At 47.1% G+C, this 45,719-nt stretch carries 39 protein-coding genes; 26 read left to right on the top strand and 13 right to left on the bottom strand.

Annotated elements, in window-relative coordinates:
* Positions 1-284 precede the first annotated feature (284 nt).
* The 4 genes from FD07_RS06615 to FD07_RS06600 all read left to right on the top strand — a co-directional run bounded on the left by FD07_RS06615 (position 285) and on the right by FD07_RS06600 (position 4,550).
* Positions 285-932 (top strand): TetR/AcrR family transcriptional regulator, encoded by a 648-nt coding sequence (locus tag FD07_RS06615; protein WP_020089522.1) that lies wholly within the window; start codon positions 285-287, stop codon positions 930-932.
* A 1-nt stretch (position 933) separates the two neighbouring features.
* Entirely contained in the window at positions 934-1,593 is a 660-nt protein-coding gene (locus tag FD07_RS06610) for an HD domain-containing protein (protein ID WP_020089521.1), read from the top strand.
* Positions 1,594-1,990: 397 nt separating this feature from the next.
* Positions 1,991-3,619: a mannitol dehydrogenase family protein gene (locus FD07_RS06605; RefSeq protein WP_020089520.1), complete on the top strand. Its 1,629-nt coding sequence runs from the start codon at positions 1,991-1,993 to the stop codon at positions 3,617-3,619.
* Positions 3,620-3,668: 49 nt separating this feature from the next.
* The gene (locus FD07_RS06600) at positions 3,669-4,550 is read left to right on the top strand and encodes an aldose 1-epimerase family protein (RefSeq protein WP_020089519.1); all 882 of its coding nucleotides are present in this window, start codon (positions 3,669-3,671) and stop codon (positions 4,548-4,550) included.
* Here FD07_RS06600 and FD07_RS06595 read toward each other — a convergent pair.
* A complete protein-coding gene (locus FD07_RS06595; protein ID WP_020089518.1) occupies positions 4,547-5,218 on the bottom strand; it encodes a histidine phosphatase family protein in 672 nt (223 codons plus the stop codon). The genes FD07_RS06600 and FD07_RS06595 overlap by 4 nt on opposite strands.
* Positions 5,219-5,319: 101 nt before the next feature.
* Here FD07_RS06595 and FD07_RS06590 point away from each other — a divergent pair, with 101 nt between their 5' ends.
* The 16 genes from FD07_RS06590 to FD07_RS06515 all read left to right on the top strand — a co-directional run bounded on the left by FD07_RS06590 (position 5,320) and on the right by FD07_RS06515 (position 27,940).
* Positions 5,320-6,312: a D-isomer specific 2-hydroxyacid dehydrogenase family protein gene (locus FD07_RS06590; RefSeq protein ID WP_020089517.1), complete on the top strand. Its 993-nt coding sequence runs from the start codon at positions 5,320-5,322 to the stop codon at positions 6,310-6,312.
* A 175-nt stretch (positions 6,313-6,487) separates the two neighbouring features.
* Positions 6,488-8,026 (top strand): gluconokinase, encoded by a 1,539-nt coding sequence (gntK, locus tag FD07_RS06585; protein ID WP_020089516.1) that lies wholly within the window; start codon positions 6,488-6,490, stop codon positions 8,024-8,026.
* Between the two features lie 116 nt (positions 8,027-8,142).
* Entirely contained in the window at positions 8,143-9,045 is a 903-nt protein-coding gene (gnd, locus tag FD07_RS06580) for a phosphogluconate dehydrogenase (NAD(+)-dependent, decarboxylating) (RefSeq protein WP_020089515.1), read from the top strand.
* 534 nt (positions 9,046-9,579) lie between these two features.
* Positions 9,580-12,075, top strand: a complete 2,496-nt coding sequence (locus FD07_RS06575) for a glycoside hydrolase family 31 protein (protein WP_020089514.1) — start codon at positions 9,580-9,582, stop codon at positions 12,073-12,075.
* A 66-nt stretch (positions 12,076-12,141) separates the two neighbouring features.
* Positions 12,142-13,539 carry an MFS transporter gene (locus FD07_RS06570; RefSeq protein WP_020089513.1) on the top strand — a complete coding sequence of 466 codons (1,398 nt, stop codon included), beginning with the start codon at positions 12,142-12,144 and terminating at the stop codon, positions 13,537-13,539.
* Positions 13,540-13,621: 82 nt separating this feature from the next.
* Entirely contained in the window at positions 13,622-15,052 is a 1,431-nt protein-coding gene (gene uxaC / locus FD07_RS06565; protein WP_020089512.1) for a glucuronate isomerase, read from the top strand.
* Between the two features lie 347 nt (positions 15,053-15,399).
* The gene (locus FD07_RS06560; protein WP_020089511.1) at positions 15,400-16,119 is read left to right on the top strand and encodes an MIP/aquaporin family protein; all 720 of its coding nucleotides are present in this window, start codon (positions 15,400-15,402) and stop codon (positions 16,117-16,119) included.
* A gap of 337 nt (positions 16,120-16,456) precedes the next feature.
* The gene (locus FD07_RS06555; RefSeq protein WP_020089510.1) at positions 16,457-17,161 is read left to right on the top strand and encodes a GntR family transcriptional regulator; all 705 of its coding nucleotides are present in this window, start codon (positions 16,457-16,459) and stop codon (positions 17,159-17,161) included.
* Positions 17,162-17,560: 399 nt separating this feature from the next.
* Positions 17,561-18,406 (top strand): 5-dehydro-4-deoxy-D-glucuronate isomerase, encoded by an 846-nt coding sequence (kduI, locus tag FD07_RS06550; protein ID WP_020089509.1) that lies wholly within the window; start codon positions 17,561-17,563, stop codon positions 18,404-18,406.
* A gap of 28 nt (positions 18,407-18,434) precedes the next feature.
* The gene (gene uxuA / locus FD07_RS06545; RefSeq protein ID WP_020089508.1) at positions 18,435-19,502 is read left to right on the top strand and encodes a mannonate dehydratase; all 1,068 of its coding nucleotides are present in this window, start codon (positions 18,435-18,437) and stop codon (positions 19,500-19,502) included.
* Between the two features lie 15 nt (positions 19,503-19,517).
* Entirely contained in the window at positions 19,518-20,477 is a 960-nt protein-coding gene (locus FD07_RS06540; RefSeq protein ID WP_020089507.1) for a sugar kinase, read from the top strand.
* A 184-nt stretch (positions 20,478-20,661) separates the two neighbouring features.
* Positions 20,662-21,669 (top strand): LacI family DNA-binding transcriptional regulator, encoded by a 1,008-nt coding sequence (locus tag FD07_RS06535; protein WP_020089506.1) that lies wholly within the window; start codon positions 20,662-20,664, stop codon positions 21,667-21,669.
* A gap of 226 nt (positions 21,670-21,895) precedes the next feature.
* Complete coding sequence (locus FD07_RS06530; RefSeq protein WP_020089505.1) at positions 21,896-23,380, top strand: glycoside-pentoside-hexuronide (GPH):cation symporter; 1,485 nt, start codon at positions 21,896-21,898, stop codon at positions 23,378-23,380.
* 73 nt (positions 23,381-23,453) lie between these two features.
* Positions 23,454-25,037 carry a tagaturonate epimerase family protein gene (locus tag FD07_RS06525; RefSeq protein ID WP_020089504.1) on the top strand — a complete coding sequence of 528 codons (1,584 nt, stop codon included), beginning with the start codon at positions 23,454-23,456 and terminating at the stop codon, positions 25,035-25,037.
* A 52-nt stretch (positions 25,038-25,089) separates the two neighbouring features.
* Positions 25,090-26,553 carry a glucuronate isomerase gene (gene uxaC, locus FD07_RS06520; RefSeq protein WP_020089503.1) on the top strand — a complete coding sequence of 488 codons (1,464 nt, stop codon included), beginning with the start codon at positions 25,090-25,092 and terminating at the stop codon, positions 26,551-26,553.
* Between the two features lie 136 nt (positions 26,554-26,689).
* The gene (locus FD07_RS06515) at positions 26,690-27,940 is read left to right on the top strand and encodes a hypothetical protein (protein WP_020089502.1); all 1,251 of its coding nucleotides are present in this window, start codon (positions 26,690-26,692) and stop codon (positions 27,938-27,940) included.
* A gap of 68 nt (positions 27,941-28,008) precedes the next feature.
* Here the strand turns inward: FD07_RS06515 and FD07_RS06510 are convergent, their stop codons facing one another.
* On the bottom strand, positions 28,009-28,188 hold the full coding sequence (locus tag FD07_RS06510; protein ID WP_020089501.1) for a hypothetical protein: 180 nt from the start codon (positions 28,186-28,188) through the stop codon (positions 28,009-28,011).
* Positions 28,189-28,431: 243 nt separating this feature from the next.
* On the opposite strand from FD07_RS06510, the gene FD07_RS06505 reads away from it, so the two are divergent.
* A complete protein-coding gene (locus tag FD07_RS06505) occupies positions 28,432-29,838 on the top strand; it encodes an MFS transporter (RefSeq protein ID WP_020089500.1) in 1,407 nt (468 codons plus the stop codon).
* Positions 29,839-29,867: 29 nt separating this feature from the next.
* On the opposite strand, the gene FD07_RS06500 is transcribed toward FD07_RS06505, so the two are convergent.
* From FD07_RS06500 to ybaK, 3 genes are all read right to left on the bottom strand, one after another.
* The gene (locus FD07_RS06500) at positions 29,868-30,083 is read right to left on the bottom strand and encodes a type II toxin-antitoxin system Phd/YefM family antitoxin (RefSeq protein WP_020089499.1); all 216 of its coding nucleotides are present in this window, start codon (positions 30,081-30,083) and stop codon (positions 29,868-29,870) included.
* 207 nt (positions 30,084-30,290) lie between these two features.
* Positions 30,291-31,094, bottom strand: a complete 804-nt coding sequence (locus FD07_RS06495) for a hypothetical protein (protein ID WP_020089498.1) — start codon at positions 31,092-31,094, stop codon at positions 30,291-30,293.
* A 3-nt stretch (positions 31,095-31,097) separates the two neighbouring features.
* A complete protein-coding gene (gene ybaK, locus FD07_RS06490) occupies positions 31,098-31,601 on the bottom strand; it encodes a Cys-tRNA(Pro) deacylase (RefSeq protein ID WP_020089497.1) in 504 nt (167 codons plus the stop codon).
* Between the two features lie 152 nt (positions 31,602-31,753).
* Between ybaK and FD07_RS06485 the strand changes: the two genes are divergently transcribed.
* Both FD07_RS06485 and FD07_RS06480 read left to right on the top strand, forming a co-directional pair.
* Complete coding sequence (locus FD07_RS06485) at positions 31,754-32,479, top strand: GntR family transcriptional regulator (protein WP_020089496.1); 726 nt, start codon at positions 31,754-31,756, stop codon at positions 32,477-32,479.
* A gap of 363 nt (positions 32,480-32,842) precedes the next feature.
* A complete protein-coding gene (locus tag FD07_RS06480; RefSeq protein WP_020089494.1) occupies positions 32,843-35,227 on the top strand; it encodes a phosphoketolase family protein in 2,385 nt (794 codons plus the stop codon).
* A gap of 275 nt (positions 35,228-35,502) precedes the next feature.
* Here FD07_RS06480 and FD07_RS06475 read toward each other — a convergent pair whose 3' ends face one another.
* The 7 genes from FD07_RS06475 to FD07_RS06445 all read right to left on the bottom strand — a co-directional run bounded on the left by FD07_RS06475 (position 35,503) and on the right by FD07_RS06445 (position 42,495).
* Positions 35,503-36,126, bottom strand: coding sequence for a CBS domain-containing protein (locus tag FD07_RS06475; protein ID WP_020089492.1), 624 nt, complete (start codon positions 36,124-36,126; stop codon positions 35,503-35,505).
* 2 nt (positions 36,127-36,128) lie between these two features.
* Positions 36,129-36,833 carry an ABC transporter ATP-binding protein gene (locus tag FD07_RS06470; protein ID WP_020089491.1) on the bottom strand — a complete coding sequence of 235 codons (705 nt, stop codon included), beginning with the start codon at positions 36,831-36,833 and terminating at the stop codon, positions 36,129-36,131.
* Positions 36,833-37,615, bottom strand: coding sequence for an ABC transporter ATP-binding protein (locus FD07_RS06465; RefSeq protein WP_020089490.1), 783 nt, complete (start codon positions 37,613-37,615; stop codon positions 36,833-36,835). Before FD07_RS06465 ends, FD07_RS06470 begins: the two co-directional genes overlap by 1 nt.
* Entirely contained in the window at positions 37,608-38,567 is a 960-nt protein-coding gene (locus FD07_RS06460; protein WP_020089489.1) for a branched-chain amino acid ABC transporter permease, read from the bottom strand. Before FD07_RS06460 ends, FD07_RS06465 begins: the two co-directional genes overlap by 8 nt.
* A gap of 10 nt (positions 38,568-38,577) precedes the next feature.
* Positions 38,578-39,456 (bottom strand): branched-chain amino acid ABC transporter permease, encoded by an 879-nt coding sequence (locus FD07_RS06455; protein WP_020089488.1) that lies wholly within the window; start codon positions 39,454-39,456, stop codon positions 38,578-38,580.
* Between the two features lie 24 nt (positions 39,457-39,480).
* The gene (locus FD07_RS06450) at positions 39,481-40,677 is read right to left on the bottom strand and encodes an ABC transporter substrate-binding protein (RefSeq protein WP_020089487.1); all 1,197 of its coding nucleotides are present in this window, start codon (positions 40,675-40,677) and stop codon (positions 39,481-39,483) included.
* Between the two features lie 441 nt (positions 40,678-41,118).
* A complete protein-coding gene (locus FD07_RS06445) occupies positions 41,119-42,495 on the bottom strand; it encodes an MDR family MFS transporter (RefSeq protein ID WP_020089485.1) in 1,377 nt (458 codons plus the stop codon).
* Between the two features lie 93 nt (positions 42,496-42,588).
* Here FD07_RS06445 and FD07_RS06440 point away from each other — a divergent pair, with 93 nt between their 5' ends.
* Complete coding sequence (locus tag FD07_RS06440; protein ID WP_020089484.1) at positions 42,589-43,185, top strand: TetR/AcrR family transcriptional regulator; 597 nt, start codon at positions 42,589-42,591, stop codon at positions 43,183-43,185.
* An 85-nt stretch (positions 43,186-43,270) separates the two neighbouring features.
* Here FD07_RS06440 and greA read toward each other — a convergent pair whose 3' ends face one another.
* Positions 43,271-43,750, bottom strand: a complete 480-nt coding sequence (gene greA, locus FD07_RS06435; RefSeq protein WP_020089483.1) for a transcription elongation factor GreA — start codon at positions 43,748-43,750, stop codon at positions 43,271-43,273.
* A gap of 74 nt (positions 43,751-43,824) precedes the next feature.
* On the opposite strand from greA, the gene FD07_RS06430 reads away from it, so the two are divergent.
* Together FD07_RS06430 and FD07_RS06425 are read left to right on the top strand one after the other, a co-directional pair.
* On the top strand, positions 43,825-44,244 hold the full coding sequence (locus tag FD07_RS06430) for a hypothetical protein (RefSeq protein ID WP_020089482.1): 420 nt from the start codon (positions 43,825-43,827) through the stop codon (positions 44,242-44,244).
* Positions 44,245-44,787: 543 nt separating this feature from the next.
* Complete coding sequence (locus FD07_RS06425; RefSeq protein ID WP_235804788.1) at positions 44,788-45,558, top strand: response regulator transcription factor; 771 nt, start codon at positions 44,788-44,790, stop codon at positions 45,556-45,558.
* Positions 45,559-45,719: the final 161 nt, after the last annotated feature.

The following is a 45,719-nucleotide window of genomic DNA, read 5'->3' as shown; positions in this document are numbered from 1 at the left end:
TTTACACAAAAAATTTGACACTCCCCGTTGAAGGTAATATTTTTCAAGGCCTCAAAGTGGCCAAACTTTTTTTGAAGATGATTAATTTGTAAGACTGGTTCGTTCGTCATATAGATCCCTCCTCACGGTTTCTAAATCGCTATCATCGTAAGCCCCCACCCCCTGGAAGTCAATAGAAAAGTGAACTATTTTTCCAAAATAGTTCACTAAAATTAAAAACTCTTCCGAAATGAGGTATGCTAAAATTAACAGCGGTAAATGTTTTTAAAAGGGTGGTGAAGAATGTGGCGACGAATCAACAACGACGAGAACAGCAGCGGCAGAATATTTTGAGGGCGGCTGAAAAGTTATTTATGCGGGACGGCTTTAAAGTGACCCACATTAAAGATGTGGCGACCGAGGCGCAGGTTTCTCAGGTAACGTTGTATAAGTATTTTGACAGTAAATTGACTTTGGGTCATCAGGTCGTCTTGGCACTTATTGAGACGGGGTATGCCGATTATCAACGGATGGTTGATGATCATTCACGATCTTTTCGGGAATTGATTCAGCTCATGATTACCACGAAGACCACCTACGCTGGTGAGATGAGCGATGACTTTTATCAATTTGTCGCAGACGACATGGGTGGTCGGTTAGGTAACGATGAAGCCTATCAGGCCTATCAAGATGGTAAAGAGCGGTTTTGGGACAGCGTCATTGCCCGTGGTCGTGCGGCGGGGATGATTGCGCCGTCACTTACCGATAAGGCTCTGATTATGTATTTGGATATGTACGTGCAATACTTTAGTTCTCCAGCCAGCCATCCACTGGTCGGTAGTGCCACGGAATACAAGAAATATGCGGATCAACTCATGCACTTGTTCTTCTATGGCTTTATTGGCGATCCACCTGCCAATGACGATGAACCTACAAAGGAGCAGACAAACTGATATGACAGAAGAAAAAATTTTAAACGAAGTAAAGAAGTTTTCGCAAGCCAAAATGGGGGACGATGAGACCGGCCACGGTTTCGATCATATCCAACGCGTTGTGGGACTAGCAGATCGACTGGTAAAACATTACCCCGAAGCCAATCGGGTGGTAACAGTGACAGCGGCTTATCTTCACGATGTTATCGATGAAAAGCTGGTGGCCGATACGGCTCAAGCCAGTCAAGAAGTGCGGTATTTCTTGGCTCAACAGGGATTTACGGCTGCTCAAAGCGATATGATTTTCTTGATTATGGATAACATGTCCTACCACAAAACATTAGATGGTACAGCCAAGCCGCTGCCAATCGAAGGCCAAATCGTGCAGGACGCCGACCGATTAGATGCCATCGGGGCAATCGGAATTTCCCGTGCTATCTACTTTGGTGGCCATTTTGGCGAAAAGATTTATGACCCAGCCGTTAAGCCACGGACTGAGATGACGCACGCCGAATATCGTAATCTAAATAACGAGACAATTATTAATCATTTTTACGAAAAGCTACTTACGCTAAAGGACCTGATGAACACGTCAGCTGCTAAAGATGTCGCTGAACACCGTCAGCAGGTGATGTTAGACTTTTTGGCAGAGTATAAAGCGGAATGGAACGCGGAGGCATAGGCTTTCGCGTTTTTATTTGCCGGGAAGTCAAAGTTAGGGATTTAAAGATTCTATATCAAGTGATATACTATGACTGTACGTAATGTTCACGTTAACATTTCGATGGTTATTGAATTGGTAGCGCTAACTTAAACGTCGTACATAACTAATGTACTAGATATTTTCGTGCCAAAGAAATATTTTCAAGACGTAAACTTTACAATTTTTCCTAAAGACGCGGTGCAACAAGGTTAACCCCGGTTTAGTTAAATTGAAATAGTTGACAATTCCTGAGAATATTGTATTATGAAATCGGTTACACTGTCATACTAGTATATTAGTTGGACAGCGCTGATGGGTTCGACCATTAGTTGAATTTGACAGTTCGAGACTTTGACAAATGAAAGGGCGGTTTCAGATGGTTAAATTAACGGATGATTACTTAAACAACAAGGCGGCTTTTACGGCAGCCGGGATTACGGTTCCTACTTATGATCAAGACAAATTACGGACGGCAACAAACGAACACCCACGTTGGGTTCACTTTGGTGGGGGTAACTTGTTCCGGGCATTCCACGCATCCATTGCCAACACTTTAATTGAAAAAGGCGAATTGGATTCTGGTGTTATTGTAGCCGATACCTACGATAACTCAGTTGTCGATAATGTTTACAAGCCATTTAACGATCGGATCTTACGGGTCGTTACCAAGGCTGATGGTAACTTTGACAAGGAATTGTTTGCTTCAGTTACTGAATCACTGTTCGCTACGCCAGCACGTGAATCTGACTGGAAACGGATGCAAGAAATCTTCAAGGCACCTTCACTGCAAGTGGTTTCCTTCTCTATTACTGAAAAGGGTTACAACTTAAAGACGGTTGCTGGTGACTTGAACGACATCACCAAGGCTGACTTAGCCGCTGGTCCAGCAGCACCTAAGGGGAACATGGCTGGCTTAGTTGCCTTACTGTTAGGTCGTTTCCAAAACGGCGCAACGCCATTAACTCTGATGAGTACCGATAACTTCTCCAACAACGGGGACAAGTTAAAGGACAGTGTCTTGACGATTGCCAAGGGCTGGAAAGAAAATGGCTTCGTGGGCCAAGACTTCTTAGACTACTTACAAGACAGCAAGAAGATTAGCTTCCCACTTTCCATGATCGACCGGATCACGCCAAACCCATCTGAAACAGTTAGTGCTAAGTTGAAGGAATCTGGCTTCGATGACTACAAGATCATCCACACGCCAAAGCACACCAACATTGCACCATTCACCAACACTGAAGAAGTTCACTATTTAGTTGTTGAAGACAACTTCCCTAATGGTCGGCCAAAGTTTGAAGACGCCGGTGTGATCTTAACTGATCGTAAGACGGTTGGCGAAGCTGACGAAATGAAAGTTACGACCTGCCTGAACCCACTGCACACGTCCTTAGCTATCTTTGGTAGTGTTCTGCAATTCAAGTCAATCTCTGACGAATTACAAAACAAGGACCTGGTCGGTGTTATCAAGCAAATCGGTTACGTTGAAGGCTTGCCAGTTGTTACGGATCCTAAGGTTATCAATCCTAAGGAGTTCATCGACCAATTGGTTACGAAGCGTTTGCCTAACCCTTACATTCCTGATACGCCACAACGGATTGCTACCGATACGTCGCAGAAGATCCCAGTTCGTTACGGGGTAACTATCAAGCAATACGTTGACCGCGACGGCTTTGATCCTTCGACCTTGGAATTCATTCCATTGACGATTGCCGGCTGGTTCCGTTACCTGATGGCTGTCAACGATGAAGGTGAAGCCTTCGAACCAAGTCCAGATCCTATGATGGATGACTTGAAGAAGTACGTTGGTGACATCAAGTTAGGCGAACCTACTGATGTTCACGCCCACTTGAAGGATGTTCTGACCAACACTTCCATCTTCGGTCAAGATCTTTACGCCGTTGGTTTGGGTGAAAAGGTTGAAAACTACTTCAGCCAAATGATCGCTGGTAAGGGTGCTATCGTTAAGACCATCGAAGATGCCTTAGCAAAGCACGCTAAATAATAGTTAATTAATGATCGCCACACATAGAACACATGAGGAGTGAATTTTTATGATCACCATTCAAAACAGTCGCTTTCGGGTTGCGATTAATGAAGTTGGAGCCGAGTTAACCCATTTTGTAGATCAGACTACAGGTCGTGATTTAATGTGGAACAACGATCTCTGGCCAAAACATGCGCCGGTACTATTCCCGGCAATTGGTCGTTCAAACGAAGATAGCTACTTGATTGATGGCAAGAAGTTCGAAATGCCTCAGCATGGGTTCGTTAGTGGCTTGACTTTCGCCGTTCTGAACCAAACTGACTCGGCTGTGACCTTGTCAGCCCGGGCAACCGACGAAACGAAAAAAATGTATCCCTTTGATTTTGAACTACAAGTGACCTTTAGCTTAACGGCCGATGGCTTGCACTTGAAGTTCGACGTCAAGAACCATGATTCGAAGGACCTGTCCTTCTCACTCGGTTCTCACCCAGCATTCAACGTTCCATTCGCAGATGGCGAGAAGTTTACGGACTACCAAGTTGCGTTAACGCCAGCACCTAAAGACTTAACCAACTTCGAGATCGTAAAAACGCCAAATCCATTCCGGAGCGGCAAGAGTTTACCGTTCAAGAATGAAGATGGCGTGATTGATTTGACCTATCCGATGTTTGATGCCGGCTTGATTATCCTGAACGCACCAGGCCTGGAACATGTGACGTTGCGGTCTAAGGTCAGCGGCCAATCCATTACCTTGGATGTCCAAGACTTTGACTACGTGACGCTCTGGACCAAGGAAGGTGCCAACGCACCATTCCTCTGTGTTGAACCATTCAATGGTTTACCAGATGTCTCAGGGGACTTACGTGAGCTGAAGAGTAAGGAAGGCAACCATCATGTGGCTGCTGGTGAAACGGCAACCATGGCGTACACCATGCATATCAAGGCTTAGTTGACGCGGTTGTAGGCAGTGACCTTGCCGGTAAAGCCGGCATCCGTTCCCTGCGCCACTAAGGTGGTAATCCCACCATTGGCTGGATAGTTTCCCAGAGCGTCAAAGTCCGGACCGTACCGTAGCACCAGCGAGCGAATCAAGGTGCCATGGGTCACTACGAGGAGGCGGTCGCCGTCGTGAGCTTCAGTGAGTAACTCCTGAATCCCACGGTCGACACGACTACTGAACGTGGTGCCGTCTTCTGAAAGATGACGGGGGTCCGCGGCATGCATGGCATCCCGGGCAACGTCAAACGAGTATTTCTGGATGATTTCGGCTTGGGTCTTGCAGCCTAACTGCTGGTCTTTGCCGACCGCAATCCAGGCTTGGTGATAATCCAAGCCTTCGTAAGAACCAAAGAACACTTCGCGGAAATCTTCGTGTTGTTCGGGTTCTGCCTGAAGAAAATGATTGGGCTGAATAATATGTTTAGCCGTATCAATGGCGCGTTTGAGGTCGGACGAATGGTAGCTTTGATACTTGGTGTCTTGCAATAATTGACCGACTTGATCGGCAGTTGCGATACCGTCCGCCGTAAGCGGTGAATCAGCCCAGCCTTGGAGTTTATCCATGGTGTTGAAGATGGTTTGACCGTGGCGAACGAAGTCGATGGTGATGGTTTTCATAATTAGCCTCCTAGCAGATGTCTATCAACATTATACGCATCTTTGGAAGCTACAGGTGTAAGATTGAATTTGAATTTAATTATTTTGGAGGTTTTTGGAAAATGGCACAATATAAAATTGCGGTGGTTAACTCAAGTAGTTTTGGACAAGTCTTCAAGGAACACTGGCAACAAATCGAAGAAATCGGTGAAGTTAAGCGTTTCATGCTCCCAACCGATATCGATGGTAAGTCATTAGCTAAGGAACTCAACGGCTACAACATTATCATCGCTTCCGTTACGCCAATGTTTAACAAGGAATTCTTCGACAACAAGGACGAAACCTTATTGATTTCCCGTCACGGTATTGGTTTCAACAACGTTGATATCAAGGCTGCTAAGGAACATGGGACTAAGGTTGCTATCGTGCCACAATTGGTTGAACGTGACTCCGTTGCCGAAAACGAATTGGCTAACTTGATGACTTTAGTTCGTCGGACGGTACAATCCGCAGAACGCGAACGTGATGACCGTTACGAAGACCGTGCTGAATTCATGGGTAATGAATTATCTGGCAAGACCTTCGGGGTTATCGGTTGTGGGAACATTGGTAGCCGGGTTGCTGAATTATTCAGTGTCTTTGGTGGTCCTATTCTGGTTAACGACCCAGATCCTAAGGCCCCAGCTGGCTGGTTGAAGAGCCACAACGTAGAACGTGTTGACTTAGATACGCTGTTGGAAAAGGCTGACTACATTTCTTTGAATGCTTCTCTGAACGATGGTAACTACCATTTGATCGATGCTAAGAAGATCGCCAAGATGAAGAAGGGTGTTTACCTGTGCAACAACGCGCGTGGTGCCCTCATCGACGAAACGGCCCTCTTAGACGGAATCAAGTCTGGTAAAGTTGCTGGTTACGCTGCTGATGCTGTTGAAGTTGAACCTGTTCGGGCAACCTCACCATTACTGCAAAACGACCGTGTCTTATTGACGCCACATACCTCCGCTTACACCTACGAATGCCTTCATGGAATGGGTGAAAAGTGTGTTAGCGATGTGAAGAATATTGTTGCCAACAAGCCGTTGGTTCGTGAATTAACGAGTACTTTAGCCTAGTAAACGGGCGGAACGGGACCATGTGCTGCTAATCAGAGGGCACGTGGCCCTGTTTATATCCTGAAGTTATACACTGTGTGCTGGTTATCGGCCGTTCCCAAACGGTTGAGACGACCAGGCAACCGAAAATATTGTGAAATCCAAAAATCGCCAAAATAAAAGGAAGTTGAAAATTATGGATTATTTAATCGGAATTGACGTTGGTACCACGAGTACCAAGGCCGTACTATACAACACTGATGGGGAAATCTTTGGTTATGCCAACAAGCTTTACCCCCTGATTCAAGATAACCCCGACATGGCTGAAGAAGACCCCGACGTTATCTTTGACGCCTCCGTTGAAGCTTTGAAGGAAGTTACGGCTAAGGCCGATCCTAAGGAAGGTAAGATCTTAGGGGTTTCCTGGTCAACCCAACAACACAGTTTGGTGGGGATGGATGCCGATTACAAGCCAACGACGCGGGCTATTACGTGGGCCGACAACCGTTCTGAAAAGGTTGCTTCACGGATGGCTAAAGACGGCAGTGGCCTGGAACTTTACAAGCGGACTGGTCTGCCAACCCATCCAATGGGTGTCGTTTACAAGTTACTCTGGATCAAGGAACAACACCCAGATACCTACAAGAAGACCCAATACTGGGTTGGCTTGAAGGAATACCTGTTGTACCGGTACTTTGGTCAACTCAAGGAAGAAACCAACATGGCTTCTACCACGGGGCTCTTCAACATCCATACAATGGATTGGGACGAAGAATCCATGAAGCTGACGGGGATTACTCGTGATCAATTGCCAGAACTCGTTGATACCACTTACCAGATGAAGGGTCTGCATCCAGAAATTGCCAAGAAGATTGGTTTTTCTGCTGACACGCCATTCATCATGGGTGGAACTGACGGTGCGCTCTCTGAAATTGGTTTAGGCGCGATTAACAAGGGTGAAGTGGCGGTTACGATCGGTACCTCTGGTGCTGTGCGGACGTTCGTTGACAAGCCTCAAATCGACCCTAAAGGCCGGATTTACTGCTACCCAGTTATGCAGGGTAAGTGGATCATTGGTGGCCCAGTGAACAACGGGGGGATCGTCTTCCGTTGGGTTCGGGATAACCTCTTTGCTCCTGAAAAGGAACAGGCCAAAAAGGAAGGTAAGGATCCATACGACTTACTGACTGAGATTGCTAGCAAGGTGCCAGCCGGTTCCGATGGCTTGATCTTCCACCCATTCTTAGGTGGTGAACGGGCCCCAATCTGGGATGGTAACGCGCGGGCCTCTTACTTCGGTTTGACCCGGCAACACAACCGGTCACACATGGTCCGGGCCGCACTGGAAGGGATTGTTTACAACCTCTACACGGTTGAATTGGCTTTGAAGGAAGCCATGGAACCAACTGCTATCTTGGCTGCTGGGGGCTTTGCCCGCTCACCACTATGGCGCCAAATGTTGGCCGACATCTTCGAAGAACCTGTAACGATTCCAGAAGCCTTCGAAAGTGGTTGCCTGGGTGCCATGGTGATTGCACAGATCAGTTTAGGCTTAGCCGATGACCTGTCAGTCGTTAAGAAGTTTATCGGGAAGATGAACACTTACGAACCAAACCCTGAAACTTTCGGAAACTACCGCGAAATCATGCCAATTTACATTCGCCTGGGTCGGAAGTTACAAACTGAGTACAACAGTATTGCAGAATATCAACGGAAACGCGCACCAAAGGAATAAATTGTTAGTTTTGATGATTTATTTACAAGAACAGCTTGAAATTTGTAAAAGTTTTTCATATAATAGGAGTCGTTAACTGATATATTACTTTTTTCAAGCAGAGAGGAACTTATACCATGAAGATTGGATTAGTTGGATTAGGTAAGATGGGTAGCAACTTAGCTCAAAATATGATGGACAACGGTCACGAAGTTGTTGGATTTGATTTGAACAAAGATTTTGTTAAAGCAGTTGCTGGGTTTGGCGCAGAAGCAGCTACGTCACTGGAAGACTTGCTTAGCAAGTTGCCTTCTCCTAAGATTGTTTGGTTGATGTTGCCAGCTGGCAAGCCAACTGAATCAACTGTTGCAACGTTGACTGAGGTATTAAGTGCTGGCGACTACATCGTTGATGGTGGAAACTCATTCTGGCAGAATTCCGTTGAAGATGCCAAGAAGGCTGAAGCCAAGGGAATCAACTTCTTCGATTGTGGAACGTCCGGTGGTCAATCTGGTGCCCGTCACGATGGGAACTTTATGATCGGTGGGACCAGCGCCGAAGCCTTTGAAACGTTGAAGCCAATCTTCGAAGGCATCGCTCAAAAGAATGGTTACCTGTACACTGGCGCTGCTGGTTCAGGTCACTACTTGAAGATGGTGCACAATGGTATTGAATATGGGATGATGGAAGCTATCGGTGAAGGGTTTGATGTCCTGGAACACAGTGACTTCAACTATGATAACGAAGCCGTTGCCCAGCTTTGGAACTCCGGTTCTGTTGTACGGTCATGGCTCATGGAATTGGCTCAAGAAGCCTTCTCCAAAGATGCCAACCTTGAAGAAATTCGTGGGACGATGCACAGTTCTGGTGAAGGTAAGTGGACGTTACAAGAAGCCCTTAACCAAGAAGTTCCTGTTCCCGTTATCAGCTTAGCGTTGATGATGCGTTACCGTTCGATGGAAAACGATACCTTTACGGGTAAAGTTGTTTCAGCTTTGCGGAATGGTTTTGGTGGCCACGCGGTCGACAAGATCAAATAACTTAAAATTTTAAATGGTGAAAACCAGAAGCTCAGGATGAAAATTCCTGAGCTTTTTTTATAGTGGTCTAGGACAATTATGATTATACGTAAGGTTGCCAGGGAACGCCTTGGAACGAGGTGGTCCGCTGAGAAAACATGAATTGGTAAAGGAACGGTAAAACTGGTATTTAAGTCTAGCGAATTGGAACCAATTAGTTTCATATTTTTTAGATTAATGAACGAATATTAGTTGCAAAAGTTCAGGGGTCAGGTCATATTTTCACGTAATTTCAGGTTCTAAATTAATTTATTTTTCTAAAATAATGAATGGTCATTATTAAAGAAATGTTGAAGTGACGGGCTTTGCACGAAGGATGGTTCAGAATGGCCAGTAAAGAACGACAAACATCCGTTGACAGCGCTTTCACTAACTAGTAAGATATGGGTGTTGGCGGAACTGATATATTACTATTTCAATTGTTAGGTCCCATTACTGAGAATTGGCGGGATATATCGGGCACAAGACAGCTTTTTTAGACAAGGAGTGAGATTAATGAAGTTAAGCAGCAAGATTCAATCCGTGGAAAACTGCGGCGACTATTTGGCTATCAAGACCAATGGCGCCCAGTTCCAGGTCTACCTGCTGGATAACGATATTATCCGGATGCGGGGGACTTTCAAGGATGAATTTGCTCCAGAAGCGTCATATGCTCTAGTCAAGACTGCGTGGGCAGATAAGACGGATGGATTAATGGCGGGTGAGCGGCAGCGCGTTAAGCCGTTACCACTTGATCTTAAGGAAGACGCGGACAGCTATTCAGTCTCGACGGCGAACTTAACCTTAAAGATCAACCGGGATCCGTTTGGATTTGAAGTCATCGATAAGGCGGGCAATGTTTTACATAAAGATTTGCCAAAGCGTTCCTTCCTTCAAGATGACTTGGGCCGGTCGTACCATTACAGTACGATGGGTGACCACAACTTCTTCTACGGATTTGGTGAAAAGTCCGGGGAACTCAACAAGTTTAAGCGTCGGATGCGGATGCACAACACGGATTCCTTAGGTTGGAATGCCGCTAAATCTGATCCCCTCTACAAGATGATTCCGTTCTATATCAATTTTGATAGCGAAATGGACATTGCTTCGGGGCTCTATTACAACAATTCTAATGACTCCACGTTCGATATGGACAGTGAGCACAGTAACTACTGGCACCGTTATAGTTACTTTGAATGTGACGGTGGCGACCTGGATGTCTTCTTCATCGCTGGACCAACCATTAAGGACGTGGTTAAACACTACACGGACTTAACTGGGAAAACGGCGATGATGCCTAAGGCTTCGCTGGGTTACATGGGCTCGACCATGTACTACACGGAACTGGATAAGGACGCTGACCAAGCTATTTTGGACTTCGTCGATACCTGCAAGAAGAATGATATTCCTTGTGATGGCTTCTTCATGTCGTCTGGCTACACAACGGGTGATGATGGCAAACGGTACGTCTTTAACTGGAATAAGGATCGGTTCCCTGATCCCCAAGACTTTGTCAATAAGTTGAAGGAGAAGGGTGTTCTGTTAGCACCAAACGTTAAGCCAGGTATGCTGGTGACGCACCCGCTTGCTCAAGACTTTGCCGATGCTGACGCTTACATCAAGACGCCGGATGGTAAGGCCGACCAAGAAGACCAATACTGGGGTGGCGCAGCGCACTTCGTTGACTTCACCAGTGAGAGCGGTCGGGCAACGTGGTCGAAATTTATGACGAAACAACTGTTATCGTTAGGGATCACCAGTATCTGGAACGATAACAACGAATATGAAATTAATGAAACCGCCGCCAAAGTTGATGCGGATGGCGTTCACGCAACTATCGGTGAAGTAAAACCAATCATGCCAACGATGATGGCCAAGACGGCCCAAAAGGCGATTGCCGATTACGATCCTAACGTCCGGCCATACCTGATCAACCGGGCTGGTTTTGCCGGGATCCAACGGTATGCACAGACCTGGGCCGGTGATAACCGGACGAGTTGGACCAATGTGAAATACAATATCCCAACGATTCTGGGAATGGGACTCTCCGGGGTCGCCAACCAAGGTTGTGATATTGGCGGATTCGATGGCCCAGCGCCAGAACCAGAACTGTTCGTCCGGTGGGTCCAAAACGGGATCTTCCAGCCACGGTTCTCGATTCACTCATCGAATGACGACAACACGGTCACGGAACCGTGGATGTATCCAAGCTACACGAAGTACATTCGCGATGCCATTCAGTTGCGTTACCAACTGATTCCTTACTTCTACTCACTGTTGCACGAAGCTTCAGTGACCGGAGCACCGATCATGCGGCCGTTAGTTTATGAATTTCAAAATGACCCGAAGACTTTCGAAGAGAGCTTTGAGTTCATGTTGGGGTCATCATTACTGGTTGCAAACGTGGTGGATAAGGGACAAACGACCAAGGAAGTTTACCTACCAAAGGGTGCCGATTGGTATGATTTAACGACGTATCACTACTACAATGGGGGTCAAACCATCGAAGTTCCCGTCGACCTTGGGAGTATTCCAATGTTCTTGCGGACCGGGAGTATTATTCCTGAAAGCAAGGGTCTCATGAATATTCACAATGATATGGTTGAGAACTTGGATGTCTTAGTTGAGCCGACAACGGCGAGCGACTTCCAGTTGTATGAAGATGATGGGAAGACGATGAGCTACAAGCAAGGGGACTTCTTGACTACTGATATTGCGGTCAAGCCAAGCAAGCACCAAACGTTAATTAACTTGCATAAGCAAGGAACTTACGATTCCAAGCTGAAGAGTTACACGTTCCGTGTTTGTTGCCCAGACATCGCTCCATTAACGATTGAACTTCAAGGCAAACCGTTGGCGCAATTCCTTAAGTTTGACAAGTTCAATGCCGCCACTGAAGGCTGGTTCTTCGATGGCGAAAAGCGTCAAGTTATCATTAAATTTAATAATGTAAGCGATTCAGACATTGAGCTGAGCGTTGAGTCTAGTGTTAAGGACTTAATCTCAATCTAATCATTTGCTAAATTTGCGGAATCTCACTTTAAAAATTATCTAGGCGACTCGCCGGAGGTTGGAAAAATGGATACACAAAAAACAAGTATTGATCGTTCAAAGCCGTTTGGTTGGGCTGACCGTTTTGGTTACGCCCTCGGAGATGTTGGGAACAACTTCTCATTCGCTGTTGTGAATACCTTCTTGATGATCTTCTACACCAACGTGTTGGGATTGTCAGGGGTGACCGTGGGACTCCTGTTCCTGATTGCCCGGTTTATTGATGCCATTGCTGATATCACTGTTGGTCGGTTGGTCGATAGTAGTAAGCTCCACAAGAGTGGTCGATTCATTCCGTGGATTGCCCGCTTCAAGTACCCACTACTCATCGCGACCATCTTGGTTTTTGTGCCATTCGTTAAAGATTTGGCGTTTCCAATCAAGATAACTTATGTCTTTATCACTTACTTACTCTGGGGGATTTTCTACTCCACTGTTAACATTCCTTACGGCTCCATGGCGTCCGCGTTAAGCGACTCGCCTAACGACAAGACTTCACTGTCTACCTGGCGGAGTTTAGGGTCCGCAACGGGGAGTGCCATCGTTAGTTTTGTGGTGCCAATCTTCATGTATGTCGGCGCTACGCAGAGAATTGACGGCGTGCGTTTCTGGTTAGTGGCCTCCGTCATGGCAATCTTAGGGTTTGGTTGCTACATCTTGACCAGTAAGCTACCAACGGAACGGGTACGAACCCAACGGAGCGAATCGGTTCCTCTGGGAACGGTCATGAAGGATATGTTTACGGACCGGGCACTGGTTATCCTGGTCGTCTTGGATATCATCCTGGTAATCAACCAGAACTTGTCTGGGACTAATATCTCTTACCTGTTTAACGACTACTTTAAGAACAGTAGTGCCATGTCGATCGCGTTGATTTTCAACTTTGCGACGGTGCTGTTGCTCGCGCCATTCGCCCAATACTTTACGAAGAAGTTTGGTCGTAAGGAAGTGACGGTGGTTTCCCTGTTCTTTGCCAGCATCGTGTACGGGGCCTTGGTCTTTATCCACACCAGTAGCGCCATGGTTTACCTGGTCTTCCTGTTCTTCGGAAGCTTAGGGGCAGCGATGTTTAACCTGATGGTCTGGGCCTTCATCACCGACGTTATCGATAACCAACAGGTAACGACCGGGATTCGTGAAGACGGGACGATCTATGGGGTGAATTCCTTCGCCCGGAAAGTCGCTCAAGCCTTAGGTGGCAGTTTTGGGGCCTTCATGTTGACCATGATCGGTTACGTTTCTTCCACTTCCGGTGGGGCCGAACAATCCCAACAAGTGATTGACCGAATCTACTACTTGGCTTCCGGCATTCCGGCTGTCTGCTGTGGATTGGCCGCCCTAGTGATGCTGTTCTTCTACCCACTGAACAAGAAGCGGGTTGAAAGTAACGCGGCAATTTTACGGGAAAAGAATTCTAAGAACTAATGTTTCTCAATGACTACAAGAGAACAATTGTAATCAGAAGTAATTACCAATAATTTTAAAAAAATTAAAGGAGACTTTTGAAATGGCTTTATTGAACGAAGACTTTTTACTCACGAACGAACCAGCTAAGAAATTATTCCACGAACACGCAGAAAAGATGCCAATTATTGACTATCACTGTCATCTAGACCCAAAGGATATCTATGAAAACAAGAACTATCCTAACATCACTCGGATCTGGTTGAACGATGGTAACGCCGGTGACCACTACAAGTGGCGTCTGGAACGGGCTAACGGTGTTCCCGAAGAATTGATTACTGGTGACGGTGACGAATACCAGAAGTTCTTGGCTTGGGCTAAGACAATCGACCGGGCCATTGGGAACCCACTCTACGAATGGACCCACCTGGAACTGAAGCGCTTCTTCGGTATCGACGAAGTCTTCAATGAAAAGAGCGCACCAGCCATCTGGAAGAAGGCCAACGCCTTACTGCAAACCGACGACTTCAAGCCACGGAGCTTGATCAGAAACGCCAATGTTAAGGTTGTTTGCACGACGGATGACCCCGCTTCTGACCTGCACTACCACAAGTTGTTAAAGGCCGAAGAAAAGGAAAATGGGTTCAAGGTCTTACCAGCGATGCGGCCAGATAACCTGGTACGGATCAACCAAGGTAATTACGGTGAATACATGGACAAGCTGAGCGATGTTTCTGGCGTTCAAATCAGTGACTTGTCTTCCTTGACCAAGGCCCTCGAGCAACGCTTTACCTTCTTCGCCTCAATGGGTGGGAGCCTGTCTGACCATGGCCTGAACACGTATCACTATGCCGATGCGACCGATGACGAATTCAATGCCATCATGGCCAAGGCACGTCAGGATAACTCACAACTGACTGATGACGAAATTAACAAGTACCAAACGAAGTTGCTGAAGGTCTTAATGCGCTTGAACCAAAAGTTTGGCTGGACGATGCAGTACCACATGAACGTCCTGCGTAACGCTAACGGCCCAATGTTCCGTAAGTTAGGTGCTGACACTGGCTGGGACTCCATGGGTTCACAACCAGGTATTGCTGGCGAAATGATGAAGTTGATGAGTGCCATGTCTGAAGAAGACGGGATTCCTAAGACAATCTTCTACTCCACGAACCCTAACGACTGGATGGAATTGGCTACTGGGATGCAAAGCTTCCAAGGCGACGGCGTGCAAAAGCTGCAATTGGGCTGTGCATGGTGGTTCAACGACACCCGTGACGGGATGCATGATCAACTGAACATTCTGGCCCAACAAAGCCTGTTACCAAACTTCGTGGGGATGCTGACCGATTCTCGGAGCTTCCTTTCCTACACGCGGCACGAGTACTTCCGGCGGGTTCTTTGCAACTTGATCGGTGAATGGGTCACGACTGGTCAAGTGCCAGAAGACTACGATTACCTGGGCAAGATTGTTGAGGATATTTCTTACAACAACGCTCACGATTACTTTGGTTTTTTCGACAAGAAGGACTAGGGCTAAAGTAAATAAATAAGATTGTTTGGACGTGGTGTCCTTTCCTTTGGGAAAGGGCACCACGTTTTTTGTTTTCAGAAAGGGTTGGCATAATGAAAGCAAATGTCGAACAATGAAAAAATAGTTCGGAATTTGCAGTTTCAAGGCGGGAAAGTAACTTAATTGAAGACTAATTTTAAGATAATTTTCAAATCATAGCCCCAAATCATGAAAATACTACTGAAAGCGGGTCGCAATAGGGGTATGATATTAATGCTGCTGTTTTCTGAGCGTTGATTGCATTGAGGAAGAGCGCGAACATTTTCGGCAGGATAAAAAAGAAAATATTATTAGTGAGGTATGAATTCATGCATTATTCTTTATTCGTTCGGTGTATGGCCGAATTGATTGGGACAGCCGTCATGGTGGCCCTGGGTAACGGTTCGGTTGCCAACGTTGAATTGAAGGGCACCAAGGGGTATCACGGTGGCTGGATCCTAATTGGTTTTGGGTATGGTATTGGGGTGATGATCCCAGCACTGATGTTTGCCACTATTTCAGGGGCACAGATCAACCCTGCCATGACAGTTGCCATGGCGGTGACTGGGAGCTTTCCTTGGCAGGAGGTTGGGCCGTATCTTCTGGCTCAAACGGTGGGGGCTATCATTGGTCAGTTAGTCATCGTTCTGGCTTACAAGCCGTATTATGACCGGACAACGGACACGGAGGCCATCCTGGGGACGTTCTCCACCATTGATGCTGCGAATAGCCAATTGAACGGGTTTATTAACGAATTTGTAGGGACATTCCTGTTGGTGCTGGGAGCTGTTAGTATGACGGCGGATAAGATCGATCCCCGTGCTGACTTCATTGGACTAGGATTCCTGGTCATGTGTTTGGTGATTTCTTTCGGGGGGCCAACGGGTCCGGCGCTGAATCCTGCCAGAGATATTGGGCCACGGTTGCTCCATGCTGTTTGGCCATTTCCACATAAGGGAAGTTCGCAATTTAATTACAGTTGGGTGCCAATCGTTGCCCCCACTGCCGGTGCGATTGCGGCTGCCGTATTGTATAAACAAGTCTTTTAATTGCATAAATACTTAAAAATGGGTGCCTTCATGCAGAATGTGAGGGCACCTTTTGCGTCGGATTTGAGAAGTATTGCGCAAAAACAGGCAAATTGTTTAGTAGGTCTTAACTAATTTAGAAAGGTGAACTGAAACATTAATATGTTAGTGAAATCACCCGAATTAAATATTTTTTACTAAATGGATAGCAAAATGAAAGCGCATTATCTAGACAAGTTAATCGTTTTACCTAATAATTTCGGCAAAATAGTCGCTTAAAAATCAAGAGAAATGCGGGTGAACCTGTGTTAAACTAATATACAAGTAAATGAGAGGCAAACAAGGAGGTGTAGTTGAGATGCAACAAATGACGAAGAATATGCGGAATGAGGCGTACTCTGAGCTTCGCTATCGGATTATGCATAATAAGTTTATTCCCGGTCAGAAAATTTCCGAGAAGACCATTTCTGAAGAGTTGGGGATTGGTCGGACACCGGTTCGGGAAGCTATTATCCGAATCGAGCGGGATGGCCTGATTGACGTGATTCCGCAAAGTGGGACTTATATTTCCCAAATTGACATGGAAAAGGCCAAGGATGCGCGGTTTGTACGACAGAATGTCGAAGTTGAAATCATGCTGGAAGCTACAGCAAAGATGACGGAGGCGGCGTATCGGGAACAGAAGGTAAACTTGCGTGAACAGGCGGTTGCGATTCAAAAGGAGGATCCAGATACCTTCTTTGATCTCGATGAGGCCTTCCACCATCGCTTTTATACGATTGCCGATCGCGATAATATTTGGGATTGGTTACAGACGGTCAACATGCAACTGAACCGGTTCCGGTGGATTCGCCTGAAAGTCAATGGGTTGAATTGGCAAACGATTTTGCAGCAACACGAAAGCTTGCTGGATGTCGTGTATCGGCGTGATCTGGAAGATGTGCGCTTCCAAACGACAGCCCATTTAAGGCTGATGCTGCAGGAGCGCAAGTACTTGCTAGATAAGTTCCCAGGCTACTTCATGAACGTTAGCCCAAGTGATAAAACAGATCTGGATATCTAACAGGATAGAATCGTCGGTGTTGGTGAGAGACTCATCAGTGGTGCCGGCGTTTTTTAGTGCAGGGGGATAAGGCGTGACTGGCAAAAGGAGCCGAAATTCATTATAATGAACACGTTAACATTTATTAATGAATGCGGTTCCAACCCAGTAGGCACACGTATCCCGTAAACGTGATGGGTTAAGGGTTTGTTGGACTTTCAATGACCTTCATTTTTTACTTTGAACGTGAAAGTTATTACAAGCCAGTTAGAATTAGGCTTGGCGGCTGCCTAAACCAGTGATATATGAAGGGGAATTTCCCTCAGCATGTGCTAAACTGGTAGCTGGGAACGCAAGACATACAGATTGAGAGAAACGGATTCATTAGTAGGTTAATAAATTACATATGGAGGTAATATCATGGCATTCAATATGACTACGCAGTACGCACACAGTCCTGAGGATATTGACCATTACAACACGGATCAGATGCGCGAACAGTTCTTAATGGAAAAGATTTTCAGTCCGGATGATATTTTATTGACTTACACCTACAATGACCGGATGATCTTTGGTGGGGTCACGCCCGTGCACGCACCGTTGGAAATTAAGCTTGATAAGGAACTTGGCGTGAAGTTCTTCCTGGAACGCCGCGAATTAGGCTTCATCAACATTGGTGGTGCTGGGACAGTCACGATTGATGGTGAAGAGAGTGCGATTGCACCTCACGATGGGTTCTACATCGGTATGGGGACACAGCATGTGGTCTTCAACTCCATCGACCCAGATAATCCGGCTAAGTTCTACGTCGTTTCAACGCCAGCACATAAGACCTATCCGAATAAGAAGCTGGTCTACAAGGACGCCATTGCCATGCCTAAGGGCGATCAAGAACACATGAACAAGCGTGTCATTCACAAGTATATTGATGCTTCGACCATGCAGACGTGTCAGTTACAGATGGGCTACACGGTTTTGGAACCAGGCAACTCCTGGAACACCATGCCAGCACATACCCATGCACGGCGGATGGAAACGTACCTGTATTGTGAATTTGGCGCTGCTGATACGCGAGTTTCGCACTTTATGGGGACCCCAGAAAATACGAAGCATATCTGGATGAAGCAGGATCAAGCCGTTGTAAACCCAAGTTACTCCATTCACTGTGGGGTAGGGACAACGAACTACGCTTTCATCTGGGCAATGTGTGGTGAAAACCAGACTTACGATGACATGGATCAAGTTGCCATGGGTGATCTGCGTTAATTACCGCAATTAAAGGAGAGACTAAGAGATGGAAATGGGATTTCGCTGGTATGGGCCTGATGAGGATGCCGTTAAACTCCAAGATATTCGGCAGATTCCGGGGGCTAAGCAGGTCGTCGGGGCGCTCTTTGATGTGCCGGTCGGTGAAGTATGGCCACTGGCTAAGATCAAGGCTCTGAAGGCCCAGATAGAAGCTGCTGGGTTGAAATTTACGATTGTCGAATCCGTCAACATTCACGATGACATTAAAATTGGATTGCCAACGCGTGATCGGTACATTGAAAATTACCAACAGACCATTCGGAACCTCGCACAAGTTGGGGTCAAAACGATTTGCTACAATTTCATGCCAATCTTTGATTGGATTCGGACCGACCTGCATTTCAAGCTGGATGATGGTTCTAAGGCGTTGGCGTTCCAGGAACGTTACACGGCGGAAGATCCACAAGTTTTGATCCAGCAGATTCAGCAGGGTGACAATGGCTTTAGCTTGCCCGGGTGGGAACCCGAACGGTTGGCTAAGGTTCAACAGCTCTTCAAGGCTTACGCCGACGTTGATGCGCCCCGGCTGGCGGCTAATCTCAAATACTTTTTGGATGCAATTCTTCCGGTTTGCGAGGAATGCCACATTCAGATGGCCATCCATCCCGATGATCCGCCAATGCCATTGTTTGGTCTGCCACGGATCTTCAAGAATGCGGCCGATATGCGGGCGATTGTCGCAATGAATCCATCGTTGGCTAACGGTTTTACGATCTGTACGGGTAGTCTGGGTGAAAATCCGGATAACGATATTCCCGCAATTATTCGTGAATTCGTAGCGCAGGGACGTGTGCCGTTTGTCCACGCTCGAAACATCAAGTATGCTGGGCATGGTCACGACTTCCGTGAGGCAGCTCATCTCTCCAGCGAGGGATCACTAGATATGTATGAAATTATGAAAGCTCTTCATGATACCGGTTTTGATGGTGTCATCCGTCCCGACCATGGTCGAGACATCTGGGGTGAGGCTGGTCGTCCAGGGTACGGACTATACGACCGTGCACTGGGGCTGACGTATCTGAATGGGCTATGGGAAGCAATTAGCAAGTCCTAGAGGGAAGGTGACGAGATGGGAGAGGTCCTAACGATTGGAGAACCAATGGTGGTTTTCGAAGCGCAAGAGAGCGATGTTGATCTGGCTAAGGCACAGAAGTTTCAAAAGTTTTCTGCCGGTGCTGAACTTAACGTTGCCATTGGCATGGCCCGTCTCGGGCACCCAGTTGACTATGTTTCAGCGGTCGGCGATGACCCGTTTGGCGTGTATTTACGGCACGTTTTGCGAACGGATGGCGTAGCGGATGCGGCGCTGCTAACGAAGCCAGGACTACCCACGGGCTTTTACTTGAAGCAACGAGTCAGTCATGGCGATCCAGCCGTGGCGTACTTCCGCCAGGGGTCGGCAGCGGCTAATTACCAGCCAGAAGACCTCCAGACGGTGAGCCTGACGGGGGTTCGTTTTGCCCATCTCTCGGGGATCTTTGCGGCGCTTTCACCAAACTGTTTGGCGGCTTACCGCCAGTTGAACGCCGATTTGGTGTACAACCGGATTCCGGTAACGTTTGATCCTAATCTACGGCCAACGCTATGGGATTCCCAAGCTGAGATGGTACGGGTGACCAACGACTTGGCGCGCTACGGGACGATTGTCATGCCTGGGCTTAGTGAGGGCCGCACGTTGACCGGCAAGCAGTCTCCCGAGGAGATCGCGGACTTTTACTTGCAACGCGGCGTCACGACGAAGGTGGTGGTCGTCAAGCTGGGAGCGGTGGGCGCATTTGCCAAACTGGCGGATGGCCGAAAATTTTCGGTTCCTGGATTCACCGTACCACGGGTGATCGATACTGTGGGAGCGGGGGATGGATTTGCGGTTGGCTTGATCTCTAGCTTGCTGGAAGGACAACCGCTTCCAGACGCGTTGCAACGCGCTAACGTGATCGGCGCCTTGGCGGTTCAGAGTCCAGGTGATAACGATGGTTACCCAACCAGACCACAACTAGACCAATTTTATAAGGATCATGCTCTTGCATAAATTAAACAAAATCGTCGGCCAAAACACTGTATTTGGTTGGCGATTTTGTTATAGTAGATTTAGCGAGCAGTCTAGATAGATAACGTTAACACCTTAGAAAGTCGCAAGGCGTACTTAAGTTAGCCCGTTTAACTGCAAAAATAGAGAGTCGAGCAATTGATGATCGTAACAGGAGGCAACTACATTGGAAGAAGTAACGATTTTGACGATTGCTAAGCGTGCTAACGTCTCACACACCACGGTTTCTCGTGCGTTGAACGATAGTCCCTTAGTTAAAGAGGAAACGAAACGGAAGATTCGCAAGATTGCGGACGACTTGGGCTACGTGCCAAATATTAATGCCAAGGGGCTGGTTGAGAAGCGCTCCTTCATTATCGGCATCTTCTTTTCTGAGCTAGATACTGGGACTTCACCTAGTTTCTTGGTAGATGTTATCAATCGGTCAAAGGAAGCCTTGCCGGAGGGGTATTCGATTTCTATTGACAGTATCGAAGCCCTCGATGGAACTACCGCAGTGAGCCGCCACCAATACGATGGGGCTATTGTGGTCAGTCAAAGTGTTAACGATGATGCGTTTATCAATATGATGATTGAACGGGGCCTGCCCGTGGTTATTCTGAACCGAAAGATTGCCCGGGAAGATGTGTCGAACTTTACGACGGATGATTACTTGGGTGCCCGAAAGTTAATGGAATATGCCGTCCGGATGGGCCACAAGAAGTTTGGCCTGATTAAAGGGGCCACTGACTTTGTATCGACGCAGGACCGGCAACAGGCCTTTGTGGATGTCACAGCAGCTAGTGACGCCACTGTTAAGCCGGAGTGGGTTCAGCAAGGGACCTACTTGCCAGATAGCGGCTACGAGGGTATGCGAAACATTCTTGGGGCAATTGAGACACCAACCTGCGTCTTTGCCTCGAATGACGATATGGCAGCGGGCGCTGTCCGGGCCTGCCAAGATCTCGGATATTCTGTGCCCGATGATATCTCGATTATTGGCTACGATGACATGAGTTACGCAAAATATTTAGTGCCGCGGTTGACGACGGTACGTAAACCAACTGATGATATTGTCCAAGAAGGTATCGATGCTTTGACGAAATTATTGGATGGATCGATGACAGATCCAATAAAAAAAGTGATTGTCCCAACGTTGATAGTACGGGATTCCGTGAAGGATTTGAGAAAATAATCCTTTTTTTATTAAAAAATTGTTAACGTGTGCATGAGTTTGTGATAGTATAGACATTGTTAAAGGAAAGCGCTTACTAGTACATAGCTTAAGCCCTGACGTTTAACAAATAATCCAGAAGTCAGCGAGCAGTAGCGAAGGCACACTGATAATTGTGTTAACGTGTGTATCAAAATTGTAAGCGATTTCTCTTAATGGTTCGTAGCAGATTCAAGGAGGTGCTCGAATGAGTGAAGAGGCAGCAACAAGTCCAAAACCCGCTGTAAAAGATGGGGAAATGATGAATGACTCATCTAAGCGGATTCCTACCCATGAAAAAATTGCTTATGGGTTTGGGGACTTTGGTAACGGCTTCATGTTTGACCTTGGGCAGGCGTACCTGACTAAGTTCTGGATCGATGCTTGTGGTATCGGTGCCGGAGCTGTCGCTGGTATTTTCGCCTTCACCAAGATTTTCGATGCGTTTATGGATCCTATCGCCGGTTCAGTAATTGATAACCGGAAGAATATCGGTAAACGTGGTAAGTTCCGTCCGGTCATGATGATTTCAGCCATCATTTTAGGGATTATGACCGTCGTAACGTTTACGATGCCATCTGGTCTTACTGGGGTTCAAAAGATTATCTACGCATATGCTGCATACATGATCTGGGGCCTGGTTTATTCATTTACCAATGACCCGTACGGTTCTTTAGCTTCCGTTATGTCCCGGAATTCGCAAGACCGGAGCTTCATGGCAACTTCTCGTCAAGTTGGTTCTGTCGGTGCACAATTCATCGCCGGGGTTGCATTTATTCCTTTGATGGGTTTGATTGCTAACGGGAACACTGGTGTCAAAGAAGAACACGGTTACTTCTGGGCAGCCGCAGTCTTCGCTGTCATTGGGATCGCAATGTTTGCCGTATGTTACTTAGGTACTAAGGAAAACGTTAAGGTCCACCGTGCTACTGGTGAGGCAGCCAAAAAGGAAGGTTTCAAAGATTACATCAAAGTTATCTTCAAGAACGGTCCTTTAGGTGCCTTGATTCTGATGACCTTGTTTACTATCTCTGCCATGAACACGAACAACCAAATGATGGTGTTCTACGCACAATACAACTTAGGTAACATTGGTCTTCAGCCAATCATCAACGCCGTTATGATGGGTTGCTCAATCGTCGGGGTCTTCATGATTCCTACGTTAACTAAGCACTTTGGCCAAAAGCGTACCGCAATGTGGAGTTTCGTTGTTGGTGCCGTGGCTAACCTGTTGAACTACTTCTTGCCTTCAAACGTGATTACATTCGTTGTCTTAGTTACGATTGGTTACACGGCTTTAGCTATTCCTAACGGGATTACTTGGGCCATGGTTTCCAACGCTATCGACTTCGGTGAATGGCGTTCAGGTGTCCGTAAGGAAGCTATTACATACGCTGCATTTAACTTCTCACGGAAGATCGCACAATCACTGGCTGCTTTAGTTAGTGCCGGTGTCTTGGCCTTAACGGGTTACGTTGCCAACGCAACGCAAACTCCTCGTGCCTTAAATGGTATCAAGGCCGCTATGACGTTGTATCCTGGCCTTTGCTTAATCATTGCCGCAGTTGTAATCGGTTTCTTATACAAACTGGATGACAAGCGCTTTGGTGAAATTGCCGATGACCTTGACCATGGTCGTTGGGAAGGCGGCAAGATCGGTGAAAGCAAAGCTACCGACAAGGATAAGAACTAATCGTCATACTAAATAATTTGGGATCACGGTTTTTAAAAACTTTATCAAACTTACATTATGGAGGGTTATATCAATGGACTTACAAAAGTTAGTTTCAGATGTCTATGAGATTATTGCTGCCCAAGGCAACTACGACAGCTTATCAGATAAAGAAGTTTATGCACCTTCAATTCAAGTGGATCGCCGCAACGTCTACTTCATCTTGCACGAAACCGTTAACAAGCAAACTGCCAAGACTTTGGTTGTTTACGAAGATCGCGACGACGTCAAAGACTTTGACGCCAAGGAAAGCATTGTTGACCACAACAAGACTTTAATTACTGGTGATTTAAACGAAACCAACTGGCGTGCACTTGCTAAGCGCTTTGCTTGGATCAAACCTACGTCACGTCATGGTTACAAGTACACCTTTGGTTTAGGTGACCGTTTAGGGAATGCTTCTAACGCTCACTTACGTTTGTTCAAAGGCCGTGGCATTGTCCCAGTCTTAGCACAACAATCAATTCGTGAATTACTATTGATGAACCGTACCGAAACCGATGTCTTATTGGATGCCGGCTGGGCTGTCTTTGAAGAAGGTTACACTGATGGCTGGGTTGACGATGGTGACCACGTTAAGAATCCTCATGAAGTTGACTACGCCGTTAAGGCCGGTTGCACCATGATTACTTTGGATGCTACTGAAAAGATTCATAACGAAGTTGCTAAGTTCTCTGATGAAGAATTGGACACTAAGTTCAACGCTTTGGATGACGATTTAGTAGAACGCTTCAACAAGACTTACTTGGACAAGACGTTCCAAATCAGCGACGATGCTTCCGTTCACTTCTCCAAGCGTGACGTTGAAGAATCAGTTCTGATCTTCTATGGAGCTGTTAAGTACGCTATCTTCATCTACCACAAGTTCATCGTACCTTACAACTTGGACTTCGAAATTTCTATGGATGAAACGATTGTTCCTACGACGCCTGCAAACCACTACTTCTTTGCTAACGAATTACATCGCGAAGGTATCACTCCTGAAACCATTGCACCTAAGTTCTATGGTGAATTCCAGAAGGCTATTGACTACATCGGTGATGTAAAGCGCTTCGAACGTGAATACGTTGTACATGAAGCTATTGCTGAAAAGTTCGGTTACAAGTTGAGTATTCACTCTGGTTCCGACAAGCTTTCTGTATACGAAATCATTGGCCGGATCTCCAAGCAACATGGCTGGCACGTTAAGACCGCTGGGACTAACTGGTTGGAAGCTCTCCGTGTTATTGCCCATGTCGATCCTAAGTTTATGGTTCAACTTTACAAGTTTGCTTACGAAAACTTGGATGATGTTGCATCATTCTACGTATTCAACGCCCAAACCGATGGGACTGCTCCAAAGCCAGAAACGATCAACGAATCCAACGTTATGAGTTTGCTTGATGGTGATGACTCACGGCAAGTTCTTCACACGATGTATGGTTCACTCTTGAACGCTCAAAAGAGCTACAAGTACGTATACCGTGACAAGTTCTTCAAGATCTTGAAGGAAAACCAAGACCTTTATGACAAGTACTTGAACATTCACATTGCAGAACACCTCGACTTACTTCAAGGTTTGGCTAAGTCCAAGGCAGAAGTTCAAGCTAAGTACGAACCAAAGATCAACGAAGACTAATCTAAGCGAAACTGCTTAATTAGCACTAACTCTCATAAGGAGGAATATCCTGATGGCTTTATTGGACGACAATTTCTTACTCGGCAACGACATGGCCAAGAAGCTTTTCAATGACTATGCCAAGGGTATGCCAATCATCGACTTCCATTGTCACTTGAATCCAAAGGAAATCTATGAAAACAAGAACTACCCTAACATTACGCGAATTTGGTTAAACGAAGGCGTTTACGGCGACCACTACAAGTGGCGTCAAGAACGGACCAACGGGGTTCCTGAAGAATTGATCACTGGTGACGGCGATGAATATCAGAAATTCTTGGCCTGGGCTGAAACAATTGAAAGTGCTTTGGGGAACCCACTCTACGAATGGACTCACCTGGAACTCAAGCGTTTCTTCCACATCGATGAAGTATTGAGTCGGAAGACCGCACCAGACATTTGGAAGAAAGCTAATGCTGAACTCCAAACTGATGCCTTCAAGCCACGGAATTTAATCAAGAACTCCAACGTTAAGGCTGTCTGCACCACCGATGACCCTGCCTCTGACTTGCACTACCACAAACTGTTGAAGGAAACAGAAGCTGAAAACGGCTTCCGGACCTTACCAGCTATGCGGCCTGACAAGTTGATCCAAGTCGATCGTGATGGTTTCGCCGACTACCTGAAGGAATTGGGTGACATCTCTGGTGTTAAGATCACTTCATTTAAGACGATGATCGATGCTGTTAAGCAACGGTTTGAATTCTTTAATGAAATGGGTGGCCGTTTATCTGACCATTCTCTGTTGACTTACCACTTCATCGAAGCTTCAGACAGCGAGCTGAATGCTATCTTTGATAAAGGTGTTAACAACGAAGAATTATCACCTAAGGAAGTCGACCAATACTTGACCGCCTTATTGGAAAACTTAATGAAGTTGAACAAGGAATTTGATTGGACGATGCAGTTCCATATCAACTCAATCCGTGACCTTAATCGGCCAATGTTCGACAAATTAGGTCCTGATACCGGTTATGATGCCGTTGGGACACAACCTGATATCGCTGATCAAATTGCTAAACTCTACACTAAGATGCAGATTACTCATGACATTCCAAAGACGATCTTCTACTCTTTGAATGACAATGACTGGATGCAATTGGCTACGATGATGGGTGCCTTCCAAGAGGGTGGCAAACAACGCTTACAACTTGGTGCCGGCTGGTGGTTCAACGATACTGCCGAAGGTATGAACGAACAATTGCGGGTCTTCGCCGAAGAAAGTCTGTTGCCTAACTTTGTTGGGATGCTGACTGACTCACGGAGCTTCCTGTCATACCCACGTCACGAATACTTCCGTCGGGTTCTCTGCAACTTCTACGGGAACTTGGTAGAACAAGGTCGGGTACCGGATGACGAAGAAATGTTGGGTAAGGTTGTACAAAATATTTGCTACAACAATGCTTACAATTTCTTCAAATTCTTCCCAGACAAGACACCAGATGAGATTTTCGGTAAGCTAACCGTTAATAACTAGGTGAATGAAAGAGTCTCGCATGAACTTCCGTATGGGAGTCCTGCGGGACTTTTTGTTTCTAAAATTCCTTGTTTAAGTCATGATGACCATCTATGATAAAAATAAGTGTTTGATTTTACGAGAGGATCCTGAGAGTATGAATAAAAATCCGTTAAATATTCTACACACGATTGGCTTTGATCAACTCTATCCGATGATTCGTTGCCAGTTAAAGTTTGCAACGCCAATCGATAGTGACCGGCTCATCAAGGCCGTAAACTTGACAGCACAGGTTGTACCAGAACTATTCTGTCGCTATGAAATGCGTGACAATAGCTGGCAACCAGCAGTTAAGGACGCCAGCGAGGTGATTGAAACAGTTGATGCTGATGCGGATGTTGATACCACGCCGGATTGGGAGAAAAATGCACAGATCCGGTTTGATATTCAGGCCGATGGTCGGGGGAACAGGATGACCATCACCATGAGCCATATTTTAACTGATGGCAGCGGGTTTAAGCAGTACCTCTACTTACTCAGTGATTGCTATAACCGTGGCGCAGCGGCCATTACAGGCGTTGAAAACGTGGTTAATCTGGACTGGTTGGAGGACCTGTTAAAGTCCCATCCGGCCGCAGCCAAACATGGTGACGTGGATCATCCAGCTAAACCATTAGCTTTACCACAATTAACGAATGAGACCGATGAACAACCGCGGCATAATGTTAGCGGGTGGCGCTTAACGCCGGAGCTGACAGCAGCGTTGATTCAGGCAACGCATAGCCAGGGCGTCACGGTCAACGATGTTTGCCTGACGACCTTTGGGAAAGCCGTCCAGGCCTATGATCGCGGTGGGGATGAACTGGCTATTCCGTGTCCAACTGACATGCGGCAGAAGATTAGCAAGGCACATGCAGCGTTACGAATCGCTAATCACACGGCACGGTTTAATCCGGCCATTCACTCCCCACAGGACGAGCCAATTGCCACAGCCGTGGCCAAGATGCATGTTGAGATGCAGCGACTGAAGGATCAAGACCAATTCCTAGACTCAGTACGGTCACTGATGGCACAGTACAAGTCAGAGCCGATTGAGAAGTTGCAACAGATTGTGGAGGACAATTACCACGTTCGGGCCATTGCCTTCACGAACTTTGGCATCATTGATGATTCACGGTTGGTCTTTGAAGGGACACCGTTAACGGACTGCTTACTGACGGGTTCTTTCCGTTATGCGCCAATGTTCCAGGTGGCTTGCAGCACGTTCAAAGGGCAACTGAACCTTGGGTTTAACATGATTGGGACAACTGATGAGGTTCAGGTTGGTCGTGTCGTCATTCATGACATGATTTCACGCATCAAGGACTTCATTGCTGAAGCGGCGATTGGGGCCACGGTTATTAGATAATTTATAAAGTGGATTGTAAAAGAAAAGCTCTCCCGAAGACTTCGGGGGAGCTTTTTCATAAAACCGAACTACTTGAGGGGTTCAGTTTGCTTTTGGATTAATTGTTGGTAAGCACTCGTTAAGGTTTGGTGCGTTGCAACACCGTCAGGGTTTGACGTGGTAGAAGCAATGGCTTGGGTAGCGAAGACGCCTGAACCGAATACGGCAACAGCAGCGACAACAGCTAAAACTCGATTGAATACATGCATTATATAAGTACCTCTTTCTTTTTCTCTTCTCTTTTGTTCACGTGAACATAGTATAATTTTCTGAAAGCTGAGTCAAGGGCTGAAACTCAATGTAATGGTTTTCATTGAAAACTTTTTTATTTTTTTGTCAAAGAGCGAGAATTAAAGGGTTCTGTAACCGATTTAATGGCATTTTACCCATGAAAGTACTTTTGAAAGTGAGTATGATAGAACATAGAAGTTCAATGAAAGTGAGATGTTCAAATGACGCAGGTACAAAATGACCCGGATAAAATTTCACGGCAGAACCTAATTGCCATTTTCGCGGTCGCCTTGATGGCCTTTCTAGGAATCCTAGTGGAGACTTCTATGAATGTTACTTTTCCGACACTGATGGCAACGATGCATGTTTCGTTGAGTACGGTTCAGTGGATTACGACGGGATACTTACTGACGGTGGCATTACTGATGATTACATCGGCCTTCCTGAAGCAGCGATTTACGAATCGGCAACTCTTTGTAGCCGGAGCGTCGCTGTTTATCCTCGGAGACTTGATCTGTGCGCTAGCACCAGTTTTTCCCGTGTTACTGTTTGGGCGACTGGTTCAGGCCGGTTGTGCTGGTATTGCTATTCCATTGATGTTTAACGTTGTTTTGGAAAGTGTGCCACGTTCTCGCCTTGGTTTTTACATGGGGATGGCTGGTCTGATTCTGATGATTGCCCCAGCTAGTGGGCCAACCTTTGGGGGAATTATGGCATCGCTAGGTAACTGGCGGTTGATTTTCTGGTCCACCTTACCAGTAGAAGCGATTATTTTACTTTTGGGCTTTGGTGTGATGAAGCAGTTTTCACCAGTCAGAAAAGTTTCGTTTGTCTGGGGGCAATTTGCCCTTCTGGCGGTATCTTTTGTGAGCTTTACGATGGGGCTAAACAGTCTGACGACAGCGGGGTGGCTGAGCTGGCAGTTCTTGGGTGGCCTGATTCTGGCAGCACTCACGTTGACCGGCTATATTCTAGTGTCAAAGCGTAGTAAAAATCAGTTATTAAAACTCGAGATTTTTCGGAATCCAGTCTTTACATTTAGCTTTATGGCGTACGTGATTTTGCAGTTTTGTAATATTGGGATCAACTTTGCTTTGCCAAATTATGCGCAAATCGTTGTCGGTGCGAGTTCCTTGTTTGGTGGATTGATGTTGTTCCCGGGGAGCTTGGTCACGGCGCTCTTACAGCCTTGGTTCGGTCATCTACTGGACGAACATGGTGCGCGCTTGCCAATCCTGTTAGGGAGTAGTTTGTTCTTTATTGCGGCGCTGTGCTTTACCGTGATTGGACAACGACTAACGGTCATTATTATTGCTGCACTGTACGTGGTCTTCAGTATCGGTCGTTCGATGGCGTTTGGAAACACCATGACTAATGGGCTGAAAGAAGTTGATTTTAGTCAACGGGCTGATGCCAATGCCATCTATAATACGGGGCAACAGTTTGCGGGGTCAGTTGGGACGACGATTTTGGCAGCACTGATGTCTTCAGTTAAGGTTCACGGCATGTCCTATGCTCAGGAGACCGCGATTGGGAGTCGGTTAGCGTTTGGGCTGATTCTAGCATTAAGTGTCATCAATTTCGGCCTTTACTTTATTGTGTTCCATTACCAAAAGACTGATAAGTAGCGGGTTTCGTCGATGTCGGCGGACCCTTTTTATTTGGGGTGATTTAGCTGCGATAGAGTTGGGGCGAGTGTTCCAGCAGACCAGAGATAGTTAAGTTCTAGCAATTGCTCGTAACGTTGTTTGCTGAGGATGATAACGCTTTGATGGGGGCGGATGGTAACTTCCAAGGTGTGATTGGTTTGAATGACCTGAGTGAAAAGGCGTTTAGGGTCGGTGTGGAGTTGCGTAAATGGGCGAGTTTTCATTGAGTTCCTCCAGGCTGAAAGTGGCATGACTTAAGCAGTAATCGTAGTATAGCAGGTTTGTTGAAAAATAAAAAGAACAAATGTTCGTATTAAGATTTTGATGGTGTTCCGTCCCGGATGTTCACTAGCGGAAGCGTAATTTAAATAAATATTTCAATAAAAAAGCCAGCACCCAACGGAAAGTTAGGTGCTGACAAGCGTAATCGGCTAGTGCTCCTTGATTTGGAAGGCTAGCCGGACGACTAGGTTGGTTAATAGAGAAATCAAGAGTGCATATCCTAAAATCAGGGCCAATAGAATTACGGCCGCGGTAATTACGCGCAAATAGCCAGCGGCGATGTTACCCATAGTTAAGAGTACGGTTAAGGCAACGACGACGATAACAAAGCCAATCAGGCCAATTCGTGAATTGGCAAAGTCGGCGGAACTGAGATCAAAGCCACCAATACTGATATTGAGGGATAGTAAAATCATAATGAGCCAACGAATCCACGGATAGTTGTCACCACCCAAGGCTGCAACGAAGCCATTCCAGTCGAGATTGAACGGGTCTGCAACCAAGGCTAACATGCCGTCGAAGAGACTGGGTACCAAGAGGGCAGTCAGCGCCAGCAAAACCAAAGCGCAGCCAAAGATCGGGGCGACACCAATAAATAAGTTTCCAGTCGTCTGGTACCAATTACGTTGATTCCAAGTGTGATTGACGTAACCTAAAGTCAGATCTGGCTTCCCATCTGCGCCTAGCCGATCGGGATGGGGCCGTTTAAGTAAACGAACCTGCGAGATGCGGTGGCCAAAGAGAATCGCCGTCAGTAAGTGACTGAGCTCGTGGAGAAAAATACCGATAAAACCTAAATAGAGCTCACTGTTTAGGCCAAGGCCATTTGCCAAATACTTTTTAGTATCGCGATTCAGGTAAGTCAGCAGGGTCACAAAGATAAAGGGAATCACCAAGAGGTCTAAGCCCACGATCCCAAGATTCTTAAAAATCAGGGTGAGGTTAGTATTCATCACCTACTCCAGTAGGTCGGTAAAGGTACCGTGGACCAAATTAGCCAGGTCCGTAGCATCTAATTCAACTGAACGGCCGATTTGCCCGGATGAAACGAGAATTGTCCCTTGTTCTTTGGCGGTATTGTCAAAATAAATTGGAAAATGGTTCTTTTCCCAAATACCGACGGGGGTGTTGGCCCCATGCTCGTAACCTGTGGTTTTCACCAAGTCTTTGAGAGGAACCATGTCCACTTTCTTATTACCGGAAGCTTTCGCCAATTTTTTCTCGTTCAGATGTTCATCGATAGGCAGAACCCCAACAACGGGACCAGTCGTCGGACCGCTCAACACCAATGTTTTGTAGATGTGATGTTCATCAACATCCGCATGGTCAACGTCCATTTGGGCGACATCACCTTTAACGTGAGTTGCAAATTCAAACTGTTTATAAGCAACCTTGTTCTTATCTAAAATTTGTTCGACCAGGGTTTTGTGAAGCCGTTTGTCTTTCTTTTTCTTAGCCATTTAACTCACCTTTCAACATCAAAATTAATAATTGGACCGCACTTTAAAAATAAATGGAACGGTTGTTTCCTGATAAAAAGCAGACACCGCCGCCAAAACCTGTTATACTCTATCACAGTAGAAGTCAAGTTGAAGAGTTATGAGGAGATATCATGGCAGATTTAGTTTATCGACAGGTAATGCGGGATCTAAAACAACGCATCCATCAAAATGAATTTCCCAATAAGCGGCTGCCAGATGAACGGAGCTTGAGCGAAGCGTATGGGGTTAGTCGCAGCTCAGTTAAGCGGGCCCTCAGTGTGCTCGCCAACCAGGGGATTATTTTTAAAAAGCGTGGTTCAGGAACCTTTATTAATCCATTATATATGAAAAACCAATCAATTTTTCAATATGAGGGCTCAAATTTAGGAATTACTGACAGTATGAAGTCAGCCGGGACGACGCCGGGCATTCGTTTGCTCAAATTCGATGTTATTCCGGCTAGCAAGGAAATCCAGCAGGATCTTTTCTTAGCTGAAGGCGACTTCGTTTATGAGATTAAGCGGCTAAGATTGTTTGAGGATAAACCCTTTATGATCGAAACGGGTTATATCCCCATCAAAATTGCACCAAACTTATCACAGAAGACCGTTGCTGACTCCATCTTTAATTATTTGGAATCACAGGGTAAGGTTGTCACTAAATCTTTCATGTCCATTCGGACCCAGCCCTCAACGGCGGATGATCAGAAGCTTTTGCATCTGAAACCTGTGGAGCCGGTCGGCATCATGGAAGGGGTCTTCTTCCTAGATGATGGGACGCCATTTGAAGTCTCGAACATGCGCTTACACTATCAGTATTTGAACTATAACACCTTTGTTTCCCTAGATGAAGAATAAAGAACTTTAGATGACGCCTGTTGTAAGGAGGGTCATCTTTTTTTATGCAGAAATCTGAAAACACGAACAATACCATTGCGCTTGCTTATATTGCTATAATTTATATCACTAAAAGCCGCGAAAATTGGGATGACTTTCGGGGTTTAGAAACTATGGAATTCGCTTGATAGCAAGGATTGTTGATGAGGTTCTGCTTTTTAAATAATTGATACGGTCCAATTTATAAAAAGGTTGACTTTTTTATAAAAAACGTTATGATAGAACTGTAAAAATCATCCCGGTATTCATTACGAGGTAAATTTTACAACATTTTCTATCAACTAGATTGTGCAGTTACGAATTCAAAGAAGGAGTGTTAATTACATGGCAAATGCAGACTTCGACTCCAAGGCATACTTGGAAGGCGTTGACAAGTACTGGCGTGCAGCAAATTACCTGTCAGTTGGTCAGTTATTCTTGCGTGACAACCCATTATTGAAGCGTGACTTAACCTCTGACGATGTTAAGATTAAGCCTATTGGTCACTGGGGAACTATTGTTTCTCAAAACTTCATTTATGCCCACTTAAACCGGGCTATCTTGAAGTATGACTTGAACATGTTCTATATTGAAGGTTCAGGTCACGGTGGCCAAGTTATGGTTTCTAACTCATATCTTGATGGTAGCTATAGTGAAATTTATCCTAACATCTCCCAAGACGAAGAAGGCTTGAAGCGTTTATTCAAGCAGTTCTCCTTCCCAGGTGGTGTTGCATCCCATGCCGCACCTGAAACACCAGGTTCCATCCACGAAGGTGGGGAACTTGGTTACAGCCTTTCACACGGTACTGGTGCGATCTTAGATAACCCAGACGTTATTGCCGCTGTTGAAATTGGTGATGGGGAATCTGAAACTGGCCCACTGGCTGCTTCATGGTTCTCTGACAAGTTTATTAACCCAATCAAAGATGGTGCTGTTTTACCAATCATCAACATGAATGGGTTCAAGATTTCTAACCCAACTATCCTGTCACGGATGTCCGACGAAGACTTAACGAAGTACTTCGAAGGTATGGGCTGGGATCCTCACTTCGTTGAAATTGAAGCCGGCGACACTGACTTCATGCGTGTTCACGAAGACATGGCTAAGACGATGGACGAAGTCATTGGTAAGATCAAGGCTATTCAAAAGAATGCCCGCGAAAACAATGATGAAACGTTGCCTAAGTGGCCAATGATCATCTTCCGTTCACCTAAGGGCTGGACTGGTCCAAAGGCTGACTTAGATGGTAACCCTATTGAAGGCTCATTCCGTGCTCACCAAGTGCCAATTCCTGTTGCCGCTGGCGACATGGAACACGCTGACATGTTGGTCAACTGGTTGAAGTCTTACAAGCCAGAAGAATTATTTAACGAAGATGGCTCTGTTAAGCAAGAAGTCCGTGACATGGCACCTAAGGGTGAACAACGGATGGCGATGAACCCTATCACTAATGGTGGGATCAAGCCACAACCATTGAAGTTGCCTGACTACAAGAAGTACGCCGTTGACACGACTGAACACGGCAAGACGATTGCTCAAGATATGTTGGTATGGTCCGACTACCTGGCTGATGTTATGAAGTTGAACCCAGAAACGTTCCGTGGCTTTGGTCCTGACGAAACGAAGTCTAACCGTCTGTACGCTGCCTTGGATTATGGTAAGCGTCAATGGATGGAAGGTATCAAGGAACCTAACGATGAAAACATGGCTCACGAAGGCCGGATCATCGATTCTCAACTTTCAGAACACCAAGCTGAAGGTTGGTTGGAAGGTTACGTTCTGACTGGTCGTCATGGTTACTTCGCAACTTACGAATCATTTGGTCGGGTCGTGGATTCCATGTTGACGCAACACTTCAAGTGGTTGCGTAAGGCCGCTGAACAAGAATGGCGTCATGACTACCCATCCTTGAACTTCGTTGACACGTCAACTGTCTTCCAGCAAGACCATAACGGTTACACCCACCAAGATCCTGGGATGTTGACCCACTTGGCTGAAAAGAAGCCAGCATTCATCCGTGAATACTTGCCAGCCGATGCTAACACCTTGTTAGCCGTTGGTGACGTTGCATTCCGGAGTCGCGAAAAGATCAACTTGATCGTTACGTCTAAGCACCCACGTCCACAATGGTTCTCCATTGATGAAGCCACTAACCTGGTTCACAATGGTTTGGGCTACATCGACTGGGCATCTACTGATCAAGGTCAAGAACCTGACGTTGTCTTCGCTGCCGCTGGTACTGAACCAACTTGGGAATCATTAGCCGCAATTTCATTATTGCATGACGAATTCCCAGAAATGAAGATTCGCTTCATCAACGTGGTTGACCTGTTGAAATTGCGTTCTCCTAAGTTGGACCCTCGTGGTATCTCCGATGACGAGTTTGACCGTCTCTTCACGACGGACAAGCCAGTTATCTTTGCCTTCCATGGTTTTGAAGGCTTAGTTAAGGACTTATTCTTCGACCGTCACAATCACAACTTACACGTTCATGGTTACCGTGAAAACGGTGATATCACCACGCCATTTGACATGCGTGTCCTGAACCACTTGGACCGTTACCACTTGGCTAAGGAAGCCGTTGATGACATCGATGCATACGCTGTTAAGGGCGCATACTTCGCACAACGGATGGACGACATGGTTGCTAAGCACAATGCTTACATCCGTGAAGTTGGGACTGACTTGCCAGAAGTTAACGCTTGGCAATGGAAGCCATTGAAGTAGTCCTAGATTACTTTAATCGGTGATTAATCCGAATTAAACTGGAGCGCCAATCTGACTCATTAGAGTTGGATTGGCGCTCTTTTTGTGATGTAAAAGGGGTCGTCTCTGATGGGAGACGGCCTCTTTTATGAGTGGTGCGTGGTTATTAAAATACTTGTTGCGGCCAGTGACTACTTACCGGGTAGATACGATACTTCTGCCGATTTTTCGAAAACTAAGGTAATCGGTAGTCGTTTCCTGTAGTATGGGTCAAAAGAAAGCGAAGCGTGGAGCTGCTAAATAACGTCGAAGCCAGCAGTTGCTAATACCTGATTCACAGTCGTTGCTTGGTCACTGTCAATGTGGAGCTCAATGACCCGCTCCTGCTGCTCGCGAACGACCATTAACGTTTGAATACTGAGCTCGTGTTCGGCTAAGACCTGGCCGATACGGAAGATGACACCCGTGTGGTCGTGGTTGACCTTAATACGACTGACGATGCCAGGTTCCCCGTAACCCGAAATGTTGAGAAAGGCATCGAGAATGTCGTTGTTGGTGATGATGCCTACCACCTGTTCGGCTTGGATTACGGGGAGTACACCAATTTTGTGTTGGCGCATTTGATAAATGGCATCCTCTAACTGGGCGGAAGCGTGGATGGTCTGAACGTGGCGTTCCATGATGTCGGCAACGGTCGTCTTAGTCAATAAGTAGTTGGTCTCATACACGGATAAGCTGGTGGCTTGTGAAGGTAAGGCTCGGGCAATGATGCCTTGGGTCACGATACCGACTAAGGCGTTGCCGTCGAGAACGGGGAGTCGGTGAATTTCGTTGGTTTTCATCAGTTCAACCGCGACACTAACCGTGGTTTGCGGGGTAATGACGACTAATTTAGTACTCATGTAATCTGCTACACTCATAGTTAACCTCCTAAGTAGGCCTGTTGTACGGCCGTATTGGCCAACAATTCCTGGCCAGTACCACTAAGTTTAATTTCACCGGACGCGAGGACGTAACCACGGTCGGCGATGGAAAGGGCTTTGTTAGCATTTTGTTCGATCAATAGAACTGTAGTGCCAGCGGCGTTGATGGCCCGGATGATGTCGAAGATTTCGTTAATGAAGATGGGAGCCAATCCCATTGAGGGTTCATCGAGTAACATCAGTTTCGGTGCGGCCATTAAGGCGCGGCCCATGGCTAACATCTGTTGTTCCCCACCGGAGAGCGTGGCGGCATCCTGATGGCGCCGCTGTTTGAGAACCGGGAAGTAGTTGTAGACGTCTTCGTAGGCCTGCGCAATGCTGCGCCGATCTTTACGGAGAAAAGCCCCCATCTGTAGGTTTTCCTGTACGGAAAGTCCAGGGAAGATGTGGCGGCCCTCGGGAACCTGGGAGATGCCAGCTTGAACGATCCTGGGTGCTGCAACCTTTTGAATCTGACGATCTAAGTAGGTGACCTGACCACTGACGGGGCGCATGATACCGGAAATTGTATGAAGAATCGTGGATTTGCCAGCACCGTTCGCTCCGATCAGGGTTACGATTTCACCGGTGTGAATCTCAAAGCTCACCTTCTTGATGGCCTGAATGGCACCGTAGTTAACGACGAGATCTTTGACTGACAGCATTAAGCTTCACCTCCTAAGTAGGCCTTAATAACGGCGGGATTGTGTTGGATTTCGTTGGGGGTCCCCTCGGCCAACAGTGCGCCGTGTTCCAAGACGTAGAGGCGTTCGACGACGTTCATGACCAGGGACATGTCGTGCTCGATCAGGACAATCGTGATGTGAAAGTCACGCTGAACCTGGCGAATCAAGCGGGTTAAGTCAGCAGTTTCTTCCGGATTCATGCCGGCGGCCGGTTCATCCAGGAAAAGTAGTTTGGGCTTGGTTGCCAGGGCACGGACGATTTCTAGCCGCCGCTGAATGCCATAAGGTAGGTTTTTGGCCGGCTGGTCGGCAACGCTGGTTAGGTCAAAAATAGCGAGTAACTTCTGAGCAGCCAGCGTCATGTCGGCTTCAGTGCGATAGAACTTGGGGATGCGAAAGATACTGGCGAGAAATCCTTCGTGGTAATGGTTGGTCATGGCAATGCGTACGTTGTCGAGGACACTGAGTTCTTTGAATAAACGAATGTTTTGAAATGTTCGTGAGAGACCGGCTTGCGCAATTTCAGCGGGGCGCTTGCCATTTAAGGATTGAACGCCCTGATCGGTGTAGAGGCTGATGGCACCGGAGGTTACGGGGGTGACGCCGGTGAGTAAATTGAACAGGGTCGTTTTACCCGCGCCATTGGGTCCAATCAGGCCGATAAGTTCGTTCTGGTCGAAGTGGACTGAGACATTGGCAACGGCGGTCAGGCCACCGAAGTTCTTCACGATTTGTTGTGCGGTTAGTAAGGGACTACTCATGAATGGATTGCTCCTTTCGTTGGTGCGTGCCGAGATGTTTGAAGGACAGCTCCCAGTTGCCTAAGAGGCCAGAAGGTTTGAAGATCATAATTAGAATGAGGGCCAGCGAATAGATGATCATTCGCAAGGTGCCGAAGTTCTGCAGAATGGTATCGAGGGCACCCAAAACGATGGCGGCAACGAAGGTCCCCGTGATACTACCTACACCACCGAGGACGACGATGATCAGGATGGCGATGGAGGCCATGATATTGAAATCACCGGGCGCAATCGTTTGGATGTAGGCGGCGTGGAGCGAACCACCGATCGCGGCGGTGCCGGCGCCAAAGACGAAAGCGGCTAACTTCCAGCGCGTGGGATTGATTCCCATGGCCTCGGCGGCAATCTCGTCTTCACGGACCGACATGATGGCGCGACCGTTGCGACTGTGAATAAAGTTGACCGTCACAATGGTGGTGAGGCACATCAGAACGTAGACGGTTGCCCAAGTGACTAATGGGGGGATGTTGAAGAGTCCTGCCGCACCGTTCGTGATCTTTAAGTTATTGATCAGGATGCGAATGATTTCGGCAGCGCCCATGGTGGCAATCGCTAGGTAATCACCACGAAGGCGTAACGTGGGAATCCCCACGATTAGGGCGGCAATCATAGCGATGACGATACCGACGACCATAGAAAGATAGAAGCCCAACGGTGTGGCAATAGTTTGGGTCATGATTCCGGTCGCATATGCGCCAATCGCCATAAAACCGGCGTGGCCGAGTGAGAATTGTCCAGAGAAACCAATAATTAAATTCAAGCCGGTTGCTAGAATAATGTTGATGCCAATGGTGACCAGCATGTTTTCGATGAAAGCGTTGATGATGCCGAGAAATTCGCAGGCGTCAATCGCCACAAAGCCGATGACCATGACGGCCAGCCAGGAAAAGTTATATTTAAAATTTGCTCTCATGAGGAATCACCTACACTTTCTCTTTCGTCTTATGCCCAAAGATCCCGGCTGGAAGTACCAATAAGATAACAATCAGGACGAAGTAGACCACAGCATCTTTGTAGGCGGATAAGCCAATAGCTTGAACGCCGGTCTCCAGCAGACCAATTAAGAAACCACCAACAGACGCCCCTGGGACTGAACCGATACCACCAATAACGGCGGCGACAAAGGCTTTGATGCCGGGAGTCATCCCCATTAATGGATCAATGGAATTGTAGTACAGTCCGATCAGAACGCCGGCGGCACCCGCCATTGCGGATCCCAAGGCAAACGTGAAGGAAATCGTGTGGTTAATGTTAATCCCGACTAATTGAGCGGCTTCGGGGTCGACGGAGACTGCCCGCATGGCCCGGCCCATCTTGGTACGTTTGATAATTAGCTCGAGGAGTAACATTAACAGGCAAGCGGTCCCGAGAATCAAAAGTTGAATATTGGAGATTCGAAGGCCGCCGAGGTGATAGGTCACGGTCTTGATGACTTGCGGAAAACTCCGGGTATTGGCCGTGAATAGGTAGGTCATGCCATTCTCCAATAGGAAGGAAACGCCGATTGCCGTAATGAGCGCGGTGATTCGAGGGGAGTGGCGGAGTGGCCGGTAGGCGAAGTACTCAATAACGACGCCGAGTAAGGCACAGAAAATCATGGCGGAAAGCATGGCCCAAATAAAATTAAAGTGTAGTTGGTTGATCACGAAGTAGCCCCAGAAGGCACCCAGCATGTAGATGTCACCATGAGCGAAATTAATCAGCTTAATGATGCCATAGACCATGGTGTAACCCAGTGCCAGCAATGCATAAATGCTACCGAGTGAGAGACCGTTGATCAGTTGTTGTCCAAATGTCTGCATGAAATCCCTCCGTATCTGCTTGGTTTATTTAACGGTATATGCTTGTGAGACCGTCCCGTCAGTCAATTTTTCGATAGTCATTGATTTTTCAGGATTGTGGTTCTTATTCATGGTGATGGTTCCCGTAACGCCCTTGAAGTCGGTGATCTTGGCCAAACCAGCGGTAATCTTCACAGAATTAGCGGACTTTTCACTTTCAATCGCGGACTTGATCATGTAGACGGAGTCGTAAGCTAGCGCCGAGAAGGTTGGGGCCGTGGTGTGGTACTTAGCTTGATACGTCTTCAGAAAGGCGGCTGCAAGGGTGTTGGTCTCACCCGCCTTCGTTGAGAATGGGGTGGTGTAGTAAACATTGTTGGTATTTGAATTCCCAGCGATTTTGGCCAGCTTGGCATCGGCCATACCGTCACTGCCGACGATTGGAACATTGATTCCGGCTTGGCGCGCTTGTTTGATGATCAACCCCAATTCTGAGTAGTAACCTGGAGCATAAATGGCGTCGATTTTCTTATGTTTCAGTGACGTCAGGATAGCGTTGAAGTCCTTGTCGCCTTCTTGGAAGGTTTGACTGCTGGCCACTTTGCCGGTGTAGGTCTGCTTGAATGCCTTGGTCAGCCCAGTACCGTAGTCACTGGAATTGTCTGTCAGAATGGCGACGTTCTTAGCCTTCAAATTGCTGGTCATGAACTTTGCTGCGGATGAACCCTGAAAGTTATTTTGGAAGCAAGCGCGGAAAATGTATTTCTGGACAGCACCATTCTTCTGCAGTGTATAGCCAGGATCGGTTGCGGAGGGACTGACGGATGGCACTTGTGCCTTGGTCATGTTGGGAATCGATGCGGTGCCGGCGTTGGTCGCTGCCGGGCCAACCACGGCGACGACCTTGTCATTATTAACCAATTGGGCGGCAACTGATGCGGCAGTGGTGTTGGACGTCTTGTTGTCACGGACTACCAATTGAATCTTCTTTTTGGTGTTACCGACCTTGATACCACCGGCCTTATTAATCTTATTAACGGCTAATTGAATCCCTTGTTTCTGCTGTTGACCATAGCCAGCGGCTGAGCCGGAGAGCTCCATGTTGACCCCAATTTTGATGGTCTTGCCGGGATTGTTGCCTTGACCACTACCGTTAGACTTTGCCGTGCTACAACCTGCGAGTGCCAGAACGATTGTTGCGAGGGCCCCGATTTTTACCATGTTTTTCTGCCATTTGATCATATGTCATTCCCGCTTTCTAAATTGTGTTTTAATGGTGCGCACTTGCTAACGATCCTCCTTCGAACTAACAAAAAGACCTCATCCACTGGGTGAATGAGGTCTTACACGTGTACCGAGCCCTCATTACCACACGGGAAAGAAGGGCTCAGAACTTGAATTTTGAGTGTTAGCTCAAGGTCAAGTAACCGGGTCCTTCTTCGTTAATAATAAGGCTGCGTTTTGAATAGCGAGGGTCGTCATCATTTTAGTTGGTTGTTCTGTTTGCATTGTCATCATGAAGATCCCTCGCTTTCAAAAGTTTTGTTTTGGTTTAGTTGATGTGTCCTACAATAATTAAAATTAGATGAGATGTCAAGCCTAATTTCAATTTGACGATTGGCTGTTATCTGTAAATACCAGTGCGACAGGCATTAGCACGGCATTAAATTTTGAGATTAATGTCTAATTCTTTCTGTGACTTAGGAACCAAGCCGGAATGGCAGTAGCAACGATGAATCCGACCGACCACATAAAGGCGGTTTGGTAAGCGGCGTTCATCCCGACGTGCGGTGCCTCGTGTTGAATAATCGTGGCGAGCACGGCGGTTCCCATGGCCCCGCCAATATTTTGAAGCATTCGGGTGGCCGTTGTGGCTTCGGCAATCAGCGGCTTTGGGACGCCCGTATAGCTATCAGCCATAACCGGAATGGTCAGTCCCCCTTGACCAATTCCGCGTACAAAGAGGGCAATCAAGATCCACCATACGTTGGTCGTGGCTGTGAAGTAGACGAATGGCACCGTTCCGATCACGGCAATCGCAATGGAACCGAGGACCACCCACCGGGCGCCGATGCTATCGGTCAGCTTACCAATTTGACTTCGAGAAACCAACAAGCCAACACCTTGGGCAATGAGATAGGTCCCGGACCAAACAGCGCTCAGCCCACGACTATTTTGCAAGTAGAGGGGCAACAAGAACATGGCACCGTTAACCGCAATTCCGGAAAGCATCAGGATAATGACCGAGGCATCGAACGTTGGCGATTTGAATAATTGAAGGCTAACCAGGGCCTTAGTTGGTCGATAGTAGGCGTAGAGAACATAGACCACGAGGCAAGTGAGCGCCACAATCACCGGTGTCAGCACCTTGGTTGAGGTCAGACCATCACCGGTACTGAAACGCGTGATGCCGATAATGGCGAAAGTGAAGAGTCCGGCGAGTAGTGCCAGACTGGGGAAATCGAGTCGCTTTCCTCGCTTTGGTGCAGGAAAGGCGGGCATTTTCCAGGTCAATAAGACTAAGGCAATCAGAACTAGAGGAATATTGATGAAGAAGATCCAGTGCCAGTCGAGTGCTTGAATCAAGTAGCCGCCAATGGTTGGTCCTAGGACAGGGATGAGAACGGCCGGCATACCAACCACGGCCATTAACTTTCCCAGACCACCGCTACCGGCGACTTGGACGACTAGGGTCGTGATCAAGGGGATGATCACACCGGCAGCGGCCCCTTGGACGATCCGACCGATGACTAGCAAGGGCAGTGTTGATGCCCAGCCAGACAGCACTGAACCGATAAGGAAGACGACTAGTGCCCCCAGATAGAGGTGCTTGCCATCGAACCAGTTGCTGGCCCAACCAGCAACCGGTACGGCGATTCCCAAGGCTAAGACATAACTTGTTGTGACCCACTGAACGGCGTTGACGGAAACTCCCAGGGACTTCATAATAGTATCTAAGGCAACGTTGGTCATGGTGGTATCTAGGAGGGGCGCAATGGCTCCGACGACCAGGAACAGCGCGATTTGAATAATGTTTTGCGTTGATTTTTGAGTGGACATAGAATCACCTGAGTTCTTTAATTAGATACGGCCGTATCTTATAGTCGAAAATACTACACCCACTCACAGCGAAAAACAAGGAGATTGACAATAATGGCAGAAAAAAAGATCCGGCGGCGGGGACAGGCTTTGGTGGATGCAATTCTTGCGGCGACGTGGGAGCAGCTACAGGTTAAGGGCTATCAGGCGCTAACCATTGAGGGCGTAGCGCGGGCGGCCGCGACGACTAAGACCGTTCTGTACCGCCGCTGGCCGGACAAGGCGCACTTAGTGTTGGCCGCCTTGAGTAAGTACGATAACTTTACCGGTTACGTGGTGCCGGATACCGGCGCTCTACGAACCGATCTTTTAGATCTCATGGGGCAGATTGCGGCCTTTCTTGAGAAATTAAAGGGTGAGACTTTCCGCGGACTACTAGCGGAACGCCTGCAGCATTTGGAGCTGGATAAGCTGATGTCCCGAGCCAATGGTAACGCGGCTATCCGCGGCATCATGCAGCCGATGCTCGATCGCGCGGCTAAACGGGGTGAGATTACCCGAACGGATTGGCCAGATCGCGTCATTAATTTGGTTGGAATTCTTCTCATCAATGAAGTTGTGAGTCGCCAGGAGTTGAGTCAGGCGGCCCGTAACGAGATGGTGGATGATATTTTACTGCCCGTTTTCGGTCAGCAGGGCAATAGCCATTGATCAGTTGACCACACCAAAAGACTGCTGAGAATCGTTTTGGGCGATTCCAAGCAGTCATTTTTTAAATGGTATAATGTGAATAATATTATTCAGGTTGGTGACGTGTAACGGCGATGAGCTGGACCTGGTAGCTGGTGTTGGGCGCCTGAATGGTGACCGTTTCGCCGGGGTGATGTCCCAGTAGCGCCTTACCCAAGGGTGAGACTCGCGTGATTTTACCAGCATCCAGATCTGCTTCTTGAGTGCCGACCAGCTGGTAGTTCACCTGGTCGTCATCGTCCATGAATTTGACGGTGACCCATTTCCCCAGTTCGACCTTGTCGTCTTTGCTGGGTTCCACAACCTTGGCATACTGCAGCTGCTTGTTGAAGAAGCGCAGTTGACTCTCCAGGTGGCGCAGATCCCGCTTTGCCGCCGAATATTCGGCGTTTTCGGAGAGATCTCCGTGGGCCCGAGCCTCCGCGAGAATTGCAATTTTCTCGGGACGGTCGGCCTCTAATGCTGCAATTTTCGTTTGTAAATCGTGATAGCCGGCCGCCGTGATGGGATTGAAATCTCCTGCCATGGTTTAACACCTCGTTCCCTCAGAATTTACCCCAATTTTACCAATTTTTGTGAAAAAGAAAAGGAGTTCTCCCCATGAAATTATCCGCACGGTACTGGTTACGGCAGGCGGGCATTGGTTTAGTCTTCGCATTGATCATCGCCACGTTCGGTCACTTAAATTACACGCAATGGCGCCTGCTACCCGGGATGACCGGAGCCGACTGGTACTTCCTGTTCAGTTGGCTGTGTTTCCCGTTCGCCAAATGGGTGACCTTGGAGGACAAACGTGACGTCAAGGCACCCACGATTCGGCGGAAACGGAAGCGCCGGGCGGCTGATCAGACGGCCTCCGTGTATGAGCAGATGCAGCAACCGAAGCGCGAGCCGCGGCTCGAGGCCGCGCCCAAGGCGCCACTAAAGTGGTACTGGCGCGGTTTGGTCGACGTTGTGCTGGTCTTCGTGGGCCCCCTGATTTTAGGTGGGTTCGTCACTTATTCGCTACGACACAATTAAATTGTGCTGATTTTTACTGCTTTAACGTGCAAATATTGACGTTTTTGCGACTTAACGCCTGATAAACCGAAATCATGTTAAAGTTATGACAGTTGGAAGGGGTCAGTTTTCACAGGACTGATGTTGCGAATCAACTAATTAAAGTATGCGTGGTTAAGGTCACACTTTGGGGGAGGCCTTAACCGGATTCGTACCCCGAGATTATCTAATCAAGAGGTCAGCTTGGCAGAATAGAATTGGTCGGAAACTTTAGGACGACTAGTAGCAAGAATTTCAGCGATCGGCTGAAGAGTAAGTGCACGAAACGGGTTATTTCGAAATACCTAAGGCTTTCACGACTTAATTAGAACTTGGGGGAGTGCTAATTTAGCCAGCACCGGTAATTAAATAATCCAATTAAAGGAGAATCATCTGAGGGGATGGTTCTTTTTTTATAGGCAAAAACGATTGCAACCATCCGGAAATCAAGGTACATTAATGAGTGATAGGGTTACGGTATAATTGAGTTGTGGCAGTAACAATTTTATAATTGTAAGAAAAGCAATGAGAGGACGTGATTTGGTGTTAGCCGTGTATCTTTGTGAAGATAATCAGGAACAATTGGCGCACTATACGGACGTGGTGAAACGCTACATCATGATCAATGATTATGATATGGAAATTCGATTGGCTACGCCCAGTCCACAGGCACTATTGAAGGATTTGGTGGACAATCCACCGGAGTATGCCCTGTTCTTTCTCGACATTGAATTTCCAGCTGAAGACACGACGGGGTTGGAGACAGCCATTGCCATTCGTCGGCAGCTCGGGTTTGCGGAGATCGTCTTCGTCACGACCCACTCGGAAATGGCGTTACTGACCTTCGAACGAAAGGTGGAGCCTATGGACTTCGTGGTGAAGGACCTCGGCCGCGCGCAGATTGATCAGAAATTACGAGAGAATGTTGACTACGGCTATCAACGGTATACCGATTACTTGGGCAATACTGAAAATTTGTTTAGCTATAATATCGGCGGGCGAACCTTCAGTCTGCCCATGGGTGACGTTTATTTTGTGGCAACCGCGGAGACGCCCCACAAGGTGACGGTGCACGCCGCCAGTCAGCTCGTTGAGTTTCCCGGATTCTTGAAAGATATCGCTGATCAATATCCGGAACTGTATCGAACGGATAAGAGCTTTCTCGTTAACCTAGATAATGTTAGTGGCATTGATGAAGCAACGCGGCGGTTAGTTTTCCCAAATGGGGATACTACCGATGTCGCTACTCGTCGCTTCCATGAGGTCAAAACTTTGGTTCAAAAACATTTAAAGTAAATTAGGCAGAATTCCCTTGCTTTCAAACAAGGGATGAATGCCACTATGCCCTTCGCTGACTGGCAATGTAGCTTTTTACGTTTTTGCTCATATGATACCTTCATAAATATTATTATAAATCGTTTTTTATGGATAAAGTATACTCATATGGTATGCTTCTA

Origin of the sequence: Levilactobacillus parabrevis ATCC 53295, from assembly GCF_001434055.1 — a bacterium.
In the GTDB taxonomy this organism is placed as follows: Bacteria; Bacillota; Bacilli; order Lactobacillales; family Lactobacillaceae; genus Levilactobacillus; species Levilactobacillus parabrevis.
Note: the sequence above shows the minus strand (reverse complement) of the source record. Positions and strands in the feature narration are given on the sequence as shown.

Coding starts and splice junctions, on each gene's coding strand:
- FD07_RS06610 (WP_020089521.1), top strand. CDS start 934: ATGACAGAAGAAAAAATTTTAAACGAAGTAAAGAAGTTTTCGCAAGCC.
- FD07_RS06605 (WP_020089520.1), top strand. CDS start 1,991: ATGGTTAAATTAACGGATGATTACTTAAACAACAAGGCGGCTTTTACG.
- FD07_RS06600 (WP_020089519.1), top strand. CDS start 3,669: ATGATCACCATTCAAAACAGTCGCTTTCGGGTTGCGATTAATGAAGTT.
- FD07_RS06595 (WP_020089518.1), bottom strand. CDS start 5,218: ATGAAAACCATCACCATCGACTTCGTTCGCCACGGTCAAACCATCTTC.
- FD07_RS06590 (WP_020089517.1), top strand. CDS start 5,320: ATGGCACAATATAAAATTGCGGTGGTTAACTCAAGTAGTTTTGGACAA.
- gntK (WP_020089516.1), top strand. CDS start 6,488: ATGGATTATTTAATCGGAATTGACGTTGGTACCACGAGTACCAAGGCC.
- gnd (WP_020089515.1), top strand. CDS start 8,143: ATGAAGATTGGATTAGTTGGATTAGGTAAGATGGGTAGCAACTTAGCT.
- FD07_RS06575 (WP_020089514.1), top strand. CDS start 9,580: ATGAAGTTAAGCAGCAAGATTCAATCCGTGGAAAACTGCGGCGACTAT.
- FD07_RS06570 (WP_020089513.1), top strand. CDS start 12,142: ATGGATACACAAAAAACAAGTATTGATCGTTCAAAGCCGTTTGGTTGG.
- uxaC (WP_020089512.1), top strand. CDS start 13,622: ATGGCTTTATTGAACGAAGACTTTTTACTCACGAACGAACCAGCTAAG.
- FD07_RS06560 (WP_020089511.1), top strand. CDS start 15,400: ATGCATTATTCTTTATTCGTTCGGTGTATGGCCGAATTGATTGGGACA.
- FD07_RS06555 (WP_020089510.1), top strand. CDS start 16,457: ATGCAACAAATGACGAAGAATATGCGGAATGAGGCGTACTCTGAGCTT.
- kduI (WP_020089509.1), top strand. CDS start 17,561: ATGGCATTCAATATGACTACGCAGTACGCACACAGTCCTGAGGATATT.
- uxuA (WP_020089508.1), top strand. CDS start 18,435: ATGGAAATGGGATTTCGCTGGTATGGGCCTGATGAGGATGCCGTTAAA.
- FD07_RS06540 (WP_020089507.1), top strand. CDS start 19,518: ATGGGAGAGGTCCTAACGATTGGAGAACCAATGGTGGTTTTCGAAGCG.
- FD07_RS06530 (WP_020089505.1), top strand. CDS start 21,896: ATGAGTGAAGAGGCAGCAACAAGTCCAAAACCCGCTGTAAAAGATGGG.
- FD07_RS06525 (WP_020089504.1), top strand. CDS start 23,454: ATGGACTTACAAAAGTTAGTTTCAGATGTCTATGAGATTATTGCTGCC.
- uxaC (WP_020089503.1), top strand. CDS start 25,090: ATGGCTTTATTGGACGACAATTTCTTACTCGGCAACGACATGGCCAAG.
- FD07_RS06515 (WP_020089502.1), top strand. CDS start 26,690: ATGAATAAAAATCCGTTAAATATTCTACACACGATTGGCTTTGATCAA.
- FD07_RS06510 (WP_020089501.1), bottom strand. CDS start 28,188: ATGCATGTATTCAATCGAGTTTTAGCTGTTGTCGCTGCTGTTGCCGTA.
- FD07_RS06505 (WP_020089500.1), top strand. CDS start 28,432: ATGACGCAGGTACAAAATGACCCGGATAAAATTTCACGGCAGAACCTA.
- FD07_RS06500 (WP_020089499.1), bottom strand. CDS start 30,083: ATGAAAACTCGCCCATTTACGCAACTCCACACCGACCCTAAACGCCTT.
- FD07_RS06495 (WP_020089498.1), bottom strand. CDS start 31,094: ATGAATACTAACCTCACCCTGATTTTTAAGAATCTTGGGATCGTGGGC.
- ybaK (WP_020089497.1), bottom strand. CDS start 31,601: ATGGCTAAGAAAAAGAAAGACAAACGGCTTCACAAAACCCTGGTCGAA.
- FD07_RS06485 (WP_020089496.1), top strand. CDS start 31,754: ATGGCAGATTTAGTTTATCGACAGGTAATGCGGGATCTAAAACAACGC.
- FD07_RS06480 (WP_020089494.1), top strand. CDS start 32,843: ATGGCAAATGCAGACTTCGACTCCAAGGCATACTTGGAAGGCGTTGAC.
- FD07_RS06475 (WP_020089492.1), bottom strand. CDS start 36,126: ATGAGTGTAGCAGATTACATGAGTACTAAATTAGTCGTCATTACCCCG.
- FD07_RS06470 (WP_020089491.1), bottom strand. CDS start 36,833: ATGCTGTCAGTCAAAGATCTCGTCGTTAACTACGGTGCCATTCAGGCC.
- FD07_RS06465 (WP_020089490.1), bottom strand. CDS start 37,615: ATGAGTAGTCCCTTACTAACCGCACAACAAATCGTGAAGAACTTCGGT.
- FD07_RS06460 (WP_020089489.1), bottom strand. CDS start 38,567: ATGAGAGCAAATTTTAAATATAACTTTTCCTGGCTGGCCGTCATGGTC.
- FD07_RS06455 (WP_020089488.1), bottom strand. CDS start 39,456: ATGCAGACATTTGGACAACAACTGATCAACGGTCTCTCACTCGGTAGC.
- FD07_RS06450 (WP_020089487.1), bottom strand. CDS start 40,677: ATGATCAAATGGCAGAAAAACATGGTAAAAATCGGGGCCCTCGCAACA.
- FD07_RS06445 (WP_020089485.1), bottom strand. CDS start 42,495: ATGTCCACTCAAAAATCAACGCAAAACATTATTCAAATCGCGCTGTTC.
- FD07_RS06440 (WP_020089484.1), top strand. CDS start 42,589: ATGGCAGAAAAAAAGATCCGGCGGCGGGGACAGGCTTTGGTGGATGCA.
- greA (WP_020089483.1), bottom strand. CDS start 43,750: ATGGCAGGAGATTTCAATCCCATCACGGCGGCCGGCTATCACGATTTA.
- FD07_RS06430 (WP_020089482.1), top strand. CDS start 43,825: ATGAAATTATCCGCACGGTACTGGTTACGGCAGGCGGGCATTGGTTTA.
- FD07_RS06425 (WP_235804788.1), top strand. CDS start 44,788: ATGAGAGGACGTGATTTGGTGTTAGCCGTGTATCTTTGTGAAGATAAT.